Annotated in this window: 63 protein-coding genes and 1 tRNA gene (2 of these 64 only partly in view); 29 read left to right on the top strand and 35 right to left on the bottom strand. The window is 65.3% G+C overall.

What is annotated here, in order from left to right; translation table 11 throughout:
* A protein-coding gene (locus QO014_RS12095; protein WP_266348963.1) for a sugar phosphate isomerase/epimerase family protein crosses the window boundary here: on the top strand, window positions 1–449 show its end. The gene continues 472 nt to the left of window position 1, outside the view; 449 of the gene's 921 nt are visible here — the last part of the coding sequence; the start codon falls outside the window, past its left edge; it ends in the stop codon at window positions 447–449.
* Window positions 446–1,234 carry a TIM barrel protein gene (locus QO014_RS12090; protein WP_266348962.1) on the top strand — a complete coding sequence of 263 codons (789 nt, stop codon included), beginning with the start codon at window positions 446–448 and terminating at the stop codon, window positions 1,232–1,234. The genes QO014_RS12095 and QO014_RS12090 overlap by 4 nt, the downstream gene beginning before the upstream one ends.
* A gap of 228 nt (window positions 1,235–1,462) precedes the next feature.
* Here QO014_RS12090 and QO014_RS12085 read toward each other — a convergent pair whose 3' ends face one another.
* On the bottom strand, window positions 1,463–3,001 hold the full coding sequence (locus tag QO014_RS12085; protein WP_266348961.1) for a DHA2 family efflux MFS transporter permease subunit: 1,539 nt from the start codon (window positions 2,999–3,001) through the stop codon (window positions 1,463–1,465).
* A gap of 189 nt (window positions 3,002–3,190) precedes the next feature.
* A complete protein-coding gene (locus tag QO014_RS12080) occupies window positions 3,191–4,426 on the bottom strand; it encodes an HlyD family secretion protein (protein WP_266348960.1) in 1,236 nt (411 codons plus the stop codon).
* Between the two features lie 253 nt (window positions 4,427–4,679).
* On the opposite strand from QO014_RS12080, the gene QO014_RS12075 reads away from it, so the two are divergent.
* On the top strand, window positions 4,680–5,339 hold the full coding sequence (locus QO014_RS12075; RefSeq protein WP_266348959.1) for a TetR/AcrR family transcriptional regulator: 660 nt from the start codon (window positions 4,680–4,682) through the stop codon (window positions 5,337–5,339).
* Window positions 5,340–5,477: 138 nt separating this feature from the next.
* Here the strand turns inward: QO014_RS12075 and QO014_RS12070 are convergent, their stop codons facing one another.
* A complete protein-coding gene (locus QO014_RS12070; RefSeq protein WP_266349309.1) occupies window positions 5,478–6,005 on the bottom strand; it encodes a L,D-transpeptidase in 528 nt (175 codons plus the stop codon).
* Between the two features lie 377 nt (window positions 6,006–6,382).
* Here QO014_RS12070 and QO014_RS12065 point away from each other — a divergent pair, with 377 nt between their 5' ends.
* Window positions 6,383–7,024, top strand: coding sequence for a DNA-3-methyladenine glycosylase I (locus QO014_RS12065; RefSeq protein WP_266348958.1), 642 nt, complete (start codon window positions 6,383–6,385; stop codon window positions 7,022–7,024).
* Between the two features lie 3 nt (window positions 7,025–7,027).
* Here QO014_RS12065 and QO014_RS12060 read toward each other — a convergent pair whose 3' ends face one another.
* From QO014_RS12060 to QO014_RS12010, 11 genes are all read right to left on the bottom strand, one after another.
* A complete protein-coding gene (locus tag QO014_RS12060) occupies window positions 7,028–7,183 on the bottom strand; it encodes a hypothetical protein (protein WP_266348957.1) in 156 nt (51 codons plus the stop codon).
* Between the two features lie 146 nt (window positions 7,184–7,329).
* Complete coding sequence (gene hisG / locus QO014_RS12055; RefSeq protein WP_266348956.1) at window positions 7,330–8,316, bottom strand: ATP phosphoribosyltransferase; 987 nt, start codon at window positions 8,314–8,316, stop codon at window positions 7,330–7,332.
* Entirely contained in the window at window positions 8,313–9,425 is a 1,113-nt protein-coding gene (locus tag QO014_RS12050; RefSeq protein ID WP_266348955.1) for an ATP phosphoribosyltransferase regulatory subunit, read from the bottom strand. The genes hisG and QO014_RS12050 overlap by 4 nt, the downstream gene beginning before the upstream one ends.
* Window positions 9,426–9,924: 499 nt before the next feature.
* Window positions 9,925–11,418: a histidine--tRNA ligase gene (gene hisS, locus QO014_RS12045; protein WP_266348954.1), complete on the bottom strand. Its 1,494-nt coding sequence runs from the start codon at window positions 11,416–11,418 to the stop codon at window positions 9,925–9,927.
* 153 nt (window positions 11,419–11,571) lie between these two features.
* Window positions 11,572–11,739: a 50S ribosomal protein L33 gene (gene rpmG / locus QO014_RS12040; protein ID WP_266348953.1), complete on the bottom strand. Its 168-nt coding sequence runs from the start codon at window positions 11,737–11,739 to the stop codon at window positions 11,572–11,574.
* Between the two features lie 89 nt (window positions 11,740–11,828).
* Window positions 11,829–13,004, bottom strand: a complete 1,176-nt coding sequence (locus QO014_RS12035) for an MFS transporter (protein WP_266348952.1) — start codon at window positions 13,002–13,004, stop codon at window positions 11,829–11,831.
* Window positions 13,005–13,078: 74 nt separating this feature from the next.
* Window positions 13,079–13,537 carry a DUF983 domain-containing protein gene (locus QO014_RS12030; protein WP_266348951.1) on the bottom strand — a complete coding sequence of 153 codons (459 nt, stop codon included), beginning with the start codon at window positions 13,535–13,537 and terminating at the stop codon, window positions 13,079–13,081.
* A gap of 81 nt (window positions 13,538–13,618) precedes the next feature.
* On the bottom strand, window positions 13,619–14,578 hold the full coding sequence (locus QO014_RS12025; RefSeq protein WP_266348950.1) for an ABC transporter permease: 960 nt from the start codon (window positions 14,576–14,578) through the stop codon (window positions 13,619–13,621).
* Complete coding sequence (locus QO014_RS12020; protein WP_266348949.1) at window positions 14,575–15,594, bottom strand: ABC transporter permease; 1,020 nt, start codon at window positions 15,592–15,594, stop codon at window positions 14,575–14,577. The genes QO014_RS12025 and QO014_RS12020 overlap by 4 nt, the downstream gene beginning before the upstream one ends.
* On the bottom strand, window positions 15,591–17,060 hold the full coding sequence (locus QO014_RS12015; protein WP_266348948.1) for a sugar ABC transporter ATP-binding protein: 1,470 nt from the start codon (window positions 17,058–17,060) through the stop codon (window positions 15,591–15,593). Before QO014_RS12015 ends, QO014_RS12020 begins: the two co-directional genes overlap by 4 nt.
* A 49-nt stretch (window positions 17,061–17,109) precedes the next feature.
* Window positions 17,110–18,132, bottom strand: a complete 1,023-nt coding sequence (locus tag QO014_RS12010; protein ID WP_266348947.1) for an ABC transporter substrate-binding protein — start codon at window positions 18,130–18,132, stop codon at window positions 17,110–17,112.
* Between the two features lie 258 nt (window positions 18,133–18,390).
* On the opposite strand from QO014_RS12010, the gene QO014_RS12005 reads away from it, so the two are divergent.
* The 4 genes from QO014_RS12005 to dprA are packed head-to-tail and all read left to right on the top strand — an operon-like array spanning window position 18,391 to window position 22,514.
* Complete coding sequence (locus QO014_RS12005; protein WP_266348946.1) at window positions 18,391–19,359, top strand: aspartate carbamoyltransferase catalytic subunit; 969 nt, start codon at window positions 18,391–18,393, stop codon at window positions 19,357–19,359.
* Between the two features lie 8 nt (window positions 19,360–19,367).
* The gene (locus QO014_RS12000; protein ID WP_266348945.1) at window positions 19,368–20,690 is read left to right on the top strand and encodes a dihydroorotase; all 1,323 of its coding nucleotides are present in this window, start codon (window positions 19,368–19,370) and stop codon (window positions 20,688–20,690) included.
* Between the two features lie 57 nt (window positions 20,691–20,747).
* Window positions 20,748–21,362: a glycerol-3-phosphate 1-O-acyltransferase PlsY gene (gene plsY / locus QO014_RS11995; protein WP_266348944.1), complete on the top strand. Its 615-nt coding sequence runs from the start codon at window positions 20,748–20,750 to the stop codon at window positions 21,360–21,362.
* 18 nt (window positions 21,363–21,380) lie between these two features.
* Entirely contained in the window at window positions 21,381–22,514 is a 1,134-nt protein-coding gene (gene dprA, locus QO014_RS11990; RefSeq protein WP_266348943.1) for a DNA-processing protein DprA, read from the top strand.
* A 2-nt stretch (window positions 22,515–22,516) separates the two neighbouring features.
* Here the strand turns inward: dprA and QO014_RS11985 are convergent, their stop codons facing one another.
* Window positions 22,517–22,759: a hypothetical protein gene (locus QO014_RS11985; RefSeq protein WP_266348942.1), complete on the bottom strand. Its 243-nt coding sequence runs from the start codon at window positions 22,757–22,759 to the stop codon at window positions 22,517–22,519.
* A 286-nt stretch (window positions 22,760–23,045) separates the two neighbouring features.
* Here QO014_RS11985 and topA point away from each other — a divergent pair, with 286 nt between their 5' ends.
* From topA to QO014_RS11970, 3 genes are all read left to right on the top strand, one after another.
* Window positions 23,046–25,730 carry a type I DNA topoisomerase gene (topA, locus tag QO014_RS11980; RefSeq protein ID WP_266349308.1) on the top strand — a complete coding sequence of 895 codons (2,685 nt, stop codon included), beginning with the start codon at window positions 23,046–23,048 and terminating at the stop codon, window positions 25,728–25,730.
* 147 nt (window positions 25,731–25,877) lie between these two features.
* Complete coding sequence (gene rnr / locus QO014_RS11975) at window positions 25,878–28,241, top strand: ribonuclease R (protein ID WP_370877128.1); 2,364 nt, start codon at window positions 25,878–25,880, stop codon at window positions 28,239–28,241.
* Window positions 28,242–28,362: 121 nt separating this feature from the next.
* Window positions 28,363–30,006 (top strand): acyl-CoA dehydrogenase family protein, encoded by a 1,644-nt coding sequence (locus QO014_RS11970; RefSeq protein ID WP_266348941.1) that lies wholly within the window; start codon window positions 28,363–28,365, stop codon window positions 30,004–30,006.
* Window positions 30,007–30,101: 95 nt separating this feature from the next.
* On the opposite strand, the gene ruvX is transcribed toward QO014_RS11970, so the two are convergent.
* Both ruvX and QO014_RS11960 read right to left on the bottom strand, forming a co-directional pair.
* Window positions 30,102–30,599, bottom strand: coding sequence for a Holliday junction resolvase RuvX (gene ruvX / locus QO014_RS11965; protein ID WP_266348940.1), 498 nt, complete (start codon window positions 30,597–30,599; stop codon window positions 30,102–30,104).
* Window positions 30,600–30,606: 7 nt separating this feature from the next.
* Window positions 30,607–31,230 (bottom strand): YqaA family protein, encoded by a 624-nt coding sequence (locus tag QO014_RS11960; protein ID WP_266348939.1) that lies wholly within the window; start codon window positions 31,228–31,230, stop codon window positions 30,607–30,609.
* Between the two features lie 125 nt (window positions 31,231–31,355).
* Here QO014_RS11960 and QO014_RS11955 point away from each other — a divergent pair, with 125 nt between their 5' ends.
* Complete coding sequence (locus tag QO014_RS11955) at window positions 31,356–32,057, top strand: metal-dependent hydrolase (protein WP_266348938.1); 702 nt, start codon at window positions 31,356–31,358, stop codon at window positions 32,055–32,057.
* Window positions 32,058–32,131: 74 nt separating this feature from the next.
* Here QO014_RS11955 and sciP read toward each other — a convergent pair whose 3' ends face one another.
* Window positions 32,132–32,407 (bottom strand): CtrA inhibitor SciP, encoded by a 276-nt coding sequence (gene sciP / locus QO014_RS11950; protein WP_266348937.1) that lies wholly within the window; start codon window positions 32,405–32,407, stop codon window positions 32,132–32,134.
* A 316-nt stretch (window positions 32,408–32,723) separates the two neighbouring features.
* Between sciP and mnmA the strand changes: the two genes are divergently transcribed.
* From mnmA to QO014_RS11935, 3 genes are all read left to right on the top strand, one after another.
* Window positions 32,724–33,914 (top strand): tRNA 2-thiouridine(34) synthase MnmA, encoded by a 1,191-nt coding sequence (gene mnmA / locus QO014_RS11945; protein WP_266348936.1) that lies wholly within the window; start codon window positions 32,724–32,726, stop codon window positions 33,912–33,914.
* Window positions 33,915–33,923: 9 nt separating this feature from the next.
* Entirely contained in the window at window positions 33,924–34,619 is a 696-nt protein-coding gene (locus QO014_RS11940; RefSeq protein WP_266348935.1) for a class I SAM-dependent methyltransferase, read from the top strand.
* Between the two features lie 122 nt (window positions 34,620–34,741).
* Window positions 34,742–34,818 (top strand) — tRNA-Met (locus tag QO014_RS11935).
* On the opposite strand, the gene QO014_RS11930 is transcribed toward QO014_RS11935, so the two are convergent.
* The 15 genes from QO014_RS11930 to QO014_RS11860 all read right to left on the bottom strand — a co-directional run bounded on the left by QO014_RS11930 (window position 34,775) and on the right by QO014_RS11860 (window position 45,556).
* A complete protein-coding gene (locus QO014_RS11930; RefSeq protein WP_266349306.1) occupies window positions 34,775–36,370 on the bottom strand; it encodes a recombinase family protein in 1,596 nt (531 codons plus the stop codon). The two genes, QO014_RS11935 and QO014_RS11930, sit on opposite strands and share 44 nt — an antisense overlap.
* Window positions 36,371–36,496: 126 nt before the next feature.
* On the bottom strand, window positions 36,497–37,147 hold the full coding sequence (locus QO014_RS11925; protein ID WP_266348934.1) for a hypothetical protein: 651 nt from the start codon (window positions 37,145–37,147) through the stop codon (window positions 36,497–36,499).
* 36 nt (window positions 37,148–37,183) lie between these two features.
* A complete protein-coding gene (locus QO014_RS11920; protein WP_266348933.1) occupies window positions 37,184–38,902 on the bottom strand; it encodes a hypothetical protein in 1,719 nt (572 codons plus the stop codon).
* Window positions 38,899–39,372 carry a hypothetical protein gene (locus tag QO014_RS11915; protein ID WP_266348932.1) on the bottom strand — a complete coding sequence of 158 codons (474 nt, stop codon included), beginning with the start codon at window positions 39,370–39,372 and terminating at the stop codon, window positions 38,899–38,901. The genes QO014_RS11920 and QO014_RS11915 overlap by 4 nt, the downstream gene beginning before the upstream one ends.
* The gene (locus QO014_RS11910; protein WP_266348931.1) at window positions 39,369–39,515 is read right to left on the bottom strand and encodes a hypothetical protein; all 147 of its coding nucleotides are present in this window, start codon (window positions 39,513–39,515) and stop codon (window positions 39,369–39,371) included. The genes QO014_RS11915 and QO014_RS11910 overlap by 4 nt, the downstream gene beginning before the upstream one ends.
* The gene (locus QO014_RS11905) at window positions 39,512–39,937 is read right to left on the bottom strand and encodes a hypothetical protein (RefSeq protein ID WP_266348930.1); all 426 of its coding nucleotides are present in this window, start codon (window positions 39,935–39,937) and stop codon (window positions 39,512–39,514) included. Before QO014_RS11905 ends, QO014_RS11910 begins: the two co-directional genes overlap by 4 nt.
* Window positions 39,930–40,205 carry a hypothetical protein gene (locus tag QO014_RS11900; RefSeq protein WP_266348929.1) on the bottom strand — a complete coding sequence of 92 codons (276 nt, stop codon included), beginning with the start codon at window positions 40,203–40,205 and terminating at the stop codon, window positions 39,930–39,932. The genes QO014_RS11905 and QO014_RS11900 overlap by 8 nt, the downstream gene beginning before the upstream one ends.
* 2 nt (window positions 40,206–40,207) lie before the next feature.
* On the bottom strand, window positions 40,208–41,437 hold the full coding sequence (locus tag QO014_RS11895) for a hypothetical protein (RefSeq protein WP_266348928.1): 1,230 nt from the start codon (window positions 41,435–41,437) through the stop codon (window positions 40,208–40,210).
* Between the two features lie 43 nt (window positions 41,438–41,480).
* Entirely contained in the window at window positions 41,481–42,212 is a 732-nt protein-coding gene (locus tag QO014_RS11890; RefSeq protein WP_266348927.1) for a hypothetical protein, read from the bottom strand.
* The gene (locus QO014_RS11885; protein WP_266348926.1) at window positions 42,212–43,198 is read right to left on the bottom strand and encodes a YqaJ viral recombinase family nuclease; all 987 of its coding nucleotides are present in this window, start codon (window positions 43,196–43,198) and stop codon (window positions 42,212–42,214) included. Before QO014_RS11885 ends, QO014_RS11890 begins: the two co-directional genes overlap by 1 nt.
* Entirely contained in the window at window positions 43,195–43,422 is a 228-nt protein-coding gene (locus tag QO014_RS11880) for a hypothetical protein (RefSeq protein WP_266348925.1), read from the bottom strand. Before QO014_RS11880 ends, QO014_RS11885 begins: the two co-directional genes overlap by 4 nt.
* A gap of 2 nt (window positions 43,423–43,424) precedes the next feature.
* Entirely contained in the window at window positions 43,425–44,009 is a 585-nt protein-coding gene (locus QO014_RS11875; RefSeq protein ID WP_266348924.1) for a hypothetical protein, read from the bottom strand.
* A 511-nt stretch (window positions 44,010–44,520) separates the two neighbouring features.
* The gene (locus QO014_RS11870; RefSeq protein ID WP_266348923.1) at window positions 44,521–44,916 is read right to left on the bottom strand and encodes a ProQ/FINO family protein; all 396 of its coding nucleotides are present in this window, start codon (window positions 44,914–44,916) and stop codon (window positions 44,521–44,523) included.
* Window positions 44,913–45,311, bottom strand: a complete 399-nt coding sequence (locus QO014_RS11865) for a hypothetical protein (RefSeq protein ID WP_266348922.1) — start codon at window positions 45,309–45,311, stop codon at window positions 44,913–44,915. Before QO014_RS11865 ends, QO014_RS11870 begins: the two co-directional genes overlap by 4 nt.
* Window positions 45,312–45,313: 2 nt before the next feature.
* Window positions 45,314–45,556, bottom strand: a complete 243-nt coding sequence (locus QO014_RS11860) for a hypothetical protein (RefSeq protein WP_266348921.1) — start codon at window positions 45,554–45,556, stop codon at window positions 45,314–45,316.
* A gap of 46 nt (window positions 45,557–45,602) precedes the next feature.
* Between QO014_RS11860 and QO014_RS11855 the strand changes: the two genes are divergently transcribed.
* From QO014_RS11855 to QO014_RS11840, 4 genes are all read left to right on the top strand, one after another.
* Entirely contained in the window at window positions 45,603–46,091 is a 489-nt protein-coding gene (locus QO014_RS11855; protein WP_266348920.1) for a hypothetical protein, read from the top strand.
* Window positions 46,092–46,193: 102 nt separating this feature from the next.
* Complete coding sequence (locus QO014_RS11850; RefSeq protein ID WP_266348919.1) at window positions 46,194–47,246, top strand: ParB/RepB/Spo0J family partition protein; 1,053 nt, start codon at window positions 46,194–46,196, stop codon at window positions 47,244–47,246.
* Window positions 47,236–47,748, top strand: coding sequence for a hypothetical protein (locus QO014_RS11845; RefSeq protein WP_266348918.1), 513 nt, complete (start codon window positions 47,236–47,238; stop codon window positions 47,746–47,748). Before QO014_RS11850 ends, QO014_RS11845 begins: the two co-directional genes overlap by 11 nt.
* Entirely contained in the window at window positions 47,745–48,074 is a 330-nt protein-coding gene (locus tag QO014_RS11840) for a hypothetical protein (RefSeq protein ID WP_266348917.1), read from the top strand. The genes QO014_RS11845 and QO014_RS11840 overlap by 4 nt, the downstream gene beginning before the upstream one ends.
* Window positions 48,075–48,280: 206 nt before the next feature.
* Here the strand turns inward: QO014_RS11840 and QO014_RS11835 are convergent, their stop codons facing one another.
* Complete coding sequence (locus QO014_RS11835) at window positions 48,281–48,706, bottom strand: XRE family transcriptional regulator (RefSeq protein WP_266348916.1); 426 nt, start codon at window positions 48,704–48,706, stop codon at window positions 48,281–48,283.
* 15 nt (window positions 48,707–48,721) lie between these two features.
* Here QO014_RS11835 and QO014_RS11830 point away from each other — a divergent pair, with 15 nt between their 5' ends.
* Both QO014_RS11830 and QO014_RS11825 read left to right on the top strand, forming a co-directional pair.
* A complete protein-coding gene (locus tag QO014_RS11830; protein ID WP_266348915.1) occupies window positions 48,722–48,937 on the top strand; it encodes a YdaS family helix-turn-helix protein in 216 nt (71 codons plus the stop codon).
* On the top strand, window positions 48,934–49,290 hold the full coding sequence (locus tag QO014_RS11825; protein WP_266348914.1) for a hypothetical protein: 357 nt from the start codon (window positions 48,934–48,936) through the stop codon (window positions 49,288–49,290). Before QO014_RS11830 ends, QO014_RS11825 begins: the two co-directional genes overlap by 4 nt.
* Before the next feature lie 4 nt (window positions 49,291–49,294).
* Here the strand turns inward: QO014_RS11825 and QO014_RS11820 are convergent, their stop codons facing one another.
* Complete coding sequence (locus QO014_RS11820) at window positions 49,295–49,618, bottom strand: hypothetical protein (RefSeq protein WP_266348913.1); 324 nt, start codon at window positions 49,616–49,618, stop codon at window positions 49,295–49,297.
* A gap of 161 nt (window positions 49,619–49,779) precedes the next feature.
* Here QO014_RS11820 and QO014_RS11815 point away from each other — a divergent pair, with 161 nt between their 5' ends.
* The 8 genes from QO014_RS11815 to QO014_RS11780 all read left to right on the top strand — a co-directional run.
* Window positions 49,780–49,911 carry a hypothetical protein gene (locus QO014_RS11815; RefSeq protein WP_266348912.1) on the top strand — a complete coding sequence of 44 codons (132 nt, stop codon included), beginning with the start codon at window positions 49,780–49,782 and terminating at the stop codon, window positions 49,909–49,911.
* Window positions 49,912–50,005: 94 nt separating this feature from the next.
* On the top strand, window positions 50,006–50,227 hold the full coding sequence (locus tag QO014_RS11810; protein WP_266348911.1) for a hypothetical protein: 222 nt from the start codon (window positions 50,006–50,008) through the stop codon (window positions 50,225–50,227).
* Window positions 50,224–50,724, top strand: coding sequence for a hypothetical protein (locus QO014_RS11805; protein WP_266348910.1), 501 nt, complete (start codon window positions 50,224–50,226; stop codon window positions 50,722–50,724). The genes QO014_RS11810 and QO014_RS11805 overlap by 4 nt, the downstream gene beginning before the upstream one ends.
* Window positions 50,725–50,726: 2 nt before the next feature.
* The gene (locus QO014_RS11800; RefSeq protein WP_266348909.1) at window positions 50,727–51,296 is read left to right on the top strand and encodes a hypothetical protein; all 570 of its coding nucleotides are present in this window, start codon (window positions 50,727–50,729) and stop codon (window positions 51,294–51,296) included.
* 9 nt (window positions 51,297–51,305) lie between these two features.
* Window positions 51,306–51,872, top strand: a complete 567-nt coding sequence (locus QO014_RS11795) for a hypothetical protein (RefSeq protein ID WP_266348908.1) — start codon at window positions 51,306–51,308, stop codon at window positions 51,870–51,872.
* Entirely contained in the window at window positions 51,869–52,069 is a 201-nt protein-coding gene (locus tag QO014_RS11790; protein ID WP_266348907.1) for a hypothetical protein, read from the top strand. The genes QO014_RS11795 and QO014_RS11790 overlap by 4 nt, the downstream gene beginning before the upstream one ends.
* A gap of 17 nt (window positions 52,070–52,086) precedes the next feature.
* Window positions 52,087–52,596, top strand: a complete 510-nt coding sequence (locus QO014_RS11785; protein WP_266348906.1) for a hypothetical protein — start codon at window positions 52,087–52,089, stop codon at window positions 52,594–52,596.
* Window positions 52,593–53,358, top strand: the 5' portion of a protein-coding gene (locus QO014_RS11780; RefSeq protein ID WP_266348905.1) for a hypothetical protein. 38 nt of this gene lie beyond the right edge of the window; the window shows 766 of its 804 coding nt (coding positions 1–766); its start codon is at window positions 52,593–52,595; its stop codon lies beyond the right edge, outside the window. The genes QO014_RS11785 and QO014_RS11780 overlap by 4 nt, the downstream gene beginning before the upstream one ends.

The raw sequence follows: 53,358 nt of genomic DNA, 5'->3' as shown, positions 1-53,358 counted from the left end.
TCGGCGAGGCAATCGAGAAGCAGGGCATCCGTCTCGCGGTTCATACCGAATCGAACAGTGCGCTCTGGTATGAGCGCGACATCGATCTCTTCATGTCGCTCACCGACCCGCGCTATGTCGGGCTTTGCCCGGATTCCTGCCATATCACACTCGGCGGCGGTGATCCCGTCCGCGTCGCGTCGCGCTATGACCAGCGCATCATTCTGGCCCATTGGAAGGACGCGGTCGGCCCGATCGAGGAGAATCTCGTGATCGACGAGACCATCTTCCTGCAGCAGCAGCGCTTCATGGCCGATTTCGGCGCGGGCGTCGTCGACTGGAGCGGCTGGTCGAAGGCGATGCTCGCGACGCCTGGACGCGATATCGTCCTGCTCGAGCTCGACGCCGCCCGGGACCCGGTCGCGGCGCTTCTGGCCGGCAAGGCGGTCGTCGAGCGCGCGCGGTCGTGATCGATTTCAGCGTCTGCATCGAGCTGGCCTTCGCGGAGGCTGGCCCGTCGGTTTCCGACCGGGTCCGCGCGGCGGCGGACGCTGGATTTCCGGCCGTCGAGATCTGGGACTGGCGCGACAAGCCGCTTCCTGATCTCGCGAGGGTTCTCGACGAGACCAACACGCAGCTGCTCACGATCTGCGCCGAGCACTGGCGCGACAAGTGCCAGCTTGCCGACCCCGCATCGCATGCCGAATTCGTCCGTCGCGTTGCCGATACGGCCAAGGTCGCCTCCGAACTCGGCGTGCCGAAGATCGTCGTGCTGGCTGGCGATATCCTGCCGGATCGGGACATTGCGGCCCAGAGAGCGATGGCCTCCGAGGCGCTTCTCCGCGCCTCGGATGCCGTCGCCGGCGAGCCAGTCGAGCTGCTCGTGGAGGTGGTCAACCGCCAGTTTGAGGGGCCGAACGCCCTGCTGTCGGATTCGATGACTGCGCTCGATCTCATCCGCCGGCTGGACCGTCCAAATGTCCGCTTCCTGTATGATCGCTATCACGCGATCTTGAACGGCGAACCCCTCGGATGGGGGATCGGGACCAATCTCGAGCTTGTCGGGCACATCCAGGCTGCCGATGTGCCCGGGCGGCAGGAATTCGGTACAGGCAACCAGGATTGGGTCCGTGAGCTGCGATGGCTGCTCGATGCGGGCTATGCCGGCCATGTTGGGATCGAGGCGACACCGCTGAGCGGCGGTGCCAACCTCTATCGCGACGCGCGAGCCCTATTGGAGGCAACGACAAGCTGAACGCGGACGGCGCGCATTCGAGTCTTGGCGTGAGGCAGGCGAACAAGGAAGCGCAAGACCTGCCGTGTAGATCATCGCGTCAGATACGCATCCGGCGGGACCACGCCATAGCGACGGCCCGTGTGTCCCGGCACCTTCCCGCCGCCACTCGCGCAGACAGGCTTGTTCGGTCCGATACCGAGGCGCATCTTTCCTCAGTCCAATCCGTCAAATGCGGTGATCAAACAACTAGTGGCCGCCGCCTCCGCCCGCAGCGCCGCGTGCTGCGGGCTTGCGCGCCAGCGGGACGAGCAGGACGATCGCCGCGAACATGACGGCAAGCAGCAGGAACACGTCGGAGAAGGCCATCACCAGCGCCTCGCGCTTGACTGAGAGCGACAGCGTCTTGAGCGCCGCCAGTTCCGCATTCGATCCGAGCGCGGCGTAGAAGCCCTGCGTCATCGCGGTCAGTCGCTCCGTCGCCGCATCGCGGCCCCACTGCACCGACTCGTGCAGCCGCATGATGTGCAGGTCCCAGCGATTGTTCAGCACCGTGGTGATGACGGCGAGGCCGACGGCACCGCCCAGATTGCGCGTCAGGTTGAAGAGGCCGGACGCATTCTTGATCCGCTCGGGCGGCAAGGTACCGAGTGCCAGCATTGAGACCGGGATCATGCAGGTCATCAGCGCGACGCCGCGCATCGCCTGCGGCAGGAAGAGTTCGCTGAACGCCCAATCCTTGGTGATCGGAACGAGTTCGAGGCAGGAGACGGCGAAGAGTGACAGGCCGAACGCCATCATGGCGCGCGGATCAACGCGCTGCGCGATGTTGCCGGCGATCGGCGCCGTGATCATCATGAAGAGGCCGGTGACGAACATCGTCTCGCCAATCTGCAGCGAATCATAGCTGCGCACACGGGCGAGATAGACCGGATAGAGATAGACGAGGCCGTAGAGGCCGACGCCGAGCATGAAGGAGAACAGCGATCCGGTCGCGAAATTGCGGTCCTTGAAGGCGCGCACGTCGACGATCGGCTCCTTGGCCGTCAGCACGCGCCAGAAGAAGCCGATGCCCGCAATGACGGTGACGACAGCGAGCGATGCGATTGCCGTATCCTGGAACCAGTCATTGGCGGAACCCTCCTCGAGCACATATTCGAGGCTGCCCAGGAAGGCCGCGAGCGTAATCAGGCCGATGAAGTCGAACTGGTTCAACAGCTTCAGATTCGGCCGATCCCAGTCGACGAAGCTCAGCACGCCGATGGTGACGAAGATGCCGGGGATGACGTTGACCAGGAACAGCCAGTGCCAGGAGAAGAGATTGGTCAGATAGCCGCCGATGGTCGGGCCGACGGTCGGCGCCATGGTCGCGATCAGGCCGACGACGGCCGAGACCATCGCCTGGCGGTTCTTCGGGAAGATCGTGAAGGCGGCTGCGAAGACGGCCGGGATCATGCCGCCGCCGACGAAGCCCTGCACCGCGCGCCAGACGATGATCTCGCCGATCGAGCCGGACGTCGCGCAACCGATCGAGGTGATGGTGAAGCCGCCAGCGGCGATCGCGAACAGGTACCTGGTCGAGAGCGCGCGGCCAAGAAAGCCCGAAAGCGGGATCATGACGATCTCGGCGATCAGATAGGCCGTCTGCACCCAGGCGATCTCGGTGGCGCTGGCGGAAATGCCGGCCTGGATTTCGGAGAGGGAGGAAGAGACGATCTGGATATCGAGGATCGCCATGAACATGCCGACGCACATGGCGACGAAGCCGAGCATGCGGCGGGGCGTCATAATCGGCTGTTCAAAGCTTGGCTGCGGTCCGGCCATCTTGCACCTTCACCATCAGGCGTTTGCGTCGGGCGGTCGTCAGGCGGCCTTGTCCGGCGTTCTCTGCTTCTTCGTCAGGGGTCGAGAGGGGAAGCGGCTAGGCCGGTAGGGACGGCTGCGGCTTCCCCCCTCTGGTCCCTCCAAGGAGGGAGTTCAGTGCTCGGCAGCGCCCGAGCCGGTGCGGCTGTCGATGTCGACCGTCACGGAGAGGCCGGGACGCAGATAACCCTTGGCGGCTTCCTCTGCCGGAACCTTGATCCGGACCGGGACGCGCTGGGTGATCTTGGTGAAATTGCCCGTCGCATTGTCCGGCGGCAGCAGGCTGAAGACCGAGCCCGAAGCCGGCGCGATGCTCTCGACCGTGCCGTCGATCTCGCCATCCGAGGCGGCGTCGACGGTGATCTTCGCGGTTGCGCCCGGACGAATGCGGTCGAGCTGCGTCTCCTTGAAGTTAGCGTCGATATAGACGGCCGATAACGGCACGATCGCGAGCAGGCGCTGGCCGGCGGCAACGAATTCACCCGGATCGACCGAGCGGTTGCCGACGACGCCATCGAACGGGGCGCGGATGACCGTGTGGTCGAGATCGACCTGGCGCTGCGACAACGCCGTCCGATACTGCTCGAGCGCCCGTTCGGCCTCGACGCGCTGCGCCTCGGTCACCGCGACGGCGGCTTCGGCGGAGGCGACACCCGCCTTGGCCGAATCGACGCCGGCCTTCGCCTTGTCGTCGGCGGCCTTCGCCTGTTCCAGCGATTGCTGGCTGGAGAAGCGGCTCTGCGTGAGCTGGGTCGTGCGGACGAGGTCGGCGGCCGTGCGCTCGGCCTCGGCATTGGCCGAGGCGATGGCGGCCTTCGCCTGGTCGACGCTGGCCTGGCCGGCCGTGATCTGCTGGCCGATGCGGGCGATGGCCGCTTCCTGCGACGCGATCTGGTCTTGTGCAGCCTGGATGGCGAGCTTCTGTTCGGTGTCGTCGAGATAGACGAGCGGGTCACCCGCCTTGACGGCGCTGTTGGCGACGGCATCGACCTTCGTCACATAGCCCGAAATGCGCGGCGCGAGAACGGAGGTGTCGGCGCCGACATAGGCATCGTCGGTCGAGATCATGAAGCGGCCGACCGTCCACCAGCTATGGCCAAAATAAGCGCCGGCCGCGATGGCGATCACGGCCACGCCCAGGAGAATGACGCGACGACGGCCACCCTTCTTGGCGGGCGGCGGCATGTGGCTCGTGCTGGCGCCCGTCGTCCCGGCAGGCGGGGCGGCCGGCTTCTCTGCCGCCGGACGGTCGCCCGCGGGCGTCGGTGCCTCGGCGGTCTTCTTCAGGGCGGGCGGGATATCTGCGACGACGCCATCCGCGGCGTCGTCGACCAGCGCAACTTTCGCCATGACGCGTCTCCACTGGGAATGAAAGCGATATCGAACCGAACCGTTCGGTCAATTGCCGCTTGATCTAGACCTGTGAAATGCCTAAATCAAGATCGAACCGAACGGTTCGGTCAAAAATTTGAGTGCAGTGGCTCGATCGACACGTGATTGGATCGGGGCGCCATGGTTGCTAGATTGGCAATCAGGACGCGCCACCGATTCACGGCAAGAGCTGCGCCAGGCCCGCGCTGCAGCGGGCAGAAGAGGACACAAGGTGGCCATCGTCGATGTGGAATTGACGACTCGTGGGCAGGAAGCCAGTTCGGCCGGGCAGGATCCCGCCAAGCGCGCGCAGATCATGCAGGGTGCGCGGCAGGTGTTTCTGGAAAAGGGCTTCGACGGCGCGAGCATGAACGACATCGCGCGCGCGGCCGGCGTTTCGAAGGGAACGCTCTACGTCTACTTCGAAGACAAGGAACGGCTGTTCGTCGAACTGATCTCGACAGAAAAGCGGGAAGAGGTCTTCCGTGTCGTGCGTCTCGATTCCGACGATCACGACGTGCCGAATGTGCTGCGCGCGTTCGGCACCCGGCTCTGCAACATCCTGACGCGTCCCTATTACGTGCAGGCGATGCGGACGGTCTTCGGCATCATCAACCGCATGCCCGAGATCGGCGTCGAGTTTTATTCGACCGGCCCGCAGCTCTGCACCGACCACCTTCAGGTCTATCTGGAGGCCCAGGTCAAGGCGGGCGTCCTGGTAATCGACGATTGCACGCTGGCGGCGCAGCAGTTCGTCGAGCTCTCGCAGAGCGGGCTGTTGCGTCGCGTGCTGTTCGGCGTGGCGGAGACCCCGACGGATGCCGAGATCACCCATCGCGTCGAAAGCGCGATCGCCATCTTCATGAAGGCCTACGCGCCGCCGAAGAGCTGATCCTCGCGGAACCGGTCCCGGCGGCGCCCGTGCGGTCTGGAGCTATCCATCGTTTCCTTGAATCGATGGATAGCCCTAAGTCTTAGGTTGGTCGCGTTTCCTTCACGCGAACCGCATGCCACTTCGCTCGGAAACGCTCTAGCGAACGATGACCCTGGTGCCGACCGGTGCGCGCTCATAGAGATCGCTCACATCGGCATTGACCATGCGGATGCAGCCCGACGAGACGTTGTGGCCGATCGTCCAGGGCTCGCTGGTGCCATGAATGCGGAACATCGTGTCGCGGCCGCCATCATAGAGATACATGGCGCGCGCCCCGAGCGGGTTCTGCGGGCCGCCCTGCATGCTGACCGGAAGAATGCGGCCCTTCTTGCGCTCGCGCTGGCGCATTTCCGGCGGCGGCGTCCAGGTCGGCCATTCTGCCTTGCGCCCGATCTTCACATTGCCCCGCCAGCCGAAGCCTTCGCGACCGACGCCAACGCCATAGCGCAGCGCCTTGCCGTCACCCTCGACCAGATAGAGGAACTTGTCGTCGGAATGGATGATGATGGTGCCGGGTTTCTCGTTCGTCTCATAGCGGACGCGCTGACGCTGGTACTTGTACGGTATCGCCGCGCCGGGAACCGGGTTCACTGGTCGAACGTCGCCCGTTCCGAGAAACAGCATCTTGAAGAAGTTCTCGGCATGCGCCGTTCCGGAGCTCATTGTCACGGCGGCCATCATGAGTGCAGCAGCCACGACCCTTTTCATCGACATTTTTTCCCCCAGATCTCTGGACCAACTGATCGACGTCGTGCCCCCAACCATCGATCCTGCCCATCTTCGCAACGGAAAGCTAAAGAGTTGGCAACAATCGGCGCAAAAATCACGCGGTTGTGAACACGAAGGCTTGCGCTCTTCCCGTCGGGCGGGGCGAATTTCAGGGAGCGGGGAGGGTGGTCCGCATCGGTTTTCGGCCGACGCTGCTGGCACCATGGGCTTGCCCGAAGGGCAGGGAGCGCGGTACATAGCGGCAAGAACAAACAATGAACTTGCGAGTCGCCATGTCTCTTTCCAGCTCATTGCCCGATGGCATTGCCCTTGGTCTCGACGGTCGGCCGCGCTGCTGGTGGCCGGGCGGCTTGCCCGAATACGAGGCCTATCACGACAATGAGTGGGGCCGGCCGGTCGTGGAGGACCGCCGCCTGTTCGAGAAGCTCTGCCTGGAGGGGTTCCAGTCCGGCCTGTCCTGGCTGACGATCCTGCGCAAGCGCGAGAATTTCCGCAAAGCCTTCGCGAATTTCGAGATCGCAGAGGTGGCGCGCTTCGACGAGGCGGATGTTGCACGCCTGCTGGCCGATACCGGCATCGTGCGGCATCGGGGGAAAATCGCATCAACGATCAACAATGCCAGGCGGGCGCTGGAACTGATCGAGACGGAGGGTTCGCTCGCGGCCTATGTGTGGCGCTTCGAGCCGCCGGCGAGTGAACGGCCGGCTTCTGTTATCCGTGGCAGCATCGCGTCGACATCGCCGACCTCGATCCGCCTGTCGAAGGATCTCAAGAAGCGCGGCTGGAGCTTTGTCGGACCGACGACCGTCTACGCCTTCATGCAGGCGATGGGGCTGGTCAACGACCATATCGAGGGCTGCACCTGCCGCGCCGAGGCAGAAGATCTGCGCGCGCGGCTGGTTCGGCCAGTATAAAACTCAGTAGCCGAAAGGACGGCGGCTGTTCTTCGAGAAATTCCGGTGGATCAGCTCGACGTCGATGCGGTCACCGGCGCTGTTGAGCGCTTCCGTCTCGGCATCATAATGCAGGTAGCTGTTCCAGCTCCGGCTCATCTTCTTCAGCGTCTTGAACATTGCGGTTCTCCTTGAACGAAAGGAACCCCCACAAGATAGACCTCTGAGGCTGCGATACAATCTGTCCATATTGCATCGCAGCAATGCGGCATGCGCAGAGCCTGCGCTGCAGCATGCCGTGAGCCGGCGCCGACGCCTCGCGACCGTCAGCCCGCTATGTGGCCATCGAGCCGGCCGAGAAGCCGCTCGGCGAGCGGGCTCGTCGAGGAGAAGATCGTCTCGATTCGCGTGACCGAAACCGTGCGTGCGCCGGCGCCGGTGCGCAGCCATTCGGCGCAGGCATAGACCTTCGACGCCTGGCAATGCAGCGTCAGCGGGCCGCCAGAGGTGCCGAACGGAGCGGTGGCGCCGAAGCGGTCGAGAGCGACGCGGGCGGCGCCTTCCGTGTCGACCACATCGGCGCGGATCTCGCGCAGCGACCGGCCGGCGGCCTCCGCCTCGATACGGTCGAGGATCGTGCGGAGCGCGCTGCGCGCAGCGCCGCTCCAGCTCGCTGCGAAGCTCGCAACGAGATGTGCTTCCGAGCGGAGGATCACGCCGTCATTGACCACCTTCAGCGCGTTGGCGGTCAGCGTCGAGCCGGTCGAGGTGATGTCGACGATCAGGTCGGCGGCGCCCGAAGCCGGCGCGCCTTCGGTGGCGCCCAGGCTCTCGATGATGCGGTAGTCGGCTATGCCGTTCGTGTCGAAGAAGCGGCGCGTCAGGTTCACATATTTGGTCGCGACCGTGAGCCAGCGGCCATGGCGGGCGCGGAAGTCGGCGGCGACGTCGTCGAGATCCGCCATGGTGCGGACATCGATCCAGGCCTCGGGCACGGCCACCACGACATCGGCATGGCCGAAGCCGAGCGGCAGCACGAGGTCGAGCCGCTCGTTGAAATCGGGCACCTCCTCCTCGACCAGATCGCGGCCGGTGACACCCAGATGCACCGATCCGGCGGCGAGCTCGCGCGTGATTTCGGAGGCCGAGAGATAGGCGATCTCGACATCGCCGAGGCCGGCGATCTTGCCGCGATAGGTACGCTCACCGCCCGATTGCAGCACGGAGAGGCCTGCGCGGGCGAAGAAGGCATTGGCGTTTTCCTGCAGCCGGCCCTTGGAGGGGACGGCGAGGACGAGCGGTGCGGACGTCATGAATGGGGTTCCTTGACGCGGTCGAGCCAGAGCGAGAAGCCGACGGCCGGAACGGGCGCCTTGGCGCCGAGCGCGGGCATCAGCCGGTCATAGCGTCCACCGCCGACGACCTGTCGTCCCGCCGGCAGCGCCTCGTCATAGATCTCGAATACGAAGCCAGAATAATAATCGAGCCGCCGGCCAAAATCGGCGGCGAAATCGAGCGTGGAAAGATCGATCCCGCGCCGCGCCAGCCCTTCAGCGCGCTTCTCGAAACCATCGAGCGTGGCTTCGATGCCGAGATCCTCGTCGATCGAGAGGGTCTTCAGGGCGGCAAGCGCCACCTCCGGCGTGCCGCGCGTGTCGAGGAAGCGCTTGAGCACGGTCTGTGCCCGCGCGCTGAGCCCGGCGCCGACAGCGAGCGACGACTGCTCCAGGAAGCGATCGGCAATCTCGCCAGCCGAGCGTCCGCCGACCGCCTTGATGCCGGCGATCGAGAGCAGGTCCTCGACGATGCGATGGGCCGCGGCGTGATCGGTGCCGTCGAGCGCCGCCAGGAAGCCCGCATGCGCCGGCGCCTCGCTGGTGCCGCCGCCCGACAGCCGCTCGATCGTCGCGTCGAGGCGTTGCCGGTCGCCGAACACGCGCGACAGGCGCCGCCGCCAGACGCTCGCAATGCCGAGCGCCTCGATCACGGCCGAGAAGAGCAGCGAATCGCCGATCCGCACGATCGGCTTGTCGAGGCCGTAGAGGCGCACCGCGTCGAGCGCCAGCGCCAGCACGTCGGCATCCGCCGTGATGCGGTCCGTCCGGCCGAGCGATTCGACGCCGCCCTGCAGGAATTCGCCGTTCTCTCCGGGCCGCTGCCGGAAGACGGGGCCGAGATAGGCGTAGTCGGCCATGCGGTGTGCGTCGCCGGTGGCGAGGTGATGCAGGCAGACCGGAATGGTGAATTCGGGCCGCAGGCAAAGCTCGCTGCCGTCAAAGCCCGTCGTCAGATAGAGGCGACGCCGCAGGTCTTCGCCGGCCACTTCCAGGAAGACATTGGCGTCCGAGAGGATCGGCGGCTCGACGAAGCGATAGCCGGCCTCCGAAAGGAGGATGCGCAGCTGGTTGGTATCGACGGTCATGACAATCCCCCGGTAACGCGCTCAGTCGATCCCTCTCTCCCCGCCGGGGGGAGAGTTGGAGAGGGGGCATTCAGCCGTGCGATAGGGATATTCATTGCAGTCACCGAGGCCAGAGGGAGCCACCCCCTCCCTAGACCTCTCCCCTGCGGGGAGAGGGGACGGGCCGGCGCCACCCGCACCATCGAGCCCTCTCTCCCCGTAGGGGGGAGAGTTGGAGAGGGGGCATTCAGCCGTGCCATAGGGAAATTCACTGCAATCACCGAGGCCACAGGGAGCCACCCCCTCCCTAGCCCTCCCCCCTGCGGGGAGAGGGAACGGGCCGGCGCCACCCGCACCATCGAGCCCTCTCTCCCCGTAGGGGGGAGAGTTGGAGAGGGGGCCTTCAGCCGTGCGATAGGGAAATTCACTGCAGTCACCGAGGCCACAGGGAGGCACCCCCTCCCTAGCCCTCCCCCCTGCGGGGAGAGGGGACGGGCCGGAGCTTGAGACGCGAGCGATGTCATTCGCCAGCCCTCCGCTCGACGATGGCGCGCACGGTGGCGACCAGGTCGGCTTCCGGCACCTCGACCTGGGCCGGCCGTCCCTCGCGCCAGGCGGCGTTGTCGGCGATAATGGCCGACATCTGCTTGCCGAGCGCCAGATCCTTGACCTGGACGACGCCCTTTGCCTTCTCGTCGCTGCCCTGGATGATCACGCAGGGGCTGTTGCGCTTGTCGGCATATTTGAGCTGCGCCTTGGGACCCGAGCCGCCGAGATAGAGCTCGGCGCGGATGCCCGCATCGCGCAGATCCTTGACCATCTTCTGGTATTCGCCCATCCGGTCGCGATCGAAGACGGTCACGACGACGGGGCCGGCCTCGGCCTCGACAGAGATCTTGCCAAGCGCGGACAGCGCCGCCATCAGGCGCGAGACGCCGATCGAGAAGCCGGTCGCGGGAACCGGCTCGGAGCGGAACCGGCCGACGAGGCCGTCATAGCGCCCGCCACCACCGACCGAGCCGAAGCGGGCGGGCTGGCCATCCTCATTGACGGTTTCGAACAGCAGTTCGGCCTCGAAGACGGGACCGGTGTAATATTCGAGGCCGCGGACGACGGAGGGGTCGATCTTGATCCGCTCGCCATAGCCGGCGGCACCGACGATCGTCGCGATCTGGTCGAGCTCCTCGACACCGGCTACGCCTGACGTGCCGAGCGCGGCGCTGGCGCGGATGCGCTGCACGGCGGCCTCGTTGCCGACGCTGTCCTGCGCGGCGACATAGCTCATTACCTGCTTGATCGCGGTCTCATCGAGACCAGAGCCCTTGGTGAAGTCGCCGCTCTCGTCCTTGCGGCCGGCGCCGAGCAGGAGTTCGACACCCTCGGGCCCGAACTTGTCGAGCTTGTCGATGGCACGCAGCACCGAGAGGCGGCGGCCGGCATTTTCCGGTCCGGTGAGGCCGATCGATTCCATCACGCCGTCGAGAACCTTGCGGTTGTTGACGCGGATGACATAGTCGCCGCGCTGGATGCCGAGCGCCTCCAGCGTATCGGCCATCATCATGCACATCTCGGCATCCGCTGCCGGCGAAGCCGCGCCGACCGTGTCGGCGTCGAACTGCATGAACTGGCGGAAGCGGCCCGGGCCGGGCTTCTCGTTGCGGAACACCCAGCCATTGCGATAGCTGCGATAGGGCTTCGGCAACTGGTCGAAATTCTCGGCGACGAAGCGGGCGAGCGGCGCCGTCAGGTCGTAGCGCAGCGACAGCCACTGCTCGTCATCGTCCTGGAAGGAGAAGACGCCCTCGTTGGGGCGGTCCTGATCCGGCAGGAACTTGCCCAGCGCGTCGGTATATTCGATCAGCGGCGTCTCGACCGGCTCGAAGCCGTAGAGCTCGTAGATGCCGCGAATTGTCGCGATCATCCGGTCCGCCGCCTTGATCGCGCCGGCATGGCGATCGACGAGCCCGCGCGGCAGCCGCGCCTTGAGGGCGTTCGATTTTTCTTTCTCAGCCATGTCAGTCGATCCCGTCCTTGAGGGTTGGTTTCCTACCGCATCGATCCGGGACCGGCAACCTTGAGGGCCGGCGCGGCCGCGCGCGAAGCATGAGGCAAAAACAAAAAGGCCCCGCAGAGCGGGGCCTTTTTCAATGTGGAGATTGAGCGCCGCTTACTTGATCTTGGCTTCGCGGAACTCAACGTGCTTGCGCGCAACGGGGTCGTACTTCTTGACCGTCAGCTTGTCGGTCATGGTGCGCGAATTCTTCTTGGTGACATAGAAGAAGCCGGTGTCAGCGGAGCTCACGAGCCGGATCTTGATGGTGGTGGCCTTGGCCATAATCTAACCTCTGAATGCGTGTGCAGCAGGGGACCTGGAGATCAGCCCGGCGCCGTTGAGCGCGCACACTACGGATTCACGATCGAATGTCAAGAAATCCCGGCAACGGTTTTCGCCCGGGACATACGCACCAGCACCATGGCGAGATAGGCGAGGAAGAATCCGCAGATCGCGACCACGAATCCGTGCGGATCCCAATGGTCCATTGATGCGCCGATAATCGCCGGGCCGGCAAGGCCGCCGGCCGAATAGCAGAAGATGAAGGCCGCATTGGCGGCGGCGAGATCGGCGCCGCGGAAGCGGGCGCTCAAATGCGCGAGTCCCACTGTATAGAGCGCGCCGACCGTGCCGCCCCATATGGCGAGCAGAATCATGAACGGCCAGAACATGGCCGCGACGAGGGGGATCACGGCCGCGCCGGCGAGGCCCAGCAGGCCCAGAATCAGCAAGAGCTTCCGGCGGTCCATCCGGTCCGAGAGGAGGCCCATCGGAATCTGCAAAACGATATTGCCGACCGTGATCCCGACGCCGAGCAGGATGACGACGTCGCGCGCATGGCCGACATGCTGGCCATAGAGCGGCAGCAGCGCGAAGGCGCCACTTTCGATCGTGCCGAACAGCAGGGCGGCGCCGGTTGCGACCGGGGCGAGGAAGAGGAAGCGCCAGAACGTGCCGTGTTGTTCATGGTGCAGCACCGGCGCCGAGCGCAGGCCCGTCAGCACCGGCAGCACGCCCGCCACGAGGACGCAGGCGCCGACCGCGAAGGGCAGGAAGCCCTGCGTGCCGGTCAAGGTGAGGATGAAGGGGCCGAGCGCAAAGCCGAAGGAGAGCACCGTCGCATAGATGCCCATGATGATGCCGCGCTTCTCGGGCGGCGCGACGGTGCTGATCCAGAATTCGGAGAGCACGAAGACGATGGTGATGGTTGCGCCGGCGACGAGGCGCAGCGGAAACCAGAGCCAGAAGGGCGAGAAATAGAACAGCGGCAGCGCCACCGCGATCGTCAGCATGCTCAGGATCAGCAGCAGCGCCGTGCCGAGGCGGACGGCGAGGCGCGAGATCAGCGGCGTCACCGCCATCGAGGCGATGCCCCAGACGGCGGTGTTGATTCCGATCCACGTCGTCGGGATGCCACGATCTTCCAGCGTCAGCGCGAGCAGGGGCAGCGTGATGGAGAAGCCGAGGCCGACCACGGCGATCGCGCCGATCGGCGCGATCAAGCCCCTCATGTCGCCATTGGGCTTTCCATCGGGTGCTCGTGTCATCGAGATCGCCTCGGTTCAGCTGCTTTGGGCATGGCCGCGTGGGCGGCCGAAGGTCGTGCGGGAGGGAGAGGACGCTAGCTGCCCAGATCGGCCTGCCAGGGCGCCTTGCCCGGGTCGTTCGGATCCCCCGAGGGATCGAAGCCGTGCATATAGAGCGCCCATTGCAGGCCGACGACAGAGCCTTTGATCGGCCGGAGCAGGCCGAGTGTGAGGATGAGCGTCAGCGGCAGCCAGATCGCCAGATTGGTGACGTTCGACAGATGCCACGTCGTCTCGACGATCAGCATCAGCGGCACCACGATGTGGCCGACCACCAGGATGGTGAAATAGGGCGGGGCGTCGTCAGCGCGCTGGTGCGAGAGGTCCTCGCCGCACGCCTCGCAACGATCGACGACCGTCAGGTAGCCCTTGAAGAGCTTGCCCCGGCCGCAATTCGGGCAGCGACAGGCGAAGCCGCGCCGCATCGCCTGCCAGACCGAGCGTTGCGGCAACGCCTTCCTGCGTGTGTCGGCACTGCCGGTCCATTCGGTCATCGATTGCTCCTTGCCCCTTCATATCGCGCGCGAAGGGCCCCGTACAAGGCGCATGGCAGCGTCGAGGGCCAAAGAAAGGCCTCAGCGCGTGGCTTTTCGCGCGCTGGCGGCCACGATGACGGCGATAATGATCAATCCGGTCGAGAGATAGCGCAGCCCCGCGCCGAAGCCATAGGTGTTGAGCATGGTGACGACGAGGAACAGGAAGAGCGCCGCGCCCCAGAGGCCGGGCACGTTGGAATAGCCGCCCGCGACCGACGAACCGCCGATCACGACGAGCGCGATCGAGGTCAGCAGATATTCCTCGCCCATGGAAAGCGACGAGCCACCCGAGAAGCCGGAGAGCAGATAGCCGCAGAGGCCGGCAAAGACCGCGCTCATGACATAGGCTGTGAAGCGCGTGCGTCCGACATTGACGCCGGCGAGGCGGGCGGCGCGCATGTTCTGCCCGATCGCCGTGACCCAGCGGCCATAGACCGTCCGGCGCAGCACGATCTCCATGACCGCCGCGAGCGCGATGACGCAAAGGGCGAGCACCGGCATGCCGAGCACCTGCGCGGTGGTGAAATCGGCGAGCGCGGCCGGCGGCTTGATGCGGATGCCGCGGCCATAGGCGATGGCGGTCGACTGGATCAGGAAGCTCGACGAGAGCGTCGCGATGATCGGCGGAATCCGCAAGATGATGATGAGCGCATAGTTGAAGCAGCCGACGGCGACGCCGCAGGCGAGCGCGACGATGAGGCCGACGAGGATCAGACCGTCCTGCGTATCCATCACCTTGGTGGCGACGGCGCCGGCGAGCGTGATCGTCGCGGGAATGGAGAGATCGACATTGCCCGGCCCGAGCGTGACCACATAGAGCTGGCCGATGCCGACGATCACCGAGAAGGTCGCGAAGGTAAAGGCGGCGGTCAGCACCTCGCCGCCGCCGCGCCCGCCGGTGAACAGGATCGTGACGAGCCAGACGGCGGCCGCCGCGACATAGGCCCAGAGCCAGGGCTTGGCGACAAGCCGACGGATGAAGCCGGGTTCCGCGTTCATCGACGCTTCTCCGCACGGTCGATCAGGGTTCTGAGCGCCAGCACGATGATCAGGATCGCGCCCTGGGCGCCGATCTGCCAATCGGGCGGAATGCGCATGAAGGACAGGAACGAGCCGGCGAGCGTCAGCGTCGCGGCGCCGATGACGGCGCCGATCGGCGATATGCGTCCGCCGACGAACTCGCCACCGCCCAGAATGACGCCGGCGATCGACAGCAGCGTGTAGCGCAGCGCGATATTGGCGTCGCCCGAAGTGGTGAGGCCGACGAGAGAGAGGCCGGCCAGCATGCCGAAGAATCCGGCCAGCGCGAACATCGCCATCTTGACCTTGAGCAGCGACCAGCCGGCGCGCTCGATCGCCTTCGGATTGCCGCCGGCGCCGCGCAGCACGGCGCCATAGGAGGTCTTCATGATCAGGATATGCGCCGCCACCGCGATCACTACGGCCGCGATGATCGGGAAGGGGATGAAGGGCGTCTTCAGCGTCATCAGCGACTTGATCCATCCCGGCGCCTGTCCGCCCGGCACGGGCAGGACGAGCACAGAAAGGCCGAGCCAGACGAAGGACATGCCGAGCGTCACGACGATCGAGGGCAGGTTGCGCAGATGGATCAGCGCGCCGAGCAACGCATAGACGCCGATGCCCATCAGGAGCACCAGCACGCCCGCGAGCGGCGTGTTCATGATCCAGGGCAGTGTGGCGGGGAGGGCGCCGCTCGCCTGGAGGTCCTTGATGAAGGGCAGGGCGCCGATACCGCCGCTCAGCAGCGTGGCGCCGATGCAGGCGACGAAGCCGACATAGGTTCCGATCGAAAGATCGAGATCGTTGACCGTGATGACGCACATCTGCGCGATCGTCGCGAAGGCGATCGGGATGGCGAGGTTGAGCATCAGGTTGAAGCCGACATAGCTGATCGCGCGCGGCTGCAGATAGAAGATCGCCGCGAGCAGGACGAGCAGCGACAGCGCCGGCAGCAGGTTGCGCAGCGTGCGCGCCGAAAGCACGGACCCGTTCATGCGACCTCCGCGAAGGAGGCGTGCAGCACCTTCTCTTCCGTCAGTTCGGAGCGGGAAAGCTCGGCCACGATGTGGTGGTCGCGAAACACATAGACGTGGTCGCAGTGCTTCAGTTCGTCCATTTCGGTCGTGTACCAGAGGAAGGTGCGGCCGGCCTCGGCCTCGGCGCGGATCATGCCGTAGACCTCCTGCTTGGTGCCGATATCGACGCCGCGCATCGGGTCGTCCATGAGCACGGTCTGGGCGTCGGAACCCAGCGCGCGGGCGAAAAGCGCCTTCTGCTGGTTGCCGCCTGAAAGCGAGAGGATCGGGTTGTTCATATCGGGGGTGCGGATGCCGATCCGCTGCTTCCAGTCTTCCGCCATCGCCTCGGTGGCGGCGCCGTCGATGAGGGGACCGCGCCGCATGCGCCGGAGCGAGCTGATGGTGATGTTCTCGGCGATCGACCAGAGCGGGAAGACGCCGTCGGTCTGGCGGTCGCCCGCCACCAGCGCCACGCCGCCCACGACCGTAACGTTGCGCGCATTCTTTCCGGCCGCATCGAAGATGCGGATCAGCATTTCCGATTGCCCCTGGCCGCCGAGGCCGGCCAGCCCGACGATCTCGCCCTGATGCGCAATCAGTTCGGGGCCGCCGGCCTGGCGATCGGCCGCGACGCGCACGCGCGGCTCCGTCTCGCTCCGCTTGGTATCGGCGGTCGCGGCATTGGCACCCTCGTCATGCGCAACGCTGCCCATGGCCGCGACCAGCGAGGTGCGGTTGAAATCGGCGGCCGGTCGCTCGACCACGACCTTGCCGTCCTTCATCACGACGACCCGGTCGCCGGCGGCGAGGATTTCGCCGAGGAGGTGCGATATCAGGACGACGCAGCCGCCCTTGGCGACGAAACTGCGGACATAGGCGAGAAGCTGGCTCGCGAGATGGGCGTCGAGCGACGAGGTCGGCTCGTCGAGGATCACCAGACGCGCCGGCGCCGTGGTGACGCTGAAGGCGCGCGCGATCTCGACCATCTGGCGGCGTGCGATCGGCAGGTCGCCGACAATATCACTCGCGCTGATGCCATGGCCCGGGAAGACCTCGTCGAGCTTGTCGAGGATCAATTTGCCCGCCCGCTTGCGCCAGCCGAAGCCGCGCAGCGAAGCGTGCATGATGCGCGCATTCTCGGCGACGGTGAGGTTGGGGCAGAGCGACAATTCCTGGAAGACGCAGCGGATTCCGTGCGCCTGCGCCGTCGCGACCGAGTAGCGGCTGGCAATATCCTTGCCGTCGACCTCGATGCGGCCCTCGGCCGGAAAGACGCCGGCGAGCAGGTTCATGAGTGTCGACTTGCCGGCGCCATTATGGCCGACAAGTCCGATGCATTCGCCGGCATGGCAGGCGAGATCGACGCCCCGAAGGGCTCGAACGGCGCCGAAGCTCTTTTCGACGCCGTTCAGGCTGATGATGGGTGTTGCGGCCGAGGCCATTCAGGCTGTCTCAAGGCAAGGATGCATGAAGGGCCCCGGGTTCACCGGCCTACTTCTTGGCCGCGTCGACGACCTTCTGCGCGTCCTCTGCCGAATATTCGACATTGGCGACGCCACCCTTTTCCGTCGTCTCCAAGCTCTTGTCGAGCGTGGCCTGATCGACGCGGAGGAACGGCACGGTCAGGTCCTTCGGCACGTCCTTGCCGTCGAGGATCTGCTGCGCCACCCAGAAGGCCAGCGTGGAGACGCCCGGGGCGATCGAGGCCGACATGGTCTCGTAGCCGTTGGCATCCTTCTGCTCTTTCCACCAGGCGAGCTCGTCCTGGCGGTTGCCCATGATGATGATCGGCGTGGTGCGACCGGCAGCCTTGAAGGCCTGCGCCGCGCCATAGCCGTCGCCGCCCTGGGTCACGACGCCGACAATATCGTTCGGCAGCGATGGCAGGATGCCGGCAACGGCGGCCTGGGCCTTGGCCTGATCCCAATCGCCATGAACCGAGCCGACGATCTTGAATTGCGGGTTCTCGGCGACCGCTTCGTGGATGCCCTTCGAGATCGCGTCGTCGACGAACACGCCGGCGAGGCCGCGGATCTCGAGGATGTTGCCGCCCTTCGGCAGCTTGTCCTTGAGATAGAGGACCTCGTCCTTGCCCATCTGCTTGAAGTCGACCGCGATGCGCCAGGCGCAGGGCTCGGTCACGATGCCGTCGAAGGAAACGACGATCACGCCCGCATCGCAGGCTTCCTTGACGGCGCCGTTGAGCGCGTCCGGTGAGGCCGCATTGAGGACGATCGCATTATAGCCCTGCAGAACGAGGTTCTGGATCTGGGCCGCCTGCTCGGTCACCTGGTTCTCGGCCGTCGTGAACGGGTCGGCCGCGGCCACGATGCCGGCGGTGACGGCTGGCTTCGTCACCTTGTCCCAGCTGCGCAGCATGGCCTGACGCCAGGAATTGCCGGCATAGTTGTTCGAAAGCGCAATCTTCTTGTCCGCCGTATCGGCCAAGGCAGAGCCCATGCCGAGTACAGTCATGACGGCAAGCATAGAAATAGAGCCCGCGAGACGGGTCATGGCATTATCCTCCCTACTTCGCGCGCTGATTTTGCGTCGTGGTCCTCTCTCCGGCCCCGACTGCGCGCGTTCACTTAACTCAGTCCCAGAGCCAGGATTTTGTCAAGCGATCTCATCAATTCTAACTATTGGAGCCGATTGATTAAATTCGGACTCCGAAGTGCTCTGTGATACGAAGCTGGCCGCTTGTGGACGAATGCGCCAGCCTTCGCTGCCGGCTTGCCGGAAAGGCGGTTTCAGCCTATAGGGGTCGCTTCAATGACAAAGCTCAATATTCCGGTCGCGGCCTCACCCGCGGCGGTGTTCGCGCACCGCCATTTGCTTGGCATTGAAGGCCTTCTTCCCGAGGAAATCCTGGTCCTGCTCGATCTCGCCGAAGAGGCGGTCGAGGTCAGCCGGCAGGTCGAGAAGAAGAAATCCGTCCTTCGCGGCCGAACCCAGATCAACCTCTTCTTCGAGGCCTCGACGCGGACCCAGTCCTCGTTCGAGCTCGCCGGCAAGCGGCTCGGCGCCGACGTCATGAACATGTCGGTCGGCTCCTCCTCGGTGAAGAAGGGCGAGACGCTCATCGATACCGCGATGACGCTGAACGCGATGAACCCCGACATACTGGTCGTGCGCCATCACGCCGCGGGCGCGGTGCAATTGCTGGCGCAGAAGGTCGGCTGCTCGGTCATCAATGCCGGCGACGGCGCGCACGAGCATCCGACCCAGGCGCTGCTCGACGCGCTCACCATACGCCGCCACAAGGGCGATATCGGCCAGCTCAAGGTCGCGATCTGCGGCGACATCCTGCATTCGCGCGTCGCCCGCTCGAACATCCTGCTCCTGAACGCGCTCGGCGCGCAGGTCCGCTGCATCGGGCCATCCACCTTGCTGCCCAAGGCGCTCGACCGGCTCGGCGTCACGATCTTCACCGACATGCGCGAAGGGCTGAAGGATGTCGATATCGTCATGATGCTGCGCCTCCAGCGCGAGCGGATGGACGGTTCCTTCGTGCCCTCGGTGCGCGAATATTTCCATTTCTTCGGCCTCGATGCCGAAAAGCTCGCCTTTGCGAAGCCGGACGCGCTCGTGATGCATCCGGGCCCGATGAATCGCGGCGTCGAGATCGATTCCGCCATCGCCGACGGGCCGCAGAGCCTGATCCGCGAGCAGGTCGAGATGGGCGTCGCCGTCCGCATGGCGGTGCTCGAAGCGCTCGCCCAGAATCTTCCCAACGCATGAGAGGCGCAATGACGATGGACCGCCTCGCCGAGCCTGCCCGTCCGCTCGTTCTTGAAAATGCCCGCATCGTCGATCCCGCGCAGAAGCTCGATGCGCGCGGTTCGGTGATCGTCGTCGACGGCCGGATTGTCGCCGCTGGCCCCGGTGCGGCCGCGCAATCGAAGCCCGAAGGCGCCGAGATCGTGGATTGCCGCGGCGCGGTGGTCATGCCCGGCCTGATCGACATGCGCGTCTTCGTCGGCGAGCCCGGCGGCGAGCATCGCGAAACCTTCGCCTCGGCGGGGCAGGCGGCGGCGGCCGGCGGCGTCACCACCATCGTGACCATGCCGGATACTGATCCGGTCATAGACGATGTAGCGCTGGTCGATTTCATCGCCCGCCGCGCCCGCGACACCGCCAAGGTACGCGTGCTGCCGATGGCGGCCCTGACCAAGGGCCTCGAAGGCCGCGAGATGACTGAATTCGGCCTGCTGAAGGGGGCCGGCGCTGTCGGCTTCACGGATGGCCGGCACTCGATCACCAATGCGCTCGTGCTGCGGCGCGCGCTGACCTATGCGCGCGATTTCGGCGCGCTGATCATGCATCATCCCGCCGATCCCGACCTGACCGGCTCGGGCGTGATGAACGAGGGCGAGACGGCAACCCGGCTCGGCCTCTCCGGCATTCCGAAGGAGGCCGAGATCATCATGCTGGAGCGTGACGTTCGCCTCGCGGCGCTGACGCGCGGCCGCTACCACGCTGCACAGATCTCCTGCGCGGAATCGCTTGCCGTCATCCGTCGCGCCAAGAAGGACGGTCTGGCCGTTTCCTGCGGTGTCTCGGTCACGCATCTGACGCTGAACGAACGCGATATCGGGCCCTATCGCACCTTCTTCCGCCTCTCGCCGCCGCTTCGCTCGGAAGATGACCGGCAGGCGATGATGGAGGGTGTCGCCGATGGCTCGATCGACGTCATCGTGTCGAGCCACGACCCGCAGGATGTCGACACCAAGCGGCATCCCTTCGCGGAAGCCGCCGACGGTGCCGTCGGGCTGGAGACGCTGCTCGCCGCCTCGCTTCGCCTGGTCCATAATGGCGATGCGGATCTGCTCGCCTTGGCGCGGGCGCTGTCGACCCGGCCGGCCGAACTGCTCGGCCTCGATACCGGCCGCCTGACGGCCGGTGCGCCGGCCGATCTGATCGTCGTCGATATCGGCATGCCGTGGATCTGCGACGCCGACCGCCTGCATTCGCGCTCCAAGAACACGCCGTTCGAAGGGGCCCGTTTCGAGGGCCGCGTGCTGCGCACAATCGTTGCGGGCCGGACTGTCTACGCCTACGCTGGCGATTGAATGGAATCGGGGCCGCCGGGGCGGGCCTCGTCGCGCGACATGCTCTAGGGGAAGCGAATGCCGCAGGCTTTCGGTTGGGATCTCGGTTTTCCGATTGCGAGCGGCATGCTCATTCTCGGCTATCTGTTCGGCTCGATCCCGTTTGGTCTGATCCTGACCTATTTCGCCGGCCTCGGTGATATCCGTGCGATCGGCTCCGGCAATATCGGCGCCACCAATGTGCTCCGGACCGGCAACAAATGGCTTGCGGCCGGAACATTGATCGGCGATGCGCTGAAGGGCACGGTCGCCGTGCTGATCGCGGGGCATTGGGGGCCGGAAGCCGCCATTCTTGCCGGCGTTGGCGCCTTTCTCGGCCATGTCTTCTGTGCCTGGCTCGGCTTTCGCGGTGGCAAGGGCGTCGCGACCTTTCTCGGCGTGCTGATCGGGCTCTCCTGGCATGTGGCGCTCGCCTTTGCGGTGGTCTGGCTCGCGGTCGCGGTCGTCAGTCGCTATTCGTCGCTGGCGGCGCTGCTCGCCAGCCTCTTGACCCCCGTCGTCTTTCTCGCGCTCGGCGATTATCCGAAGGCGGCGGCCTTCGCGCTGCTCACCATCATCATCTGGATCAAGCATCGACCGAATATCGCGCGGCTCCTGGCCGGGACCGAAGGCCGCATCGGCCAGAAGGGTTAGGCGATGGTCGGCGCGGCGATGGCTTCTCCGCGCGGCATCCGGCTCACCGATCAACAGCGCGTCGCCTGGCTCAGGCTGATCCGCAGCGAGAATGTCGGCCCGGCGACGTTTCGGGACCTGCTCAATCATTTCGGCTCGGCAGCCGCCTCGATCGAGGCGCTGCCCGATCTCGCCGTGCGCAGCGGCCGGCGCATCAGCATCGCCGGTCAGGCGGAGGCGGAACGGGAGATCGCGGCGCTCGCCCGCCTGGGTGGCCGCCTGGTCGCCATTGGCGAGCCGGACTATCCGCCCTGGCTGCGCGAGATCGACGCGCCGCCGCCGCTGATCTCGATTCGCGGCGGAAGCGGCGATTTGCTGCGCCAGCCCATGATCGCGATCGTCGGCGCCAGAAGCGCGTCCGTCGCGGGGCGCAAGATGGCGCAGATCTTGGCGCGCGGCCTTGGAGAAGCCGGGTTCGCCATTGCCTCGGGCCTGGCGCGGGGCATCGATGCGGCGGCTCACGAGGCGGCACTCGACGGCGGCACGGTCGCTGTCTTTGCCGGCGGGCTCGACCGGCTCTATCCGCCGGAAAATGCCGCGCTCGCCGAGGCGATCCTGGAGCGCGGCGGCGCACATCTCTCGGAGATGCCGCTCGGCTGGGAGCCGCGCGCGCGGGATTTTCCGCGCCGGAACCGGCTCGTCTCGGGCATGTCGGTGGGTGCGCTCGTCATCGAGGCTGCGGAACGGTCGGGCTCGCTCATCACCGCGCGACTCGCCGGCGAGCAGGGACGCATCGTCTTCGCCGTGCCGGGCTCGCCGCTCGATCCGCGCGCGGCCGGCACGAACCGGCTGATCAAGGAAGGTGCGCATCTGGTCACGACCGCCTCGGACGTTCTGGAGGTCGTCGGGCCGATGATCGGCCACGCCTTCGTCGCTCCCCCCAACTGGTCGGAGCCCGAAGGGGAGGGCGCGCAGTCGCCCGGATCGGTGGTGCCGGATGATCGCGACCGCGCCTTGCTGATCGAGGCGCTGGGGCCGACTCCGGTCCAGGTCGACGAGTTGATCCGCTTTACCGGGCTTCGCGCCGCGACGGTTCAGGTGCTGTTGATCGAGCTCGACCTCGCCGGCCGCATCGAGCGCCATCCCGGCCAGCGTGTCGCCCTGATCGGCTGAGACTACCGGCCGTTGCTGGAGGTGCGCCGCGTCCGGGCATCGGATGGGGGCGTGCGATCCGTGGCGTCGCGCTTGGCGACGGCATAGTGATTGGCCGTGGAAAGCGCCTCTTCCTCGAGCATGGCGGTGAGATAGGCGAGGAAGTTGAGATCGGCATTGCTTGCGAGGTCTCGCAATTCGCCGGCCATCCTACCTATATAGCCGGCAATGGCATGCCGTCCTTCGTCGCTCGAAGCATCGCCCATCGTTCCCCCGAACCCGTCGCCGCCCAAGGCCATCGGCTGCTTGAATCAGCCATCGGCACTATAGGACTTGACGGGCACATTCATCAATAGTTGCGTCTATGGATAAATACAATCATAGGGAGCAATCAGGTTGTGTTTCCGCCGCTTGATTGACAGGCCGGGTGCTTTCCCGGATTGTCCTGCCCGATCCCGCCCCCTGTGGCAGCGGGGTGGCCTCGCAGTCACGTTTTCAATTTCCGCTGGCTTGGGCGTCGTCGCTCCTCCGGCCTGTTCGTAAATGGCATTAATGAATCTCGTCATCGTGGAATCGCCTGCAAAGGCGAAAACGATCAACAAATATCTGGGCTCGGCCTATCAGGTCGTGGCGTCCTATGGCCATGTCCGTGATCTGCCGTCGAAGGATGGCTCGGTCCTGCCGGACGAGGATTTCGCGATGAGCTGGGAGGCCGATCCGAAATCGGCCAAGCGGCTCACCGAAATGGCGGCCATGGCGAAGACGGCCGACCGCATCATTCTCGCAACCGATCCGGATCGCGAGGGTGAGGCCATCTCCTGGCACGTCCTGGAAGTGTTGAAGCAGAAGCGCGCCCTCAAGGACAAGCCGGTCGAGCGCGTGGTCTTCAACGCGATCACCAAGCAGGCCGTCCTCGAGGCGATGAAGAATCCGCGGCCGATCGACGAGGCGCTGGTCGATGCCTATCTGGCGCGCCGCGCGCTCGACTATCTGGTCGGCTTCACGCTCTCCCCGGTCTTGTGGCGCAAGCTGCCCGGCGCGCGTTCGGCCGGTCGTGTCCAGTCCGTGGCGCTTCGCCTGGTCTGCGATCGCGAGAGCGAGATCGAGAGCTTCAAGCGCCGCGAATACTGGTCGCTGGTCGCCCGCCTCGCGACGCCGCGCGGCGACGAGTTCGAAGCCCGCCTCGTCGGCGCCGACGGCAAGAAGATCGCCCGCCTCGATGTCGGCACGGCCGAGGAGGCGGAGGCCTTCCGCCAGGCGCTCGATGCCGGCCGCTATACGGTGGCCGATGTCGAATCGAAGCCGGCCAAGCGTCATCCCTTCGCGCCGTTCACCACCTCGACCTTGCAGCAGGAAGCGAGCCGCAAGCTCGGCTTCGCGCCGAACCGCACCATGCAGATCGCGCAGCGCCTTTACGAGGGCGTCGATATTGGCGGCGAGACGGTTGGTCTCATCACCTATATGCGAACCGACGGTGTCGACATGGCGCCGGAGGCGGTCGTCGCGCTCCGTGGCGTGATCGGGCAGGATTTCTCGCCGCGCCATCTGCCCGATGCGCCGCGCCGTTATCAGGTCAAGGCCAAGAACGCCCAGGAGGCGCATGAGGCGATCCGCCCGACGGATCCGAGCCGCCGTCCGCGCGAGGTCTCGCGCCATCTCGATGCCGACCAGGCCAGGCTCTATGAGCTGATCTGGAAGCGCACCGTGGCGAGCCAGATGGAATCGGCCGAATTGCAGCGCACCAGCGTCGACATTCTGGTCGAGGCCGGCGGGCGCAAGCTCGATCTGCGCGCCTCCGGCCAGGTGCTGACATTCGATGGCTTCCTCGCCCTCTATAATGAGGACAAGGACGAGGAGGGCGACGAGGAGGACGGCCGCCTGCCGCGCATCGAAAAGGGCGAGACGCTGGAGAAGCGCGCCATCGAGGCCAACCAGCATTTCACCGAGCCGCCGCCGCGCTATAGCGAGGCGACGCTGGTCAAGCGCATGGAAGAGCTCGGCATCGGCCGGCCCTCGACCTATGCCGCGACGCTGACCGTTCTGCGCGACCGCGAATATGTGAAGATCGAGAAGAAGCGTCTCGTTCCCGAGGACAAGGGCAGGCTGGTCACTGCCTTCCTGCAGAGCTTCTTCGCTCGTTACGTCGAATATGATTTCACGGCGGATCTCGAGGAAAAGCTCGACCAGATCTCGGCCGGCGAGATTGCGTGGAAGGACGTGCTGCGCGAATTCTGGCAGCAATTCTCGGCCAATGTCGGCGAGACCAAGGATCTGCGCGTCACGCAGGTGCTCGACGCGCTCAATGATCTGCTCGGCCCGCATATCTTCCCGGAACGCGCCGACGGCGGCGATCCGCGCGCCTGCCCGAATTGCGGCACAGGCAAGCTTTCGCTGAAGCTCGGCAAGTTCGGCGCCTTCATCGGCTGCTCGAACTATCCCGAATGCCGCTATACGCGCCAGCTCGTGGCGCAGGGCGACGAGGCTTCGCCCGGCGAGGGCGGTGAAAACGGCGCCGTGCTCGGCGTCGATGGCACCAAGGTGCTCGGCAAGGACCCGGAAACCGGCCTCGACGTGACGCTGCGCTCGGGCCGCTTCGGCGCCTATGTTCAGCTCGGCGAGGCCGAGGGCAAGGAAAAGCCGAAGCGTTCCAGCCTGCCCAAGGGCTGGGAGGCGGCGAGCATCGACCTTGAAAAGGCGCTGTCGCTGCTGGCGCTGCCGCGCGAAGTCGGCTTGCATCCGGAGGACGGCAAGCCGATCCAGGCCGGCATCGGGCGCTACGGCCCCTTCGTTCTGCACGACGGCAAATATGCCAATCTCGACAGCGTCGACGAGGTCTTCACCGTCGGACTCAACCGCGCCGTCTCGGTCATCGCCGAGAAGGCCGCGCGTGGCGGGCGACCGGCGCGCGCCGGTGCCGAACCCTTGAAGACGCTGGGCGACCACCCGACATTAGGCGGGCCGGTCACGGTGCATGCCGGCAAATACGGTCCCTATGTCAAGCATGGCGCCGTCAACGCCACATTGCCGAAGACCCTGCCGCCGGAATCGGTGACGCTGGATGCGGCGGTTGCGTTGATCGCCGAGAAGGCCGGCAAGGCACCGGCGCCCAAGGCGCGCGCCACCAAGCCGAAGGCCGCTGCCAAGGCGACTGCCGCCAAGGCTCCCGCGGTCAAGAAGGCGACGACTGCGAAAGCGCCGGCCAAGAAGGCCGCCGCCAAGAAGGCGTCCGCCGAATAGCAAGAAGGCGTCCGCCGAATAGGGCGCCTCCCATGCCGGCAGTTGCCAGATGAGGCAGGGCCGGCCATTCTTTACCCTCTCCCGATGGGGAGAGGCGGCGGGGGCGATTGGCCCCCGACCCGCATTTCCGAACTGGACATTAATTACTTGGCCAAGACGCCAGACACTCCCACAAAGCCCACCAAGACCAGGACGCCCGGCGCGCGACACGCGACGCGTTCCAAGGTCGTCGCGCCCGTCGAGCCGCCGCCCGCCAACGGGATGCCGACGCGCGAACAGCTCCTGACCTTCATCGCCGAACATCCCGGCCAGGCCGGAAAGCGCGAGATCGCGAAGGCCTTCGGCATTTCCGGCGGCGCGCGGATCGCGCTCAAACGCATGCTGAAGGAACTCGGCGAGGATGGCCTCGTCGAAAAGCGCCAGAAGCGCCTGACCCGCGTCGGCGACCTTCCGGCCGTCAGCGTGCTCAACATCGTCGATCGCGATGCCGATGGCGATTTCGTCGCCCAGCCGGTCAATTGGGATGCCGACCATGCCGGTCCGCCGCGCGTGCTGCTCGTGCAGGGCAAGGGCAAGCCGATCGTGCCGGCACCCGGCATTGGTGACCGCATCCTCGCCCATGTCGATCCCGCGACCAAGGACGAGCTCGAATTCGCCTATACCGGGCGGATCATAAAGGTCCTGGAGAAGCGGCCCGCTTCGACGCTGGGCGTGATCCGTGTGACGCCGGGCGGTGGCGCGCGGGTCGAGCCGGTCGATCGCAAGCAGAAAGAGTTTTTGGTCGATCCCGACGACATGAATGGCGCCAAGGATGGCGATCTCGTCGCCGTCGAGGTGAAGCGCCTCGGGCGCTATGGTCTCGCCCGCGCCCGGGTCGGCGAAGTCATCGGCGAGATGACGAGCGAGAAGGCGGTCAGCATGATCGCCATTCACGCGCACGACATTCCCTACATCTTCCCGACCCAGGTTCTCGAAGCCGCCGAAAAGGCCAGGCCGGCGCCGCTCGCGGGACGCGAGGACTGGCGCCATATCCCGCTCGTCACCATCGATCCGGCCGACGCCAAGGACCATGACGACGCGGTCTTTGCCGAGCCGGACCCCGATCCGGAGAATCCCGGCGGTTATCTGGTCTCCGTGGCGATCGCCGATGTCGCCTGGTACGTCCGCCCCAATTCGCCCCTCGACCGCGAGGCTTTGCGGCGCGGCAATTCGGTCTATTTCCCCGACCGTGTCGTGCCGATGCTGCCGGAGCGGATCTCGAACGATCTCTGCTCGTTGCGCGAGGGCGAGGATCGTCCGGCCATCGCGGTGAAGATGCAGTTCACCGCCGAAGGCAAGAAGAAGTTCCACTGGTTCCAGCGCATCATGATGCGCTCGGCCGCGAAGCTCGCCTATCCGCAGGCGCAGGCGGCGATCGACGGCCGGCCCGACGACAAGACCGGCCCGCTGCTCGAACCCGTCCTGAAGCCGCTCTGGGCCGCCTATGAGATCATGAAGCGCGGGCGCGACAATCGCGAGCCGCTCGATCTCGATCTGCCCGAGCGCAAGGTGATCGTCGGCGCGGATGGCGCGATCGAGAAGATCATCGTGCCGGAGCGCCTCGACGCGCACAAGCTCGTCGAAGAGTTCATGATCCAGGCGAATGTCGCGGCGGCGGAAACGCTGGAGCGGCGGAAATCGCCACTGGTCTATCGCGTCCACGACGCGCCTTCGCTCGCCAAGCTCGAAGCCCTGCGGCAGTTTCTCACCTCGATCGAGATGAACCTGCCGAAGAGCGGCAATCTCAGGCCGAGCCATTTCAACCTGATCCTGGAGAAGGTGAAGGAGAGCGAGCACGCCGCTGTCGTGAACGAGGTCGTGCTGCGCTCGCAGAGCCAGGCCGTCTACAGCCCGGAGAATATCGGCCATTTCGGCCTCAATCTTCGCCGCTACGCCCATTTCACCTCGCCGATCCGTCGCTATGCCGATCTCATCGTACATCGCGCGCTGATCCGCTCGCTCGAAATGGGCGAGGGTGGGTTGCAGGACGGCATTGAGACCGAGCTGGAGGCGATCGCCCAGGAGATTTCGGGCGCCGAGCGCCGCGCCATGGCGGCCGAGCGCGAGACGATCGATCGTCTCGTGGCGCATTGGCTCGCCGATCGCATCGGCGCGAGCTTCCAGGGCCGCATCGCCGGCGTCACTCGTTCGGGCCTCTTCGTCAAGCTCGACGAGACCAATGCCGATGGCTTCGTGCCGATGAGCGGCGTCGGCTCGGATTTCTACGAATATGACGAGGCGCGCCACGCCGTGATCGGCGCACGCTACGGCGAGATGTACCAGCTCGGCGACCGCGTCGAGGTCAAGCTCGTCGAAGTCGCCCCGGTCGCAGGCGCGCTCAGATTCGAATTGCTGTCGGATGGCAAGATCCTGCCCAAGGGCGCGCGCAAGGTCACCGAGCGCGGATTTCGCCGTCCACCCGGCCGTCCGTCGCTGCCGCCCAAGGGCCGGCCCGGGCCGAAGCGGCGGTAAAACCGCCGCATCGATGCCAAATCCGCCGATTGTGCGTGAGGAGAGAGACACTTGCGCCTTTTCCCCCTATTAACCTGAGCGGGACATAGTCGCGCGATGTTTGGACGGGGCTGGGAGCGGCATGGTTTCGCTGGATTTCGAGACGCATGAGGTCGGCAATCAGGTTTCGCCGCGCGTCGGTGTGAACCTCTATGCGTCCGATCCCGTGCTCGCGGCGCTGGTTGAGGGATTGCCGCAGCCGGTTGTCGATGGTCTTTCGACCCATGGCAGCCAGTGGGGAACGGCCGAGATGAGCGATCTCGCGCGGCTCGCCAATACGGCGTCTCCGACGCTGAAGACGCATGACGCGCTCGGCCGGCGCGCCGATCTCGTCGAGTTCCACCCCGCTTATCACGCGCTGATGCGCCGGAGCGTCGCGGCCGGCCTGCAGGCCTCGATCTGGGATGCGAGCGGCGACGAATCGAGCGTGCGTTCGGTCGCGCGTGGCGCGCGCATTTACATGACGGCGCAGGTCGAGGCGGGCCATCTCGGCCCGATGTCGACCACGAGCGCTGGTGTCGCGGCACTCGCCCATGCCCCGGCGCTCGCCGAGACCTGGCTGCCGATGGTGCGCTCGCGGCGCTATGATTCGCGCGTGCTGCCGACCGCGCAGAAAACGGGGGCGCTCTTCGCCTTCGCGACGACCGAGAAGCAGGGCGGCTCAGACCTTCGCTCCAGTTCGACGCGGGCAGACCCGACCAGCGACGGCACGCATCGCATCATCGGCCATAAATGGTTCGTCTCCGCGCCGATGAGCGACGCCCTTCTCGTGCTGGCCCAGACGCTGGAGGGGCTTTCTTTCTTCCTCGTGCCGCGCTTCCTGCCGGACGGCAAGCGCAATCCGATCCGGCTGATCCGCCTCAAGGACAAGCTCGGCATGCGCTCCAACGCGGCCGCCGAGATCGAATTTCCCGGCACGACGGGCTATCTCGTCGGCGAGGTCGGGCGTGGCGTCTCGACCATCGCCGAGACCGTGACGCTCACCCGCCTCGATGCCGCCATGACGTCGGCTGGCCTAGCGCGCGCGGCGCTGGCGGATGCGGTCCATGCGGCGCGGCATCGCCGTGCCTTCGGCGCGCCGCTGATCGACCAGCCGCTGATGACGCGCGTGCTGGCCGACATGGCGCTCGACGTGACGGCCGCAACCGCGCTCGTCTTCCGCTTGGCCGAGGCGATTGATCGCAGCCACGATAATCCGGTCGAGGCGGCATTTGCCCGGCTGATGACGCCCGTCGTCAAATACTGGATCACCAAGGTCACGCCGTCCATCATCGCCGAGGCGATCGAATGCGCCGGCGGCAATGCCTATGTCGAGGAGAACCCGCTGGCGCGGATGTATCGCGATGCGATGGCGCTGCCGCTGATGGATGGCCCCGGCAATATTCTCGGCCTCGACGTGATGCGCGTGCTGCGCCGCTCCTCCGATCCGCTGGAGGCCGTCCTGCGCGTGATCGAGGACGGGCTCGGCCAGGCCGCCCGCTCGACGCTGAACGTGCTGCGCGCGGCCACCGCCGTGGCGCTGGCCGATGAGGGCTCGGCCCGCATCCTGACGGAGCAGTTGGCCATGACCGTCGCGGCCGCCGCCCTGCGGCGCCGCTTCCCGGCCGTCATCGCCGATGCGTTCCTGGAATCACGCCTCGGCAAGCCGTGGCGCTCGACCTATGGCATGCTGGATGCGCGCTTCGATGCGCGCGCCTTCGTGGATTATGTCTGCCCACGCGCTTGAATCGCCCTGCGTCCTGCCGGATGCGTGGCGATCTATCTCTTTGTCTTCGCATCGGATCGATCCGAAAACCGGACTCCACTTTTCGGTCCGATGCTCTAATCGGCCTCTTCGTCGCGATCGCGCTCGATCCGGCCGAGGCGGTCGAGCGCGCCCTGCAGGATGAAGGCCGCAGCCATCTTGTCGACCAGCTCGCCTCGGCGCTTGCGGCTGGTGTCGGCCTCGATCAGCGTCCGCGTCACCGCGACCGTCGAGAGCCGTTCGTCCCAATAGGCGACCGGGATCTCGATCTTCGGCAGCATGTTGCGCACGAAGGCGCGCGTCGCCTGCGCGCGGGGGCCTTCGGAGCCGTCCATGTTGAGCGGCAGGCCGATGATGATCGCCGCGATGCGGTGCGTGGCGATGATCTTCAGCAGCGCCTCGACGTCGACGGTGAATTTCTGCCGGTTGATGAGCACCAGCGGCGAGGCGATGTTGCGGCTCAGGTCCGATATCGCGACGCCGATGGTCTTGGTGCCGAGGTCGAGACCGATCAGCGCCGCAGCCGGCGGAAGGGTCAGCGACAGCTCGGCCAGTGTAACGTTGGTTCCCGCCATTCCGGTCTCAGATATAGATGATCGCGACGAAGCCGAGGATGACGAGGATCGTCCCGATCAGCATCACCAGCGGGAAATTCTTGTCGATGATCGCGCGCGCCTGCGGGCCGAAGGCATAGAACAGCCCGGCCACGATGAAGAAGCGCAGGCCGCGTGTCAGGAGGCTCGCCAACACGAAGGTGGTGAGGTTCAGGTGCACCACGCCCGAGGCGATGGTGACGAGCTTGAAGGGGATCGGCGTCAGGCCCTTGGCGAGGATGATCCATCCGCCCCATTCCTCGAACCGGGCCTGGAAGGCGTGGAACGCGTCCTCCAGATGATAGAAGGCGATCACCGGCGCGCCGATGACGTCATAGAGGCCGGCGCCGATGGCATAGCCCGCGAGCCCGCCCAGCACGGAGGCCGCCGTGCAGACGAGGGCCGCGACCCAGGCGCGCTTGCGATTGGCCAGCACGATCGCCGCCAGCACCGGATCCGGCGGAATCGGGAAGAAGGAAGCCTCGGCGAACGATACGACGGCGAGCAGCCAGAGCGCGTGCTTGCCTGCGGAAAGCTCCATGACCTTGTCGAAAAGGCGCTTCATGAAGCCACGCTTTTCCGATCGCGGCGCGGTTGCTTCCAGATCTGTCACGTGGCCTCCAACGAGTTCGGCATAAATGGCGCTTGCATCAAGCGTGATTTGCGCCCGCGCGGGGGCTGTCCAAACCGGCATAGCACGCCATATTGCAATGCAAAACAACCAGCAGGATGACATTCATGAAATTGACCTGGCTCGGCCATTCCGCCTTCCGCATCGAAATCGCCGGCGCGACCATTCTGATCGACCCGTTTCTCACGGGCAATCCCAGCTTCAAGGGCGATGTCGCCGCTGTGGGCGAGGGCGTGACCCATATTCTGCTGACGCATGGCCATGGCGATCATGTTGGTGACGCCGTGGCAATCGCGAAGGCGTCCGGCGCCAAGATCGTCGCCGATGCCGATCTCGCCAGCTTTCTTGCCAGCCGTGGCGCTCCGGCTGTCGATCCGATGAATTCCGGCGGCACCACGGACCAGGGCGCCTTTCGCGTCTCGCTGACGGTCGCGCATCATTCGTCGGGCTTTCTGGACGAGAACGGCGTGCTGCATTCTCTCGGCCACCCGCATGGCGTAGTCATCCGTGCGCCGGGCGAACGGACGCTCTATCACGCGGGCGACACCGACATTTTCTCCGACATGGCGCTGATCGACGAGATCTACCAACCCAAGATCGGCATTCTGCCGATCGGCGACCGCTTCACCATGGGCGGCGCCGTGGCGGCGCTGGCGGCCCGGCGCTTCTTCCACTTCGAGACGGTGCTGCCGTGCCATTACGGCACGTTCCCGATGATCGACGCCACTGCTGACGCCTTTGTCGACGCGATGCAGGGTTCGGATACGGCGGTGCTGGTGCCGGCCGTGGGCGAGATCCTGACGCTCTGACGTCTCGTCGGCCAAAAAGGAAAGGCCGGCGCTGTGCCGGCCTTTCGAAGTTGAACTCGTATATTCGACGCGAACTACTGACGATATTGTTGAATGCGTGTGGTGCGAAGGCCCGCGAGACCGTGACGGTCGATCGATTGCTGCCAGGAGATGAACTCCTCGACGGTCAGCGTATAGCGCTGGCATGCCTCCTCGAGGCTCAGCAGTCCCCCGCGCACGGCCGCCACGACTTCCGCCTTACGCCGGATGACCCAGCGTTTCGTGTCGCGCGGCGGAAGATCCGCGATCGTCAGCGGGCTGCCGTCAGGTCCGATCACGTATTTGACGCGCGGACGAATCTGTTCGGTCATTCTACTCTCACACTCAACCTGACCTTGTCGGAGGAGAGATTACGGAGCGCCCCTTAAATTTTGGCTAAGCGCGTCATTGCAATTCGGTAAGAGTTGCAGCTATTTCCGGCAATCGGTGATGTGTTTCTTCAACGAGCGGCGACTGCCCCGGGTGGGGACGCGTCGGCGGCCTATGGCTGGGATCACAGACGCTTCGCCTTGAAGATGCTAAGATCGCCGTTATATTCCGCTCAACCTTCGCGGCTCGGGCCGCATCGCCTTGTGTCGTCGTGCCCTCGATCGTCTTGGCGCGACAACGCGACAAAGCAGTAGCGTCATGTTCAACAGCCTCGATCTTCCCGGACGCCCAGAAGATACGCGCATCGTCGTCGCCATGTCGGGCGGTGTCGATTCGTCCGTCGTCGCGGGGCTGCTGAAGCGGCAAGGCTACGATGTCGTCGGCATGACGCTCCAGCTCTACGACCATGGCGCCGCCACGCATCGCAAGGGCGCCTGCTGCGCCGGCCAGGACATCCATGATGCCCGCCGCGTCGCCGAGCGGCTCGATATTCCCCATTATGTGCTCGATTATGAAGAGCGCTTCCGCAAGGCCGTCATCGACAGCTTTGCCGAGAGCTACATCGCCGGCGAGACGCCGATCCCCTGTGTCTCGTGCAACCAGACGGTCAAGTTCTCTGACCTGCTGACGACCGCGCGCGAACTGGGCGCTGCGGCGCTCGCGACAGGCCATTACGTCACGACCCGGCCGCTGGTCGGCGGCGGGCGCGCCATGTATCGGCCGGCCGATCTCGACCGCGACCAGAGCTATTTTCTCTTCGCGACCACGCCGGAACAGCTCGACTTCATCCGCTTTCCGCTCGGCGGCTTGACCAAGCCGGAGACACGGGCGATCGCGCGCGATCTCGGGCTCGAGATCGCCGACAAGCACGACAGCCAGGACATCTGCTTCGTGCCGAGCGGCAAATATTCCGACGTGATCGAGCGGCTGAAGCCGGGCGCGGCGGAAGCGGGCGATATCGTCCACATCGATGGCCGGGTCGTCGGCCGTCATGAAGGCATCATCCATTATACGGTAGGCCAGCGTCGCGGCATTGGGGTGGCGTTCGGCGAACCGCTCTACGTCATCCATCTCGATGCCGAGCGCAGCCGCGTCATCGTCGGTCCGCGCGAGGCATTGGCCGCCAAGCGTCTGGTGCTGCGCAACGTCAACTGGCTGGGCGACCAGCCGCTCGACGCGATCGGCGAGGATGGGCTCGAGATCTACGCCCGCGTGCGTTCGACGCGCGCGCCCCAGGCGGCGCTGCTGATGCGGCGCGATGGGGAAACGCTGGTCGATCTGCTCGGCGGCGAGACGGGCGTCGCGCCCGGTCAGGCCTGCGTGTTCTATGCGGGCGAAGGCGAGGGCGCGCGCGTGCTGGGCGGTGGCTGGATCGGCCGCACCGAGCGCGCGGGCGAAGCGGAACGTGCGCTGCGGCGGCTCGTTGAGCCTCAAGGCGTAGCTATCTGAGGGAGAGACATGCCGGATTTTTTCGAAGACGTGGCGCGAAAGTGGAAGTCGTTTTCCACGGGGCGTGCGAGCCGCAAGTCCTCGCGGATCGACGAGACGGCCGTGAAGACGGCCTATGCGCGCTGGGCGCCGGTCTATGACTGGGTCTTCGGCTATGTCTTCGATTCCGGCCGCCGCGCGGCGGTGGCATTCCTGAATGAACTGCCGCCGAGCCATTTGCTCGAATGCGGCGTCGGCACCGGCATATCGCTGCCGCACTACAAGACCGACCATCGCATCACGGGCATCGATCTGAGCCCGGACATGCTCGATGTCGCGCGCGAACGCGTCCGCAAGGACCGGCTCACCAATATCGTCGCGCTCGAAGAAGCCGATGCCGGTGATTTGAGCGCCGCCGATGCCAGCTTCGACGCGTCGGTCGCCATGTTCGTGCTGACCGTCGTGCCCGATCCGCAGGCCGTCATGTCGGAGCTCGCCCGCGTTACGAAGCCCGGCGGCGCCGTGGTGCTGGTCAGCCATTTCGCCGACCAGAAGGGCTGGCGCAAATGGTTCGGCGAGAAGATGGCGCCGCTCTCGTCCTCGCTCGGCTGGCACATGGATTTCTCGGTCGATCGCATTCTCGGCCGCAGCGACCTGCGCCTCGTGGATCGTCGCCGCATCGGCCCGATCGGTTTCTTCACCCTGCTCGTCTTCGAGCGGGTCTGAGGAACGATCACGTCATGGTGGGCATTTGCGCCACCATGCTTGACAGGCCTTCCCCGCGCTTCCTATAAGCTGCGCGTCCACAACGATCCGGTGACGGGTCGTTGTCAGGCCGCAGGCCTTGGGGCGGAGTAGCTCAGCTGGTTAGAGCAGCGGAATCATAATCCGCGTGTCGGGGGTTCAAGTCCCTCCTCCGCTACCACCAATTCGGCCGACAGCCCCATCAGGGCGGCGAGGTGGCCCATGGGCCATACTTCGTAGGGTTCTCCGGCCTTTCGTGGCGAGACCACGACACTCTCAACAAGTTGTCGGAACTGCGCGATCATGGCCTGATCGGGTTGGCCTCGCGCCGTCAGGACATCGCCGAGCGTCTGGATATTTTCGGCAAAGCGCCGAATGGCCTGGGGATGAAGCTCGACAACCTTGGTCGGCTCGGCCGCAAGGGCAAGTTCCGCCTCTGCCTCGCGCTTTTGCTGACGCAACGCCGCTGTTCGATCGGCAACATCCTCTTTGGTCAGCATGCCATCCGCTACGGCGTCAACGAGGCGCGCGAGGGCGCTGCCGGCGTCGGCAATGCGCCGCTCGATCCCTGCCCGGCGATTGCGCGCATGGGCCGCCGCCCGCTGCCGCTCCTCGCGATAGGCTTCCACATAGGCGCGCACGAGCTCTGGATCCGCCAGCGCATGGCCGAGCCCGCGAAGCACTGCCGCCTCGATCTTCTCGACGTAATAGCGCGCGCTGTTCTCGCATGCGCCGCTCTCCCTATGCGTCGAGCACATGACGCGATGGCCGACTCGATCGCTGCCAACCGACGTCATGCCGCCGCCACATGCGCCACAGCGCAGCAGCCCAGACAGGAGGCGCTTTGACTGTCGGCCGCGCGGCTGTTGCGTCGACCGCGACAGTTTCCGATTGCGTGCCAAGCGGACAATGTCGTCGTCTATGATCTTCAGATGCGGAGCCGGCGCGCGCTGGAATTCGTCCTCGGCATTCATGCGAGAGACGCGACGCCCCGTTTCCGGATCACGCACCATGCGCACGCGATTCCATACAATCTCGCCGCCATAGAGCGCGTTCTGGATAATGCCCGTGGCGCGCTGTCGCGATCCGTTGATCGTCGATGCGTTCCAGCGCTGGCCGCGCGGCGGCGGGACGCCCTCCGCATTGAGCCGGCCGGCAATCGCGCGGGGCGATTCCCCTGCCGCATAGGCCTCGAAGATCTGGCGGATGATAGCAGCCTCGGTCTCGACGATCTCGAGCTCGCCGGGGCGCCCCGCGATCGGCCGATAGCCATAGGCGCGACCGCCAGCGTGGCGGCCATCGCGGACCACGCCAGCCATACCGCGGCGCACCTTATGGACATTGTCCTCACGAAACATCTGGCCAATGAGGCCGCGCAGGCCGATCGTCAGCGTATCGGCCTTGCCCTCATGCACGGCCACGATGTCAATGCCGGCGAAGCTCAGTCGCTTATGCAGCGCCGCCAGATCCTCCATGTCGCGGGAAATGCGGTCGAGCGCTTCGACGACCAGCACGTCAAAGTGCCGGTCGCGGGCTGCCTCCATCATGGCGATCAGGCCTTCGCGGCCGATAATCGATGCGCCGGAGCGGGCGCGATCGGCATAGTCGGCAATGACCGTCAGGCTGTTCCGGGTGGCGTAAGCATGGCAGAGTGCCTGTTGATCCTCGATCGAGCGATCACTTTGCAGCTCCGTTGAAAATCTGGCGTAGGTTACCGCCCGCCGCCCGCTCATGGAAATCTTCCTCTGTCGCCTCGCCGGCCTCTATCGCATCCAGCCGTGCCTGGCGTCTCGCCAAGGCTCGAACGAAGGTGATTAACGCCTCCTTCGCCGGATCCTGCAAGGGTTGGCGAAGAGACATCAGCCGGCCGAGCTGCTGAATGGCAGCCGCGCGAGCCTCAGCTCGTCGCATTTGCGGATGGTCTCGCGCGAGATCAGGCCGCCATTGCCGCCCCGGCCCATCGATCCGCTATCGTCATAGGTGATCGCGTCAAGCAGCGCGTCGATCGACTTCAGGAGGGCGGGAAGGGCGAGGTCGGCTTCGGCGGCCTCGGCGCTCTTCTTGTACGGCTGCGCCAGAACCACAGCCGTCATGAGCATGATGTTGCGAAGCTGCGCCACACACCGCTCAAGATGGGCTGGCGTCGCGTCTACGGCCGCAACGGCGTACTCGGCGGCAAGACGGTCAAGCGTCGCATTGATGGCCTCGGTCGGGCCGGCCAGCCTATCTCGCTCCGCTTCAGCCTTCTCGGCGCGGGCCTCAAGCTCGGCAATGCGGGGGTCGGGTTCGAGAGCGCGGCTGTCGCTGGCGCCGCATATTGGGCACTCTGGGGCGGCGTCCGGCTCCGCGTAGGCACAGTCCGCACAGGTCCACGCGCGCTTGGCGCCAAGGAATGCAATGGCGCAACGCCGGCATTGGCTGAGATAGTCGCCCGGCGCCCAACCGTGGCGAGATGGCCGGTCGTCCCGCTTCCACGCGCTCTTCTGATCCGTGCTCATGTCGTCAGCCATTTCCGATCTCCTTCAATGCCTCGTCGCGCGCGCGGATCATGAGCGGCCTCCGAAGATTGCCGGGTGCAGCCGCACTGTGGTGCCGTTGATCTCGACTAGGCCGTTGTCGCGAAGCTCTTTCCATGCGGCGTTCCAATGTCCGCCGCGCGGCTGCATGCCGAGCTGTTCGGCGATCCATTCGCGCGAGCCTTGACGCGTTCCAAGGCCGTCGCTCGTCTCGCCGAACAGAAACCGCAGGATCTTCGGCGCCGCCCCTGACAACACGCCTGCCCAGATGTCGACGACCTCAGCCGCTGTCGCAGGAGGCCGTGCGCCGGGCGTCGGCGCGGCGTGTTCGATCAGGCCGCCGACGTCGCGGATCATCCCGCCGTCGATAAGTGCCTTCCGGCCGGCGTTGTAGTGGCCGCCGCGCGCCTTCAGGCCAGCTAGCGTCGCGACTTGGGTCCAGGTGCGCCGCACCGGCGGGCTGGTGTCGAGCACGGCAAGCATCTTGCGCGCCGCGCTGTTGAGGGTTCCCTCCGCGCTCGCCTCTGCGGAGGGATGGGGCCGGCGGTCGGGTTGTTGACGGTCGTTCCCCGCGGGGCCTGCGTCCTTGCGATGCCGCGTCAGGGCGGCGGCAGTCACCGCAACCTGATCCGACAGACCGGCATCGGGGACGGGCGAGCCCGCTGGTATCTCATCGATTCGCAGCGCGTCGAGCGCCGAGCGCATGCGTGTCAGCTGCAGCGCCTGGCCGCGCCGGTAGCCCAGCGCCTCGCCCTCAGCGAGCCCGCGCTGATAGCCCCGCTCCTCGGCGTCCTTCACCTGCTGCGCCATGCCGGCTGCGGTCTCGCCAACGGCCTTCAAGGCGTCGCGAGCGCCATGTGAAGTTTTCTCGCCATCCGGGATGGTCGAAAATCTTAACATGGCCCTCCGGATGGCCTCGATATCGACGGCGGCCGCCGCGCGCGCCTCGACGACCGCCTCGCCGTGCTCCGGCGTGCGACTGGTATCGAGCGTCGTGATCGATGGAAAGGTGACGCGATCGAGCACGTCGAGCTGCGGCGACCATATCCAGCCTTCACCGCGCGCGAGTTTCGGCAGGCTCCGGAGCACGTCTCTTGCTGCATCCTCGTCGGCGTTACCTTTGACCCAATCCTGAAGCGCCTTGCGATCCTGGGGACTGGTCAGTTGCATCGCGACGAGCGACTTGTTCATCGACATGACGCTCTTGTCGAGCACAGCCGGCCGCTGCGTGATTGTCAGCAGACGAAAGCCTCTCACTCGGCCACGGCGCGCGATCTTGTCCATCGCGCCCTTCATTCGCGCCTGCTCAGGCATCGGGTTTTGCGGCGCAAAGGCGTCAGCCTCATCGACCACGAGATGCAGAGCGATCCTGTTTCGCGAGTAAAGTGCTTCGAAGAACGGCGTCATAAATTTGGCCGTCTCGCCGCCGGTCATTTCGGCGGTGCAGATGATCGACGCTCGAACGCTACCGCCAGCGATCAGCCTGCCGAGGTCGCCGCCATCAACGCCTTCAATCGGTATGTCGGCATGTTCTCCACCGAAGACGACGACGGGGAAGGCCGGCTGGTCGCCGCCGGAGGTGGTGCGCAGCCCGTACCAGACATCGAGCGGGTCGATGATGCAGATGCGATGATCCTGCCACAGCAGTTGCTCAACGATGCCTTTGGCAACATAGGTTTTCCCGGCTCCGGTGGTGCCGATGATCGAAAGAGCCTCGTCCAGAGCTGCGGCGGGAATGGGGCTGGTCATGGCGTCGCCTCGAGGATGTGAAAGCGCTTCTTGCTAATGCCGGCGAAGCGCCATCCGGCGAGATAGAAGCAGTGGCCCCAGGTCGGACGGCCGGTACGAATGGTCGGCTTCACCAGCATCGGGTCTACAAAGGTGAACAGCCTTTCGCCGGGCCACCGGTCCCACACGATCGCCATGGCGCTGCGGAGCAGGTCGCTCGCCAGTTCGCCTTGCTCGCGGCGATAGACCGTGCATTCCACGCCTGTCTGTCCATCGTCACGGATGGCCTTGCGCCAAGCGCACACGGAAGCCGCATCAGCTCGGATTAAGACCAGCTTGAAGCCCGGGCCGACAATCAGCTTCGTCCGTCGCGCGCGTCGGCGCAGAAGATTGCGTTGCGCGCTGTAGTGGCGCTCGAACATCGCGCGGGCGCTGGCGTCCCCGTCGCGCACTTCGATCCAGCCTTCGCCGATCAGGAAGGGCTGCGTCATTCTGCGGCCTCCCGGAACAGCGGCCCTGCAAGACCGGCTAGCCAGTCGTAATCCTCGTAGATCGTGCCGTGCCGAAGGCGGTCGATGACCTCGGTCAAGGTCGTCTCGCCAATGGCGCGGGCGATGGAGGCGTGCGCGTTCATGGCTTGGGCTCCGATAGGGCGGCGCGGGCACGGCGCTGATCGCCAACCGTGAATTTGGCCGCGCTGCCGTAGTAGCGCGCATCCCAGTGGCCCATTTCGACAAAGACGGGCCGGTGATCATCAGGAACGCCGTCGCCCCACTCTGCGGCCTCCGCCGCGAACGGCTTCAGCGCCTCCCGCAACCGTACGATCTCCGCCTCGGCTTCGGCCAACTCCTTGCCCAAGTCCAAGATGCGGTCGAAATTATCGGTTGCCGTCGTGTCCCGCTCATTCTCCGCCGCCGCGAGCTTGGCTTCGGCCTCTTGGCGGGCGGTGCGCTCGGCTTTCCACCCACTGATCATGTCCGCCACGGTCGGCGGGTGGCCAATTCGCTCTTCCTCCACTTCGAGCATGGCGACGTAATCGCCCAGCAGGTCACTCATGCTGGCCTCCCTCGGCTTGGGAGAGGGCGGCGCGGACGGCAAGCATGGCGTCGGCCTGCGCATATGCCCATCTCGCCTTTAGCGCAGTGACCTCCGTGCGATCGGCCCAATCAAACGGCCCATAATCTGCAGGAGGTATCCACACGCCGATACCGGCCAGCGCCTGCCCAGCAAACCAATCGCGCAGGCTCATGCCGTGATGGTCGACCGTATGCTCAGTTGCGGCCAACGGAAACGCGGAGCCGCCATCATCGATCTGTTCGGCCATGATCAGCGATCTCCCGGAAAGTCGAAGCTCGCTTCCGCAGCCGCATCTTCGGCCTCGACCACTTCGTCGACGGCCGCATCGGCGATTTCATCGAAGCCGGCGAACCATGCGGCGACGATCTCGCGACCGGCGGCCATGATGTCGTCGGGAACCTCGCTGCGCTCCTTGCCGGACTGCGCATCGGCGCGGCCGCGATCCATGGCGGCGGCTGCGGTCACGCTCTCTTTCGGCTGTGTCTTGGCGGGGGCGGCCGAGGCGCGGCGCTGGGGGGCTTTCGCGCCGGCCTCGGCCTTCTCCGGCACTGCCTGGGAGGCGGCTGCGGCGGATTGCTGTTCGTCTTCGATGACCACGCCATCGGCGTCGTGGGCGGTCGGCTTTTTATCGACCTTGCCGGCATTGGCGAGCTTGTCGAGACCTTCGGCGAGGTTCTTCGGCTTCTCGCCGGGAGCCGGCTGCTTCGGGAACATCTCCTCGGCCGTGGCCTCGCCGCTCTTCAGCGCCGAGTGCATGCCCATCAACGTGGTCATGTGTTCCAGCGTCAGATCGTCGATGCCGCCGATCCCGAGCGCGGCGAACACCTGCTCCGGCGTCGCGCCGAACGCTGCGAATGCCTTCATCGCGCGGTCGCGCCGCTCGGCAAGCGTCTTCACGTCCCCGGCGATCACCTGCTCGACAGCGGCATAAGCCTTGCGCCAGACCGCCTTGGGGACGGCGCCGAGGATCGCATTGCGCTTGGCGATCGAGCACGCGGCGTTGCCTGTGACGACGATCATGTCGTCGTTGAGCAGCTTGCCGTGCTTGTCCGATATCCGGCGCCGCACGCGGGCCGTCGTCGCCGCGTTGGTCTCCAGGTCATGGAAGACGCCTTCGGCCTCGACATACTTCTCGATCCGGTCGACGTGAACCACGCGGGCGCCGACGCGGCAATTGCCCCACTGGCTCGCGATGATCTCGGCAAGACGGACGCTCGGACCCTTGATCGGCTTCCCGCCGCGCGGCAGCGCATAGATGCACTCCTCCGCACTGTCATCGTCGATCGTCGCGAGGCTCATGATGTTCTGCACCGCGCGGGTGACGCTGCGAGGATAGGCATGCGCCGTGGTGATCTGCTGATCGACTTCGGCACGGGCGAGGCTCACCGCCAGGCTCTGGTTACCGGCCGCATAGCCAGCCGGCAGGCCGGACGCGACGTCGCCGACTTCGTTGATGGTTTCGATCGCCTGTCCGGCCATGTCGTTGTGCTCCTGAGAGTGAAGGGGGAAGCCTGCCGGCGCCTCAGCGACGCTTGGCCTTGAAATCCTGGAAGAACTCGACACCGGCGATCGCGCGCGAGCCCTTGTGGATGCGCATGTGCTGGCGCAGCGCCTTCTCGACCGCCTCGGCGGGGATAAAGGGCCGCAGCGCATTCAGATCCACCGCGTCCGGATCGACGATGCGAAACGCCCATTCGGCCTTGGCGCCGTCGAGGGTCACCGGGGCAACTTCGAGGCGCTCGGCGCGCTCCGCTGCGGCTTCGGCCTTGTCTTCGGCCTTGGCGGCGGCGACCGGGCGGGCCGCTGCCGCCTGACGCTCGGCGATCTCACGCTGGCGCTGCTCTTCCTCGCGCAGCTTACGGAGTGCTTCCTCGCGCCGGCGGCGCTCTTCGGCGGCCAACTCGCGGGCGCGGTCATCCTCGACGCCGACGAAGAACTTGCGCATCTTCTCGGACCGCTCCAGCAACGGCCGGAAAAAGTCGTCGACCGTGCGACCGGCCTGAAGGTGAGGATCCTTCTCGTCCGTCCGGATCGTGTCGACCTGCTTGAAGAAGGCCGCCGCATCCTTGCGAATCTTGGCGACCGCCTCGCCGGTTGCCTCGTCGATGATCTTGCGCGGCGCTTCGTTGGCGCGGGCCGCAAGACGCTCGACCTCGGCAAAGAGCTCGGCATGATCGAGCGCCAACCGATCGGCGAGCGGGGGATTGTTCGCGCCAGCATGTTCGCGCGGGTTCGAGGCAAGCACTGCGGACATCAGAATTCTCCCTGGTATGCGGCGACCGAATGGATCGGCGCGGCCTTGATGCGGATGGATCGGTAGGAGGAGGGCGCCACCGCATAGGCGTCGCGGTGAACGGTCTTGGCGGTGATGACGCGGCCGTCGGCGAGGCGCGCGGCGGCGGCCGTACCGAGCTTGGAAATGAATTCGGCCTTGATCTCTTTCAGGCGGCGATCGGCGGCGCTCTTCTCGCCGACAAGACGTTCATGCTCGTCGACCAGCACAGGCAGCGCGTTGTCGCCGGAAAGATCGATCGTCTGGCCATCGTCCTGGCCGAACATTGCGGCGAGCGCCTCGCCGTCGCGGGCGAAGTCGGGATCGGGCGCGGTGCCTGCCTCGACCATGCGCCAGAACCGGGCGGCGGCGTCATAGACGCGCTGAACCACCCCGGTATGGATCGGGACATCGACGACGTAGAGATCCAGATCGAAGCCGACTAAGGCTCCGACAGCGGCCCATGATGCGCCGCTGAAATAGCCGTCAAGGATGGCCTGGACGCTCACCCAAAGGGGCGGGATGACGTCTCTCGTGTCCGGGTCAAGCCACTGATCGCGGAAGATGTGCGGATAGACCGTCTTGATCTGCAGGACCCCGGTGCCGGGGCGCTGCGGGTCAACCACGAACGCGTCTGGCGTCGATGATAGCCGGGCCATCCGATCGACGAACATCTTCCCGCCTGGCATCGGATTGCTGATAACGTTCCATAGCGGGTTCGCGCGGCGGACGCGGTTAAGGGCGACCTCTTCAAGATCTCGTCCGCGCTCCATCGCCGGATTGTCGCTCTGGTCATCCGCAATCGTGCCGCTCTTGAGGCCGTAAAGCTGGAACGGCGTGTAGTAGGAGTGGACGCCGAGCAGACCACCTGCAGCGCTGGCACCGATATTCGGCCGGCGCGCGGCAAGCCACGCATCGCGGCTCTTCGGCTTGACGATCTCGACGGAGGCGGGAACGCGGAACCTCATGACCGCCTCCCGCCGAGATCTTCCACGACATCGGCCGCAACCGGGCCGATGCGACGGAACGGATAGACGGGATCGGCCTCGTCTTCGTCCTCGATGATCTCGCTGGTCGGCTCGTCTTCGGCGCGCGCGGCGGTGAAATCGCCATGGATGCGGAGCACGATGGCGAGGGCGAGGGCGCAGAGCGAACCGAAGATGACCAGGGTTATGAGGGTATCGCCAGTCATGGTCACGCCCGTTTCCGCTTGTCGTCGGAGCGCTTGCTGCCACGATCGGAGATATTGGCTTGGAAGAAGCGCGCCTTGATGTTCTGGAGGTCGGCCTCAGTCAGGTGCTTGTCGACGACCTGCGATCCCTTGATCGACTTGCCGACAGCCTCAAAGAAGCCGCCAGCCTTGATGCACTCGGCGCCAGTACAGTCGCGAAGCGCCTTGCCGTTGGGCAGCACAAGATCGAGCAAAATGACGCTGCGGATGTTGGCCCGCACCTCGGCGATGACGGCGGCTGTGCGGGCGGCCGTCTCCTCCCTGTTCCTCCGTACCAGAGCAATGGCAACAGGCTCGCCGCGCGGACGGCTCAGGCGCTCAACCTTGTCCTGCGACACGCCCGTGCGTCCGAATGCGACACTGTCAGGCACTTCGGTATGGACGGTGTGGACGGCCGCCATGCGCTCGAAATAGTCGACGGCAAGAAGATCGAGATAGGCCGGGTCGGCCTTCATCTTGGCCACGAAAGCGTCCTGCGCTTCCTTGCGAGATCCGGCCGCGATCTCCATCATCGTGGCGCGGAACACATCAAAAAGCGGCTTCGTCATAGCAGTGCCTCCATGCCTTTAGTTTCAAGTTCTCGGACGAGCGTGAGTGCGGCGCGAGCCAGCGCGCGTCGGTCATTTTCGCGAGCGCGGTGCTGCTGATATCGGGCGGGGTCGGCTTCGCGGTAGATCGCGATCTTTTGGCGATCGCGGCGCTTTTGCGCATGATATTGGCAGTCGTCAGAGCAGTATTTGGCAGTCGCGATGCGGCTGGGCGAAATGATCTCGCCGCACTCTTTGCAAGGTCGACGAACTGCTACTTTGCGCGCCTCACGGACGCTCCGTTCACGGGCGTTCGTCGTTGCTCTCATGCATGCATGAGAGCAAAACTTCGCAGCGCAGCCACGATCGACCACGGGGCGCCCGCAGCCCTTGCAGGACAAGGTCAGATGCGTCGCAGACCGTGGCAAAGCTCGCCTTGCATAGCGAGCCCGGGTTCGGCACTCAGGGCCGCAGGTCGTGCACTGCATATCACGATGCTCGATCCCAACCCCGCAGATGACGCACGACCGCATCACGCCACCCTCGCCATTTCATCCGGCCGGAGCGCGCTGTCTCGCCTGAAGCCGCACGCCTCCCATTTCGCCAGCATCGCCGCGGCATAGGCGCGGTGTTCGGCGCTGATCTCGCCAGCAGGCTGGCCATCCAGGTCGACCCGGTGCGTTCCGGTCACGACGGCAAGGAAATAGGTCGGGCCGAGCGTGTAGTCCTTCAGGAAGAGCGCGATATGGCCGCGCATCATCTCCGGCATGGCAGCCGCGATATCGTCGGCAATGCCGATCTTCAGCGGCAGCTTCGGCGCCCCGTGCGGAACGATGGCGGCTGGAAAGCGCTCGATCAGGATGGCGCGTGTCTTGTTGGCGTAGCGGCGCAGATGTCGCGCCGGCTTCCAGAGCGGCTTGGTCTTCATGCCGAAATTCTCCAGGAAATGTCGGGGGCGAAGTTCTCGACCTCGTCGATCGGCACGACCTCGATCCGCGTGAACCGGCGCTGATAGCGAAGCGCAATGCGGGCCTGACGAAGGTCGACTAGACGGTCTGGGCTGTAGGCGAAATGTCCGGCGCGGCCGAGCTGCCGCTCGCAATCGATCCGCGCTTCGCAGCGCTGCAGACGGTCTGCGATCGAGACGGGAACCGGGCCGTAGAGATCGGGATAGAGCGCGCGCTCGATCCGCTTCGGCTGCGCCAGCAGGCGGCGGGCGCCTGCCTTGAACACCTGGCACCACGATTGGTGGGCGCGGGAGGCCAGCGCTCTTTCGAGATCGACCTGCGGTAGGCTGAGAAGGTTGCGGGGGAGAGCGGTCATGATCAGACCACCTTCTGCGCAGCTTCGGCCTCCGCCATGCGGCGCATGTCGGCCAGAGCCTCATCATTGGTCTCGTAGAACCGCGTCGGGCTTACAGGCAGGTCAGGGTTGCTGGCCCGATAGATCAGTTGGGCGGCAAGGGCCGTGCCGTGGAACCGCTCCAGCGCATATCCGGCTTCGCCGGCCAGATGCACGACCCATCCTGCCCGGCAGTGCGTCGTGTTGCAGGTATGCCAACTACCCATATCGAGCGCATTGGGTTGCGAGACGGCCTCCAGAACGCGAGCATGGATGTTTTCGATCGCCGGGATGACAGGCGGCGCAAAATCGCTGGACTTGCCTTTCTTGCCCGAGCAGACCGAGCAGCCCGAGCAGTCCGAGCAGCGCGAGCAGTACGAGCAGTCCGAGCAGTCCGAGCAGTCCGAGCAGTCCGAGCAGTCCGAGCAGCGCGAGCAGTACGAGCAGTCCGAGCAGTCCGAGCAGTCCGAGCAGTCCGAGCAGCGCGAGCAGTACGAGCAGTCCGAGCAGTCCGAGCAGCGCGAGCAGTCCGAGCAGTCCGAGCAGCGCGAGCAGTACGAGCAGTCCGAGCAGTCCGAGCAGCCCGAGCAGTACGAGCAGTTGGTGCAATCGCGACAGTTCTTCAGGCTATCGAGTGCGGCCTGCGCTGCCTCACGGCTGCCAAACCATGAGATCGAACAGCGGTTGCCATTCGCGTCGGTAAGCCAATCAGTTTCGGGGGAGTTGGTCATTCGAGGCTCCATCGCGCCGGTGGGCGGCTGATGGAAAATATGTTGCATGAAACACAACTATCCGTCAAGTCGAAAGTTGCATGAAAAACAACGCAGTGCTACTTGAGTGACGAAACCAACGCCGGAGATAGCCATGGGCATGATGGTGAAGATCGCGGAAATCGCCGTCGGCGAGCGCCACCGCAAGGATATGGGGGACCTGAAAGCGCTGGCTGAAAACATTCGGGAACAGGGTCTCTTGCAGCCGATCGGCATCACGGAGGACAAGGTTCTCGTCTTCGGCGAGCGCCGCATGCGCGCTTGTGAGGCCTATCTGAAATGGAATGAGATCGACTGCCGGATCGTCAATGTCACCAGCATCCTCGAAGGCGAATATGCCGAAAACGAGATGCGGCGGGCGTTCACGCCGAGCGAGCGGATAGCGATTGCCGAGGCGGTTGAGCGCAAGCTTGGTGAGCGCCGCGGGCGACCTAGGCCAGCAATTTCAAAACTGCAAGGGAAAGAAAATGTGCCCAATCGGGCACAATTTCCAACCGGCACCAAGTCTCGAGATATCGCTGCAAAGGCCGCGGGCTTTTCATCGCACCAGCAAATGGAGCGTACCGCCAAGGTCGTGCAATTCGGCGCCCCCAAAGTCGTCGAGAAGATGGATGCCGGTGAGATCTCGATCTCAAAGGCTGCCGAACTGGTCAACCTCCCGGCCAGAGAACAGGTCGCGGCGGTCACCGGCCCCACCGAAGCCGATGCTGCAGAGAAGCGTGAAGAGGCCACGCGCCAGCTCATTGCCGACACCGAGCACTCCGTCGCCGTTTACGGAAGCAGCGCCTACACCGACTATGTCCTGAAACATGGAAGGCGGCCGGATAGGGAGACGGCCGCCACCATCGGCGCGCTGCTCGGCGGCCAGGTGCGCGCCGACGACGGATCGATGCAGCCTCCTAAGAGCGCAAGTCAGAAAGCTGCGGAGAGAGATGAACGGGACGGGCGGAAGGAACGGAGCCTCATCGCCGGGGAGTGCAGCCGCGCGACCTATGCCATCGCTAATCTTGGAGCGAACAAGCTCTCGCCTGCGGAAGTCGCCCGAAATATCGATCGGTGGCAGGCTCCAACCATCCTGGCTAACCTCGAAAATGCTGTAGATTGGCTGAATCGCTTTGCAAAGGAGTGGCGCGTCCATGTCAAATAGCTCGACACTGAGCAGTCTTCGCAATGCTCTCGAAAAGATCATGATGGAAATAGGGGCAAAGGTCGACGGAGAAGTCTCCAATGCCGATGCAATCGCTGGGCTGAAAGCCCGTAATGCAGACGACATCAAGGCGCTCGCTCCGCAGTTGATCAATATCGCACTGATCAAGCTCGCGAACGAGGTTGGCGGCCGCAAACGGCGCGCGACGATGACGACAAGCGGCCCCGATCTATTCGGCGCCTATCCGGGCGTGCCCAAGATGATCTCTATTGCCAGAGGCAAAAAGCGGAACACGCTCAAGTCGTCGTTCCGGGAGGCTGATCTTTGGCTCATCGCACACGAGGCCAAGGTGATACCGGACGGGACAGTGAAAAACGAAGGTTTCCGGAAGTTCCTCGACGATCATCGCCCCTACATGAAGAACATCGACGACACGCTGGAAGATGCGGTAGCCGCGAAGCTCGCAGAAGAGAGCGGGAACCGAAAGGAGACCGGATCTTGATGAACAACGCTGAGCGCCACAACGCCGTCGTTGGATGGGTCATGGACCAGCTTCAGGCTGGGCAGGAAATCGATATTGGCGAGATGTCCAGCCGTTTCCCGGACATCACGAGCGACCAGATCGACGCGATCATGATCGACGTGCGTGATCGGCTCGCCGAATGGATTGCGATCGAACGGGACGAGGTGAAGAAACTCGAGCGGATCAAGACGCTGATGGCCGGAGAACATGAGGATGCTACCGTCGGCGAGGTCGCGGCCCGTAAGGCCAGGCTTGGCGACTCCCTCGCGATCGAGCTTCTTCGGCAATTCGAGGCTGAGCGGTAGACATGGCCCCGCGTCCCAAGTCTCCCCGCGAGCGCGCTGCCCGCGCGCTATGCCTCCGCGCCGGCAATCCGGAAGACACTCGCTTCGAGGGTCGCCCGATGTGGATGAGCTACCTCGACGAGGTTGATGCCGTTCTCGAAGCTGCGCTGACGGCGGAGGAATGGGCGCAGATCAAGGCTTTAGGGCCGGAGTGAGAATCTGAGCCCTCACGATGCGCGGCGGATCGGGAATGCGGTCTCGATCACACGGATCATGCGCTCCCGCTCTTCATCAGAGCGATCCCTGAACAATCGCGCGAGCCAGTCATCATCGGGGTGCCGAAAAAGAGCGGCTGGCTCTGGCGGGTCTCCGGCCTGTAGAAACTCGGCAAGCGGCTGCAGGTACTTCTCGCTCGGAATGACGCCATCAAACCAACGAGACACGAGCCCTTTGTCTGCTCCCGTGCCGCGCACGATATCGGCCTGTTTCTTACCGCGTCGCTCCGCCCACTCGACAATGTAATGGGTGCGAGGCGGCGTTTTGTCGGTGTGAATGCGAGTTGTTGTTGCCATGCGCAACTCTATGCGCGGTGCGGCGTAGCCGTCGTCATCGTCAAATGCAAACCTGCCCGTTGACGACGAGTTGTGTTTCATGCAACATCTGTCGTCATGACCGACATCAATCTCGCCTCTCTTCTCGCCCCGCGCGGGCTTCGGTTGATCGACGTGGCTCGAGCCGTATCGGTCAACAAGGCCACTGTGACCCGATGGGCACAAAAGCACGTGCCGGCTGAACGCGTCCTTGAAGTGGAGCGGATCACCGGGATCTCCCGCCACGACCTTCGCCCGGACCTCTACCCGCGCGAGGAGCGCGCCGCATCATGACCCTCGGCCCCGTTACCCTTCTCCTGTCGCTGCCCAATGGCGGTGCGCTCTACCAGGAGATGCTCCGTATCCGGCAATCGAACATGGTCGGCGAGACACCCATCAATAGCGGTGCCGCGCTGCGGCGCATCGGACCGATGATCCGCGCCGAGTGGGCATCGCTTGGTGGACCGCATGACGAAAACGGCCGGCCCATCCGCAACACGATCCACCGGAAGCATTACGCGGAAGTCTTCCGCTACGCACGACGCCACGGCATTCGCATTCGCGGCAATGCGCTGATGGCGTTCGGTCTGGCTGGCGCGAACGCCGGGCAGCGCGCCTTGATGTTCCTTGCGGATCTGCGGCGATGATCGCTTATTCGTCCTCCTTGCTGGCCTGCCTGCGCTTGGCGGCCGCGACGAGATCGCCGAGGATTTCCCCGATTGACCCGCTTTGGCCGCCATACTGTCGGTCAATCCATTCGCGGATGATTGCGGTCTGCTCATCGTTTCCGGCGACACGGTTGCCGACGAGCATGTGGACCTCTTCCAGAAAGTCGTCATCCGCAATTTCGCGGCGACGCAGCGCGGCGACAACAGCGAAGACGATGAGTTCGAGAACGATGAGCCGGTCTTCGGCTTCCTTCGTTTCCATGTCGGTCGACCTCCATCCGATCGGTGTGGATCGCGGCGGCGCCATGCCAGTGGCCCGCCGCACATATTCAGCATGGCGGTTTCGTCGCTCGGCATCAATGAGGCCAGCATCATGACCCTCTGGCTTTCAACGACCTTCTGGCTGTCCGTCACCCTCAAGGCCGCCGCGCTCTTCACCCTGACCTGCCTCTTATGGACGGCGCTGACATGAGCCAGAACCATTTCGATCATGAATTCATGAAGATGCAGCGGTTCGTTCGGCGCGTTTGGATCGGCACCGTCATCGGCACGGTCGCGGCCTGGGTCGCCATCATCTTCGTCGTCTGGAGGCTGCTGTAATGGCCTCTCGCTCTTTTCCCCTTCCGCGCGCGACATCCTCCCCGCGTGTGGTGGCGGCGCCTCTCGGCTTCCTGACCCCAGCCGAGGGGCGCCGTTGGCCATTTCAACCGGGCGCGCGGCCATGAACGCCCCGGCGCCGTCCGAGACGTCGTTCATCGCGCGGCTCCTCGCCGCTGCCGACGCGTCGCTGCGCGCCGAGCCGGCCGATTTCGTCCTGCCTTCATTTCCGTGGTTGCCCCGTCCCCGTCCTGTCGACGCGAATTTGCAATGCCGTGACGCGGGCGTCACCGCGCAAGCAGAGGTTTCCTGCACATGAGCCCAGCTCCCCTTGGCCGCAAGACGAATGTCGATGACCTGCAGGCGCTGAAGGCGGCAACGCGCCGTCTCGTCGATGCCTGCGGCGGGCAGGAGAGCGCGGCGTCGATCACGCGCGTTTCGCATCAAACGATCAGCCGCTATCGTCTCGCCGATCGCGCCGAAGACTTCATCCCGGCCGATGTGCTGCTCGACCTCGAGGCCGACGCGGGCGACCCGATCGTAACCCGCCAACTGGCGGCTCGGCAGGGCTGGACCATCGTCCGCGCCCATGCGCAGGCGACCGGGGCGACGCTGGTGCAGTCGATCGGCCAGATCACGCAGGAGACATCGGATGTCGTCATCGCGGTCACCGGCGGCCTTGCCGATGGCGATTTCGACGCGCGCGACATCGACCTGACCATTCCCGAAATCGACCAGGCGATCGAACGGCTCGCCGGTCTCAAGCAGGCGCTGCTGATCATGCGATCGGGCGCCGAACCGGAAAGGAAGCTCTGACCATGGCACGAGGCCGGAAGAAGAAGCAGGAATCGACGGGGCCGAAGCGCCTGCCGTCGGTGGAGGAGGTCAAGGCGGCCGTCGCCGAGGTCTCGCGGCAAAAGGCGCACGCCTCCGAATATGGTGGCCTGGCGGGGCAGGCTACGAAGACCTTCACCGAGCGCTACGGCATTCATCGCAAGGCTTTCGGCTTCATCGCCGGCCTCGACAAGATGGACGATCAGAAGCGGCAATCGTGCCTTAGGGACGCGATGATCCTTGCCGATCGCCTGGGCTATTTCGACCAGGCGGACGCGTTCGACGATCTCGGCTCGGCTGTTCGAGACGTCATCGATGATGCGGCGATCGGCAACGACGCCGAGCGCAAGGCGCGCACCGAGGCCGAGCTCGCGGAGGATATCCCGGCCGTTGACAAGACGGTGACGGAGCGCCTCGCCGAACAGGAGCAGTGGGACAGCGCCAGCGAGGTCGCCAAGGCGAAGGAAGCGGCCGCGCGCAAGAAGGCCGGGCGGGCCGGGGCGGCTGATCAGGCGCTCTCCGACGAGATCGACGCCACGCTGCGGCCGAACTGAGTGCCTGACATGGCGGACGCAACGCTGCTCACATTGGACCTGGCCCGTCAAACGGGCTGGGCTGAGGGCGAGCTCGACAGGTTCCCTCGGCTTGGGACCGTTCGGCTAACGCCGGAGGGCGCGCACTACACTGATCTCCATCTTGCCCTGTTCCGGCACCTCTGGGATCGGTTCAGCGCGTTCCCGCCCCGCTATGTGGTCATTGAGGCGCCGATGATGCGCCAGCGCAATCCGGCAGACGAAGGAATGAGGCTGATTGGCCTTGCAACGACTGCCGCTCTCGTCTGCAGGCTTAAGGGGATTCCCCCGCCAATTATTGTGCATCCATCGACCGTGCGCGCTTTCTTCATCGGCGGACACCAGTTCATCTACAAGGGTCATGCTCTTCGTGGGAGCGGCAATCTCGACAGCGAAGCGTCGAAGTTCTGCGTCATGGAGCGCTGCAGGCGGCTTGGCCTCGATCCCAAGAATTATGACGAGAGCGACGCCGCTGCGCTCTGGTACTGGCGCGCCGCGCAACTCCGGCCGGCGCTTGCCACGGAATTGACGCCGCTCTTTGCGGGGGCCGCGGAATGACCAAGGTGTCGCTCTCCCGTCAGATCCAGGCCGTCGACGTGGCGCGCCGCCGCATGAATGGCGGCCCGGCTCCACGGCAGGCCGAGGCAACGATGATCGCGGCCGACCTCGACGCCGTCGGCACCACGCTTCGCTGGCTTCAGGCCAATGAAGAGGCCATCCGGAAAATCAAAGCAGAACAAGGAGATGCAGCATGAATGCCATTGCCAATGCCATGAACCTGATCGCCGCGGAGCGCGATGCGGTGCAGGCCGAAATCTCCGCGCTCACGGTGCAGGTCACCGGGCTGGATACGGCTCTCGCCGCGCTGCAGGCGATCGAGGATCGCGGCTCGACCAGGATCAATGTGCAACCGGCTGACGACGCCGAGATCGTGAACCCGGTCGCACCGGCCGTTGATCTCCCCGCCGAGCCTCAGACCAGTATGGCTACCATCGTCGAGGCCGTCGCCAAGCCGGCCATCATCCCGCCCCTGCCAGCCATTGCGCCCGGTAGCGCCGAGGCATTCTCCGACCTGCTCATGGCCGACCTGCCCCGGCTGATGACCGAATTTCCGCTTGGTCCGACCGTCAAGGAACTGATCAGCGAATATGGCGCTGCGGACAGCAGGGTGCGCGAGGCATGCCGGCGCCTGCACATTTCCAACCGCGCGCTCTTCGCCGCGAACCAAACCACGGGCTTGCTTCATCTGACGCCCCGTCGTGCCAAGGCGAACGCAGCATGACCGGCTGGACCGAAGACCAGGTCGCCGACCTCCGGGACTATGTCGGCCTCGGCTATCCGCTGGACCAGATCATAGCCGAGACCGGCCGCCTGCGCGGCGAGGTCGAGGCGAAGCTTGCCGAGGTCGGAATCCCGGCATCGCCCCCTTTGAACCTGGTCGTCGCCTCGGCGCCGGCCGGAAGGGCGGAGGAGGGGAGCCGTCCAACGCCGGCGCCTTCCTCCGCCAACCATCGCCCCTGGGGCGACATGTCGACCGCCGCCACCATCGCGGCCATCCAGTCCGGCCTGGCCGAAGGCCTGAGCTTTGCAGCAATCGGCGCAAGACACGGCGCGACACGGAGCGCCGTCTCCGGCTTCGTCATGCGAAATCGGGACGCAATCGGCGTCGAGAAGCGCGAAGCCGGGTCGAAAGCGCCAGCGCCTCGTCCCCCACGAGCGCCCGCTGCGCGCCTGCCCGCTACGAAGAAGGTCAGGCGACCGGCGCGGACCAAGCGCGTTGCCGCCCCCTCAATCGTGACCCCTGTACCCGCGCCGCGGCGCGCGGCCGTATTGCCAGCATCGCCTGTGCTGCCCACGGGAACGCACCGCGTATCGTTTTTGAAGTCGCGCGAGTTCGTCTGCAAGGTATTGCTGCCCGAAGAGCCGGTGACCCATTACGGCATGGTCTGTGGCAACCCAGTGCCGCCGGGTCGCAAGAATCGCGTCTGCGATGCGTGCTCGACTTGGTTTTTCTCCCGCGTCACCGTCAAGCTGGCCGAGGAAT

The sequence above is a fragment of the Kaistia dalseonensis genome, from assembly GCF_030814715.1.
GTDB lineage: Bacteria > Pseudomonadota > Alphaproteobacteria > Rhizobiales > Kaistiaceae > Kaistia > Kaistia dalseonensis.
This window is presented reverse-complemented; position numbering and strand designations above follow the sequence as displayed.

Bases quoted from the DNA above. Each gene is read 5' to 3' on its own strand.
- QO014_RS12070 (WP_266349309.1), bottom strand. From the start codon at position 6,005: ATGCTGTTTCTCGGAACGGGCGACGTTCGACCAGTGAACCCGGTTCCC.
- hisS (WP_266348954.1), bottom strand. From the start codon at position 11,418: ATGGCTGAGAAAGAAAAATCGAACGCCCTCAAGGCGCGGCTGCCGCGC.
- QO014_RS11890 (WP_266348927.1), bottom strand. From the start codon at position 42,212: ATGTCCGCAGTGCTTGCCTCGAACCCGCGCGAACATGCTGGCGCGAAC.
- QO014_RS11800 (WP_266348909.1), top strand. From the start codon at position 50,727: ATGGCACGAGGCCGGAAGAAGAAGCAGGAATCGACGGGGCCGAAGCGC.
- QO014_RS11795 (WP_266348908.1), top strand. From the start codon at position 51,306: ATGGCGGACGCAACGCTGCTCACATTGGACCTGGCCCGTCAAACGGGC.
- QO014_RS11790 (WP_266348907.1), top strand. From the start codon at position 51,869: ATGACCAAGGTGTCGCTCTCCCGTCAGATCCAGGCCGTCGACGTGGCG.
- QO014_RS11825 (WP_266348914.1), top strand. From the start codon at position 48,934: ATGACCCTCGGCCCCGTTACCCTTCTCCTGTCGCTGCCCAATGGCGGT.
- QO014_RS11835 (WP_266348916.1), bottom strand. From the start codon at position 48,706: ATGAAACACAACTCGTCGTCAACGGGCAGGTTTGCATTTGACGATGAC.
- QO014_RS11955 (WP_266348938.1), top strand. From the start codon at position 31,356: ATGAAATTGACCTGGCTCGGCCATTCCGCCTTCCGCATCGAAATCGCC.
- QO014_RS11805 (WP_266348910.1), top strand. From the start codon at position 50,224: ATGAGCCCAGCTCCCCTTGGCCGCAAGACGAATGTCGATGACCTGCAG.
- QO014_RS12065 (WP_266348958.1), top strand. From the start codon at position 6,383: ATGTCTCTTTCCAGCTCATTGCCCGATGGCATTGCCCTTGGTCTCGAC.
- QO014_RS12005 (WP_266348946.1), top strand. From the start codon at position 18,391: ATGACAAAGCTCAATATTCCGGTCGCGGCCTCACCCGCGGCGGTGTTC.
- ruvX (WP_266348940.1), bottom strand. From the start codon at position 30,599: ATGGCGGGAACCAACGTTACACTGGCCGAGCTGTCGCTGACCCTTCCG.
- QO014_RS11940 (WP_266348935.1), top strand. From the start codon at position 33,924: ATGCCGGATTTTTTCGAAGACGTGGCGCGAAAGTGGAAGTCGTTTTCC.
- QO014_RS11885 (WP_266348926.1), bottom strand. From the start codon at position 43,198: ATGAGGTTCCGCGTTCCCGCCTCCGTCGAGATCGTCAAGCCGAAGAGC.
- QO014_RS11930 (WP_266349306.1), bottom strand. From the start codon at position 36,370: ATGAGCGGGCGGCGGGCGGTAACCTACGCCAGATTTTCAACGGAGCTG.
- QO014_RS11910 (WP_266348931.1), bottom strand. From the start codon at position 39,515: ATGAACGCGCACGCCTCCATCGCCCGCGCCATTGGCGAGACGACCTTG.
- QO014_RS12080 (WP_266348960.1), bottom strand. From the start codon at position 4,426: ATGGCGAAAGTTGCGCTGGTCGACGACGCCGCGGATGGCGTCGTCGCA.
- mnmA (WP_266348936.1), top strand. From the start codon at position 32,724: ATGTTCAACAGCCTCGATCTTCCCGGACGCCCAGAAGATACGCGCATC.
- rpmG (WP_266348953.1), bottom strand. From the start codon at position 11,739: ATGGCCAAGGCCACCACCATCAAGATCCGGCTCGTGAGCTCCGCTGAC.
- QO014_RS11920 (WP_266348933.1), bottom strand. From the start codon at position 38,902: ATGACCAGCCCCATTCCCGCCGCAGCTCTGGACGAGGCTCTTTCGATC.
- QO014_RS12010 (WP_266348947.1), bottom strand. From the start codon at position 18,132: ATGACCCGTCTCGCGGGCTCTATTTCTATGCTTGCCGTCATGACTGTA.
- QO014_RS11875 (WP_266348924.1), bottom strand. From the start codon at position 44,009: ATGACGAAGCCGCTTTTTGATGTGTTCCGCGCCACGATGATGGAGATC.
- QO014_RS11900 (WP_266348929.1), bottom strand. From the start codon at position 40,205: ATGGCCGAACAGATCGATGATGGCGGCTCCGCGTTTCCGTTGGCCGCA.
- QO014_RS11815 (WP_266348912.1), top strand. From the start codon at position 49,780: ATGAGCCAGAACCATTTCGATCATGAATTCATGAAGATGCAGCGGTTC.
- QO014_RS11850 (WP_266348919.1), top strand. From the start codon at position 46,194: ATGGGCATGATGGTGAAGATCGCGGAAATCGCCGTCGGCGAGCGCCAC.
- QO014_RS11865 (WP_266348922.1), bottom strand. From the start codon at position 45,311: ATGACCGCTCTCCCCCGCAACCTTCTCAGCCTACCGCAGGTCGATCTC.
- QO014_RS11860 (WP_266348921.1), bottom strand. From the start codon at position 45,556: ATGGGTAGTTGGCATACCTGCAACACGACGCACTGCCGGGCAGGATGG.
- QO014_RS11785 (WP_266348906.1), top strand. From the start codon at position 52,087: ATGAACCTGATCGCCGCGGAGCGCGATGCGGTGCAGGCCGAAATCTCC.
- QO014_RS12035 (WP_266348952.1), bottom strand. From the start codon at position 13,004: ATGACACGAGCACCCGATGGAAAGCCCAATGGCGACATGAGGGGCTTG.
- QO014_RS12060 (WP_266348957.1), bottom strand. From the start codon at position 7,183: ATGTTCAAGACGCTGAAGAAGATGAGCCGGAGCTGGAACAGCTACCTG.
- QO014_RS12025 (WP_266348950.1), bottom strand. From the start codon at position 14,578: ATGAACGCGGAACCCGGCTTCATCCGTCGGCTTGTCGCCAAGCCCTGG.
- QO014_RS11985 (WP_266348942.1), bottom strand. From the start codon at position 22,759: ATGGGCGATGCTTCGAGCGACGAAGGACGGCATGCCATTGCCGGCTAT.
- QO014_RS11830 (WP_266348915.1), top strand. From the start codon at position 48,722: ATGACCGACATCAATCTCGCCTCTCTTCTCGCCCCGCGCGGGCTTCGG.
- QO014_RS11915 (WP_266348932.1), bottom strand. From the start codon at position 39,372: ATGACGCAGCCCTTCCTGATCGGCGAAGGCTGGATCGAAGTGCGCGAC.
- QO014_RS12050 (WP_266348955.1), bottom strand. From the start codon at position 9,425: ATGACCGTCGATACCAACCAGCTGCGCATCCTCCTTTCGGAGGCCGGC.
- QO014_RS12000 (WP_266348945.1), top strand. From the start codon at position 19,368: ATGACGATGGACCGCCTCGCCGAGCCTGCCCGTCCGCTCGTTCTTGAA.
- dprA (WP_266348943.1), top strand. From the start codon at position 21,381: ATGGCTTCTCCGCGCGGCATCCGGCTCACCGATCAACAGCGCGTCGCC.
- hisG (WP_266348956.1), bottom strand. From the start codon at position 8,316: ATGACGTCCGCACCGCTCGTCCTCGCCGTCCCCTCCAAGGGCCGGCTG.
- sciP (WP_266348937.1), bottom strand. From the start codon at position 32,407: ATGACCGAACAGATTCGTCCGCGCGTCAAATACGTGATCGGACCTGAC.
- QO014_RS11880 (WP_266348925.1), bottom strand. From the start codon at position 43,422: ATGACTGGCGATACCCTCATAACCCTGGTCATCTTCGGTTCGCTCTGC.
- QO014_RS11820 (WP_266348913.1), bottom strand. From the start codon at position 49,618: ATGGCGCCGCCGCGATCCACACCGATCGGATGGAGGTCGACCGACATG.
- QO014_RS11855 (WP_266348920.1), top strand. From the start codon at position 45,603: ATGTTTTCGATCGCCGGGATGACAGGCGGCGCAAAATCGCTGGACTTG.
- QO014_RS12020 (WP_266348949.1), bottom strand. From the start codon at position 15,594: ATGAACGGGTCCGTGCTTTCGGCGCGCACGCTGCGCAACCTGCTGCCG.
- QO014_RS12030 (WP_266348951.1), bottom strand. From the start codon at position 13,537: ATGACCGAATGGACCGGCAGTGCCGACACACGCAGGAAGGCGTTGCCG.
- QO014_RS11905 (WP_266348930.1), bottom strand. From the start codon at position 39,937: ATGAGTGACCTGCTGGGCGATTACGTCGCCATGCTCGAAGTGGAGGAA.
- plsY (WP_266348944.1), top strand. From the start codon at position 20,748: ATGCCGCAGGCTTTCGGTTGGGATCTCGGTTTTCCGATTGCGAGCGGC.
- QO014_RS11870 (WP_266348923.1), bottom strand. From the start codon at position 44,916: ATGAAGACCAAGCCGCTCTGGAAGCCGGCGCGACATCTGCGCCGCTAC.
- QO014_RS12015 (WP_266348948.1), bottom strand. From the start codon at position 17,060: ATGGCCTCGGCCGCAACACCCATCATCAGCCTGAACGGCGTCGAAAAG.
- QO014_RS11925 (WP_266348934.1), bottom strand. From the start codon at position 37,147: ATGGCTGACGACATGAGCACGGATCAGAAGAGCGCGTGGAAGCGGGAC.
- QO014_RS11895 (WP_266348928.1), bottom strand. From the start codon at position 41,437: ATGGCCGGACAGGCGATCGAAACCATCAACGAAGTCGGCGACGTCGCG.
- QO014_RS11970 (WP_266348941.1), top strand. From the start codon at position 28,363: ATGGTTTCGCTGGATTTCGAGACGCATGAGGTCGGCAATCAGGTTTCG.
- QO014_RS12085 (WP_266348961.1), bottom strand. From the start codon at position 3,001: ATGACGCCCCGCCGCATGCTCGGCTTCGTCGCCATGTGCGTCGGCATG.
- QO014_RS11845 (WP_266348918.1), top strand. From the start codon at position 47,236: ATGTCAAATAGCTCGACACTGAGCAGTCTTCGCAATGCTCTCGAAAAG.
- topA (WP_266349308.1), top strand. From the start codon at position 23,046: ATGAATCTCGTCATCGTGGAATCGCCTGCAAAGGCGAAAACGATCAAC.